Source organism: uncultured Halomonas sp. (genome assembly GCF_947501415.1).
GTDB lineage: Bacteria > Pseudomonadota > Gammaproteobacteria > Pseudomonadales > Halomonadaceae > Halomonas.
The window spans coordinates 1-53,475 of sequence record NZ_CANMVL010000006.1 but is presented as its reverse complement, the minus strand read 5'-3'; the positions used below and the strand labels follow the sequence as shown (position 1 = coordinate 53,475).

Annotated in this window: 56 protein-coding genes and 3 tRNA genes; 18 read left to right on the top strand and 41 right to left on the bottom strand. The window is 65.9% G+C overall.

The annotated features are described in order from the left end of the window. Positions 1-228 precede the first annotated feature (228 nt). Complete coding sequence (locus Q0894_RS04495) at positions 229-792, bottom strand: glycerol-3-phosphate acyltransferase (RefSeq protein ID WP_132044342.1); 564 nt, start codon at positions 790-792, stop codon at positions 229-231. A gap of 159 nt (positions 793-951) precedes the next feature. Here Q0894_RS04495 and folB point away from each other — a divergent pair, with 159 nt between their 5' ends. Next, on the top strand, positions 952-1,317 hold the full coding sequence (folB, locus tag Q0894_RS04490) for a dihydroneopterin aldolase (protein WP_132044215.1): 366 nt from the start codon (positions 952-954) through the stop codon (positions 1,315-1,317). Further along, positions 1,317-1,847 carry a 2-amino-4-hydroxy-6-hydroxymethyldihydropteridine diphosphokinase gene (gene folK, locus Q0894_RS04485; RefSeq protein ID WP_299231885.1) on the top strand — a complete coding sequence of 177 codons (531 nt, stop codon included), beginning with the start codon at positions 1,317-1,319 and terminating at the stop codon, positions 1,845-1,847. Before folB ends, folK begins: the two co-directional genes overlap by 1 nt. A 163-nt stretch (positions 1,848-2,010) precedes the next feature. Here folK and Q0894_RS04480 read toward each other — a convergent pair whose 3' ends face one another. The 8 genes from Q0894_RS04480 to Q0894_RS04445 all read right to left on the bottom strand — a co-directional run bounded on the left by Q0894_RS04480 (position 2,011) and on the right by Q0894_RS04445 (position 10,048). Further along, positions 2,011-3,159: a polynucleotide adenylyltransferase gene (locus tag Q0894_RS04480; RefSeq protein WP_132044219.1), complete on the bottom strand. Its 1,149-nt coding sequence runs from the start codon at positions 3,157-3,159 to the stop codon at positions 2,011-2,013. 2 nt (positions 3,160-3,161) lie between these two features. Next, on the bottom strand, positions 3,162-3,482 hold the full coding sequence (glpE, locus tag Q0894_RS04475; RefSeq protein WP_132044221.1) for a thiosulfate sulfurtransferase GlpE: 321 nt from the start codon (positions 3,480-3,482) through the stop codon (positions 3,162-3,164). Between the two features lie 80 nt (positions 3,483-3,562). Continuing rightward, the gene (locus tag Q0894_RS04470) at positions 3,563-4,384 is read right to left on the bottom strand and encodes a symmetrical bis(5'-nucleosyl)-tetraphosphatase (protein WP_132044223.1); all 822 of its coding nucleotides are present in this window, start codon (positions 4,382-4,384) and stop codon (positions 3,563-3,565) included. Between the two features lie 53 nt (positions 4,385-4,437). Beyond that, entirely contained in the window at positions 4,438-4,818 is a 381-nt protein-coding gene (gene apaG / locus Q0894_RS04465) for a Co2+/Mg2+ efflux protein ApaG (protein ID WP_132044344.1), read from the bottom strand. 29 nt (positions 4,819-4,847) lie between these two features. Then, complete coding sequence (rsmA, locus tag Q0894_RS04460; protein WP_132044225.1) at positions 4,848-5,666, bottom strand: 16S rRNA (adenine(1518)-N(6)/adenine(1519)-N(6))-dimethyltransferase RsmA; 819 nt, start codon at positions 5,664-5,666, stop codon at positions 4,848-4,850. A gap of 192 nt (positions 5,667-5,858) precedes the next feature. After that, positions 5,859-6,902 (bottom strand): 4-hydroxythreonine-4-phosphate dehydrogenase PdxA, encoded by a 1,044-nt coding sequence (pdxA, locus tag Q0894_RS04455; RefSeq protein WP_132044227.1) that lies wholly within the window; start codon positions 6,900-6,902, stop codon positions 5,859-5,861. Continuing rightward, positions 6,902-7,558: a SurA N-terminal domain-containing protein gene (locus tag Q0894_RS04450; RefSeq protein ID WP_132044229.1), complete on the bottom strand. Its 657-nt coding sequence runs from the start codon at positions 7,556-7,558 to the stop codon at positions 6,902-6,904. Before Q0894_RS04450 ends, pdxA begins: the two co-directional genes overlap by 1 nt. Positions 7,559-7,603: 45 nt before the next feature. Further along, positions 7,604-10,048 (bottom strand): LPS-assembly protein LptD, encoded by a 2,445-nt coding sequence (locus tag Q0894_RS04445; protein ID WP_132044231.1) that lies wholly within the window; start codon positions 10,046-10,048, stop codon positions 7,604-7,606. Positions 10,049-10,188: 140 nt separating this feature from the next. On the opposite strand from Q0894_RS04445, the gene Q0894_RS04440 reads away from it, so the two are divergent. The 3 genes from Q0894_RS04440 to Q0894_RS04430 all read left to right on the top strand — a co-directional run bounded on the left by Q0894_RS04440 (position 10,189) and on the right by Q0894_RS04430 (position 12,390). Continuing rightward, complete coding sequence (locus Q0894_RS04440) at positions 10,189-11,211, top strand: phosphotransferase (RefSeq protein WP_299231870.1); 1,023 nt, start codon at positions 10,189-10,191, stop codon at positions 11,209-11,211. Further along, positions 11,208-11,888, top strand: a complete 681-nt coding sequence (gene murU, locus Q0894_RS04435; RefSeq protein ID WP_299231868.1) for an N-acetylmuramate alpha-1-phosphate uridylyltransferase MurU — start codon at positions 11,208-11,210, stop codon at positions 11,886-11,888. Before Q0894_RS04440 ends, murU begins: the two co-directional genes overlap by 4 nt. Positions 11,889-11,952: 64 nt before the next feature. Next, on the top strand, positions 11,953-12,390 hold the full coding sequence (locus Q0894_RS04430) for an OsmC family protein (RefSeq protein ID WP_299231866.1): 438 nt from the start codon (positions 11,953-11,955) through the stop codon (positions 12,388-12,390). Between the two features lie 73 nt (positions 12,391-12,463). Here Q0894_RS04430 and Q0894_RS04425 read toward each other — a convergent pair whose 3' ends face one another. From Q0894_RS04425 to phaR, 5 genes are all read right to left on the bottom strand, one after another. Beyond that, entirely contained in the window at positions 12,464-12,805 is a 342-nt protein-coding gene (locus Q0894_RS04425; protein WP_299231863.1) for a histidine triad nucleotide-binding protein, read from the bottom strand. Positions 12,806-12,839: 34 nt separating this feature from the next. Continuing rightward, positions 12,840-13,709, bottom strand: a complete 870-nt coding sequence (locus tag Q0894_RS04420) for a phosphoribulokinase (RefSeq protein ID WP_299231861.1) — start codon at positions 13,707-13,709, stop codon at positions 12,840-12,842. Beyond that, entirely contained in the window at positions 13,709-14,149 is a 441-nt protein-coding gene (locus Q0894_RS04415) for a thioesterase family protein (RefSeq protein WP_299231859.1), read from the bottom strand. The genes Q0894_RS04420 and Q0894_RS04415 overlap by 1 nt, the downstream gene beginning before the upstream one ends. 44 nt (positions 14,150-14,193) lie before the next feature. Further along, the gene (purD, locus tag Q0894_RS04410; protein ID WP_299231857.1) at positions 14,194-15,486 is read right to left on the bottom strand and encodes a phosphoribosylamine--glycine ligase; all 1,293 of its coding nucleotides are present in this window, start codon (positions 15,484-15,486) and stop codon (positions 14,194-14,196) included. 95 nt (positions 15,487-15,581) lie between these two features. Next, positions 15,582-16,052 carry a polyhydroxyalkanoate synthesis repressor PhaR gene (gene phaR / locus Q0894_RS04405; protein WP_195689018.1) on the bottom strand — a complete coding sequence of 157 codons (471 nt, stop codon included), beginning with the start codon at positions 16,050-16,052 and terminating at the stop codon, positions 15,582-15,584. 102 nt (positions 16,053-16,154) lie between these two features. Here phaR and Q0894_RS04400 point away from each other — a divergent pair, with 102 nt between their 5' ends. After that, positions 16,155-16,868, top strand: coding sequence for a 16S rRNA (uracil(1498)-N(3))-methyltransferase (locus Q0894_RS04400; protein ID WP_299231853.1), 714 nt, complete (start codon positions 16,155-16,157; stop codon positions 16,866-16,868). A 10-nt stretch (positions 16,869-16,878) separates the two neighbouring features. Here the strand turns inward: Q0894_RS04400 and Q0894_RS04395 are convergent, their stop codons facing one another. From Q0894_RS04395 to Q0894_RS04345, 11 genes are all read right to left on the bottom strand, one after another. Next, positions 16,879-17,406 (bottom strand): ATP-dependent zinc protease, encoded by a 528-nt coding sequence (locus Q0894_RS04395; protein WP_299231889.1) that lies wholly within the window; start codon positions 17,404-17,406, stop codon positions 16,879-16,881. Between the two features lie 52 nt (positions 17,407-17,458). Then, complete coding sequence (locus Q0894_RS04390) at positions 17,459-18,736, bottom strand: lytic murein transglycosylase (protein WP_299231851.1); 1,278 nt, start codon at positions 18,734-18,736, stop codon at positions 17,459-17,461. Between the two features lie 166 nt (positions 18,737-18,902). Beyond that, the gene (locus tag Q0894_RS04385) at positions 18,903-20,237 is read right to left on the bottom strand and encodes a DASH family cryptochrome (RefSeq protein ID WP_299231888.1); all 1,335 of its coding nucleotides are present in this window, start codon (positions 20,235-20,237) and stop codon (positions 18,903-18,905) included. Then, entirely contained in the window at positions 20,165-20,317 is a 153-nt protein-coding gene (locus Q0894_RS04380; RefSeq protein WP_299231850.1) for a DUF2256 domain-containing protein, read from the bottom strand. The genes Q0894_RS04385 and Q0894_RS04380 overlap by 73 nt, the downstream gene beginning before the upstream one ends. Positions 20,318-20,439: 122 nt before the next feature. Continuing rightward, complete coding sequence (mnhG, locus tag Q0894_RS04375; protein WP_299231849.1) at positions 20,440-20,844, bottom strand: monovalent cation/H(+) antiporter subunit G; 405 nt, start codon at positions 20,842-20,844, stop codon at positions 20,440-20,442. Then, a complete protein-coding gene (locus Q0894_RS04370) occupies positions 20,837-21,106 on the bottom strand; it encodes a monovalent cation/H+ antiporter complex subunit F (RefSeq protein ID WP_195689014.1) in 270 nt (89 codons plus the stop codon). The genes mnhG and Q0894_RS04370 overlap by 8 nt, the downstream gene beginning before the upstream one ends. Positions 21,107-21,207: 101 nt before the next feature. Then, complete coding sequence (locus Q0894_RS04365) at positions 21,208-21,681, bottom strand: Na+/H+ antiporter subunit E (protein ID WP_299231847.1); 474 nt, start codon at positions 21,679-21,681, stop codon at positions 21,208-21,210. Beyond that, positions 21,675-23,195 (bottom strand): Na+/H+ antiporter subunit D, encoded by a 1,521-nt coding sequence (locus tag Q0894_RS04360; RefSeq protein WP_299231846.1) that lies wholly within the window; start codon positions 23,193-23,195, stop codon positions 21,675-21,677. Before Q0894_RS04360 ends, Q0894_RS04365 begins: the two co-directional genes overlap by 7 nt. Continuing rightward, on the bottom strand, positions 23,192-23,539 hold the full coding sequence (locus Q0894_RS04355) for a Na+/H+ antiporter subunit C (protein ID WP_299231845.1): 348 nt from the start codon (positions 23,537-23,539) through the stop codon (positions 23,192-23,194). Before Q0894_RS04355 ends, Q0894_RS04360 begins: the two co-directional genes overlap by 4 nt. A gap of 14 nt (positions 23,540-23,553) precedes the next feature. Further along, positions 23,554-23,979: a Na+/H+ antiporter subunit B gene (locus tag Q0894_RS04350; protein ID WP_299231844.1), complete on the bottom strand. Its 426-nt coding sequence runs from the start codon at positions 23,977-23,979 to the stop codon at positions 23,554-23,556. Then, entirely contained in the window at positions 23,972-26,302 is a 2,331-nt protein-coding gene (locus tag Q0894_RS04345; RefSeq protein WP_299231843.1) for a putative monovalent cation/H+ antiporter subunit A, read from the bottom strand. The genes Q0894_RS04350 and Q0894_RS04345 overlap by 8 nt, the downstream gene beginning before the upstream one ends. A 217-nt stretch (positions 26,303-26,519) precedes the next feature. Between Q0894_RS04345 and Q0894_RS04340 the strand changes: the two genes are divergently transcribed. Genes Q0894_RS04340 through Q0894_RS04315 form a run of 6 tightly spaced genes read left to right on the top strand, consistent with a single transcriptional unit; the run spans position 26,520 to position 32,359 of the window. Beyond that, the gene (locus tag Q0894_RS04340; RefSeq protein WP_299231842.1) at positions 26,520-29,351 is read left to right on the top strand and encodes a monovalent cation/H+ antiporter subunit A; all 2,832 of its coding nucleotides are present in this window, start codon (positions 26,520-26,522) and stop codon (positions 29,349-29,351) included. Beyond that, positions 29,351-29,695 carry a Na+/H+ antiporter subunit C gene (locus Q0894_RS04335; protein WP_299231841.1) on the top strand — a complete coding sequence of 115 codons (345 nt, stop codon included), beginning with the start codon at positions 29,351-29,353 and terminating at the stop codon, positions 29,693-29,695. The genes Q0894_RS04340 and Q0894_RS04335 overlap by 1 nt, the downstream gene beginning before the upstream one ends. After that, positions 29,692-31,200 (top strand): monovalent cation/H+ antiporter subunit D, encoded by a 1,509-nt coding sequence (locus Q0894_RS04330; protein ID WP_299231840.1) that lies wholly within the window; start codon positions 29,692-29,694, stop codon positions 31,198-31,200. The genes Q0894_RS04335 and Q0894_RS04330 overlap by 4 nt, the downstream gene beginning before the upstream one ends. Beyond that, positions 31,197-31,691, top strand: a complete 495-nt coding sequence (locus Q0894_RS04325; protein ID WP_299231838.1) for a Na+/H+ antiporter subunit E — start codon at positions 31,197-31,199, stop codon at positions 31,689-31,691. The genes Q0894_RS04330 and Q0894_RS04325 overlap by 4 nt, the downstream gene beginning before the upstream one ends. Continuing rightward, positions 31,688-31,957 carry a K+/H+ antiporter subunit F gene (locus tag Q0894_RS04320; RefSeq protein WP_132044280.1) on the top strand — a complete coding sequence of 90 codons (270 nt, stop codon included), beginning with the start codon at positions 31,688-31,690 and terminating at the stop codon, positions 31,955-31,957. Before Q0894_RS04325 ends, Q0894_RS04320 begins: the two co-directional genes overlap by 4 nt. 9 nt (positions 31,958-31,966) lie before the next feature. Next, positions 31,967-32,359: a Na+/H+ antiporter subunit G gene (locus tag Q0894_RS04315; protein WP_299231836.1), complete on the top strand. Its 393-nt coding sequence runs from the start codon at positions 31,967-31,969 to the stop codon at positions 32,357-32,359. 29 nt (positions 32,360-32,388) lie between these two features. Here Q0894_RS04315 and hemH read toward each other — a convergent pair whose 3' ends face one another. Continuing rightward, entirely contained in the window at positions 32,389-33,477 is a 1,089-nt protein-coding gene (gene hemH, locus Q0894_RS04310) for a ferrochelatase (RefSeq protein ID WP_299231835.1), read from the bottom strand. 119 nt (positions 33,478-33,596) lie between these two features. Between hemH and Q0894_RS04305 the strand changes: the two genes are divergently transcribed. Both Q0894_RS04305 and Q0894_RS04300 read left to right on the top strand, forming a co-directional pair. After that, positions 33,597-35,195 carry a cryptochrome/photolyase family protein gene (locus tag Q0894_RS04305; RefSeq protein ID WP_299231834.1) on the top strand — a complete coding sequence of 533 codons (1,599 nt, stop codon included), beginning with the start codon at positions 33,597-33,599 and terminating at the stop codon, positions 35,193-35,195. Further along, positions 35,192-35,587: a DUF393 domain-containing protein gene (locus tag Q0894_RS04300; protein WP_299231833.1), complete on the top strand. Its 396-nt coding sequence runs from the start codon at positions 35,192-35,194 to the stop codon at positions 35,585-35,587. The genes Q0894_RS04305 and Q0894_RS04300 overlap by 4 nt, the downstream gene beginning before the upstream one ends. A 26-nt stretch (positions 35,588-35,613) precedes the next feature. Here Q0894_RS04300 and Q0894_RS04295 read toward each other — a convergent pair whose 3' ends face one another. The 9 genes from Q0894_RS04295 to rnr form a co-directional block, all read right to left on the bottom strand. Continuing rightward, positions 35,614-35,916: a DUF6482 family protein gene (locus Q0894_RS04295; protein WP_132044286.1), complete on the bottom strand. Its 303-nt coding sequence runs from the start codon at positions 35,914-35,916 to the stop codon at positions 35,614-35,616. 118 nt (positions 35,917-36,034) lie between these two features. After that, on the bottom strand, positions 36,035-36,328 hold the full coding sequence (locus tag Q0894_RS04290; RefSeq protein ID WP_299231830.1) for a hypothetical protein: 294 nt from the start codon (positions 36,326-36,328) through the stop codon (positions 36,035-36,037). Between the two features lie 78 nt (positions 36,329-36,406). Beyond that, positions 36,407-37,795 carry a replicative DNA helicase gene (gene dnaB, locus Q0894_RS04285; protein WP_161423798.1) on the bottom strand — a complete coding sequence of 463 codons (1,389 nt, stop codon included), beginning with the start codon at positions 37,793-37,795 and terminating at the stop codon, positions 36,407-36,409. Between the two features lie 136 nt (positions 37,796-37,931). After that, a complete protein-coding gene (gene rplI, locus Q0894_RS04280; RefSeq protein ID WP_132044292.1) occupies positions 37,932-38,378 on the bottom strand; it encodes a 50S ribosomal protein L9 in 447 nt (148 codons plus the stop codon). Positions 38,379-38,393: 15 nt separating this feature from the next. Next, on the bottom strand, positions 38,394-39,245 hold the full coding sequence (locus Q0894_RS04275; RefSeq protein ID WP_299231826.1) for a hypothetical protein: 852 nt from the start codon (positions 39,243-39,245) through the stop codon (positions 38,394-38,396). 12 nt (positions 39,246-39,257) lie between these two features. Then, entirely contained in the window at positions 39,258-39,485 is a 228-nt protein-coding gene (gene rpsR / locus Q0894_RS04270; RefSeq protein ID WP_027960188.1) for a 30S ribosomal protein S18, read from the bottom strand. Positions 39,486-39,518: 33 nt separating this feature from the next. After that, the gene (rpsF, locus tag Q0894_RS04265; protein WP_132044296.1) at positions 39,519-39,902 is read right to left on the bottom strand and encodes a 30S ribosomal protein S6; all 384 of its coding nucleotides are present in this window, start codon (positions 39,900-39,902) and stop codon (positions 39,519-39,521) included. A gap of 190 nt (positions 39,903-40,092) precedes the next feature. Beyond that, positions 40,093-40,896 carry a 23S rRNA (guanosine(2251)-2'-O)-methyltransferase RlmB gene (gene rlmB, locus Q0894_RS04260; protein WP_299231823.1) on the bottom strand — a complete coding sequence of 268 codons (804 nt, stop codon included), beginning with the start codon at positions 40,894-40,896 and terminating at the stop codon, positions 40,093-40,095. A 53-nt stretch (positions 40,897-40,949) separates the two neighbouring features. After that, positions 40,950-43,400: a ribonuclease R gene (gene rnr / locus Q0894_RS04255; RefSeq protein WP_299231821.1), complete on the bottom strand. Its 2,451-nt coding sequence runs from the start codon at positions 43,398-43,400 to the stop codon at positions 40,950-40,952. Between the two features lie 224 nt (positions 43,401-43,624). Here rnr and Q0894_RS04250 point away from each other — a divergent pair. The 3 genes from Q0894_RS04250 to Q0894_RS04240 all read left to right on the top strand — a co-directional run bounded on the left by Q0894_RS04250 (position 43,625) and on the right by Q0894_RS04240 (position 43,956). Beyond that, positions 43,625-43,711 (top strand) — tRNA-Leu (locus Q0894_RS04250). Between the two features lie 33 nt (positions 43,712-43,744). Beyond that, positions 43,745-43,831: transfer RNA gene (locus tag Q0894_RS04245), tRNA-Leu, on the top strand. Between the two features lie 38 nt (positions 43,832-43,869). Continuing rightward, a tRNA-Leu gene (locus Q0894_RS04240) sits at positions 43,870-43,956 on the top strand. An 88-nt stretch (positions 43,957-44,044) separates the two neighbouring features. Here Q0894_RS04240 and Q0894_RS04235 read toward each other — a convergent pair. Together Q0894_RS04235 and Q0894_RS04230 are read right to left on the bottom strand one after the other, a co-directional pair. Further along, positions 44,045-44,905 (bottom strand): DNA/RNA non-specific endonuclease, encoded by an 861-nt coding sequence (locus Q0894_RS04235; protein ID WP_299231819.1) that lies wholly within the window; start codon positions 44,903-44,905, stop codon positions 44,045-44,047. A gap of 88 nt (positions 44,906-44,993) precedes the next feature. Continuing rightward, positions 44,994-45,269 carry an Lrp/AsnC ligand binding domain-containing protein gene (locus Q0894_RS04230; RefSeq protein ID WP_132044351.1) on the bottom strand — a complete coding sequence of 92 codons (276 nt, stop codon included), beginning with the start codon at positions 45,267-45,269 and terminating at the stop codon, positions 44,994-44,996. Between the two features lie 302 nt (positions 45,270-45,571). Between Q0894_RS04230 and Q0894_RS04225 the strand changes: the two genes are divergently transcribed. Then, positions 45,572-45,886 (top strand): high-potential iron-sulfur protein, encoded by a 315-nt coding sequence (locus Q0894_RS04225; RefSeq protein WP_132044302.1) that lies wholly within the window; start codon positions 45,572-45,574, stop codon positions 45,884-45,886. 150 nt (positions 45,887-46,036) lie between these two features. Here the strand turns inward: Q0894_RS04225 and Q0894_RS04220 are convergent, their stop codons facing one another. The 4 genes from Q0894_RS04220 to Q0894_RS04205 form a co-directional block, all read right to left on the bottom strand. Next, positions 46,037-47,599 carry a SpoVR family protein gene (locus Q0894_RS04220; protein ID WP_195688994.1) on the bottom strand — a complete coding sequence of 521 codons (1,563 nt, stop codon included), beginning with the start codon at positions 47,597-47,599 and terminating at the stop codon, positions 46,037-46,039. 9 nt (positions 47,600-47,608) lie between these two features. Then, on the bottom strand, positions 47,609-48,895 hold the full coding sequence (locus Q0894_RS04215) for a YeaH/YhbH family protein (protein ID WP_299231814.1): 1,287 nt from the start codon (positions 48,893-48,895) through the stop codon (positions 47,609-47,611). Positions 48,896-48,945: 50 nt separating this feature from the next. Then, entirely contained in the window at positions 48,946-50,868 is a 1,923-nt protein-coding gene (locus Q0894_RS04210) for a PrkA family serine protein kinase (RefSeq protein ID WP_195688992.1), read from the bottom strand. Positions 50,869-51,101: 233 nt separating this feature from the next. Further along, positions 51,102-53,114, bottom strand: a complete 2,013-nt coding sequence (locus tag Q0894_RS04205) for an NADPH-dependent 2,4-dienoyl-CoA reductase (protein ID WP_299231809.1) — start codon at positions 53,112-53,114, stop codon at positions 51,102-51,104. Positions 53,115-53,475 lie beyond the last annotated feature (361 nt).

Below are 53,475 nucleotides of genomic sequence, written 5' to 3'. Positions count from 1 at the left end.
GCCCAGCGCCTGCTGGCGGGCGAACACGACGAGCCTGGCGCGATGCAGGCCGTGCCGCGCTGGCCGATGGATACTCTAAACAAGCCGTAAGCTGGAAGCTGGAAGCTGGAAGCTGGAAGCTGGAAGCTGGAAGCTGGAAGCTGGACAACAGCTTGAATTCGCCACATCGTGTGGCAAGGTCACTCTTCAAGCCTCCAGGAGCGAAGCGACGCTCTTCAAGCTTGTGGCTTACAAGGGTGGCTCATCACCGCGCCCGAGGCGCTGGATATTGAGAATATGGCGGCCCAGCACCAGCAGGGTAAAGGCGATCACCACGCCCACATAATCCGGCGCGAGCCACAGGCTGGCCAGAGGGGCGGCGGCGGCACTGGCCAGCGACGCTACCGCGGCGGTTCGTACCCGCCAGGCGAGCAACCCCCATAGCGTGGCACACACCAGCGCCACTCCCGGGGTCAGCACCAGCATCACACCAAAGGCACTGGCCACCGCCTTGCCACCGCGCAGGCGATGCCAGACCGGATAGCTGTGGCCCAGCAGCACGGCGAGGCCCACCACCCCCTGGGCCCAGGGCGGCAACCCCAGCAGAATCGCCCCCACCAGTACCGGCATGCCCTTGACGGCATCCACCAGCAGGGTCGCCAGCGCCAGCCAGCGCCCATGCAGGCGCAGCACATTGGAGAAGCCCGGATTGAAGGAGCCCGCCAGGCGCGGGTCGCCCACGCCCGCCAGCCGGCAGACGGTAAGCGCGCCGAGCCAGCTGCCGCTGAGGTAACCCAGCACCACCAGCGGCAATAGCGAGATCAGTGGCGCCTCCACGGCCGCCCCTCCTGCAACGGGAACTCGGCCATTCTGACAGTCCCGCTTCGGACTGCCCAGCAACCGAGGTATTCCACACGGCGCGGCTCGCGTACAATCTCGCCCCATTCCCCCTGCACCCGCCCGGAAGCCACCATGGATCTAGTGCTGATAGAGTCCCTCGCCGTCGACACCGTGATCGGCGTCTACGACTGGGAGCGCAACATCACCCAGCGCCTGGTACTCGACCTCGAGCTGGCCACCGATATTCGTCCCGCCGCGGCGGACGATGATATCGCCCAGACCCTCGACTACGCCGCCATCAGCGAGCGCATCCAGGCCTTCGCTGCCGCCCACGACTTCGCCCTGGTGGAGACCTTCGCCGAGCGACTGGCCGCGACCCTGCGCGAGGAGTTCGGCATCGCCTGGCTGCGCCTGGTCGTGCGCAAGCCCGGCGCCGTGGCGGCCGCTGCCGCGGTGGGCGTCAGCATCGAGCGCGGCGTGCGCCCGGGAGTGTCGTGATGGCGCTGGTCACGGTCAGCATCGGCAGCAATATCGAGCGCGACCACCATGTACGCGTCTGCCTGGACGCCCTGGCGGCCTCCTTCGAGAACCTGCGTGTCTCGCGCGTGTTCGAGAGTGAACCGGTAGGCTTCGAGGATGGACGCAACTTCTACAACCTGGTGGCGGCCTTCGAAAGTGACGCCTCGGTTGCAGAGCTGCAGGCCTGGTGCAAGCGCCTGGAATTCGCCAATGGCCGGCGCGAAGAGAGCCCCAAGTTCAGCCCCCGCACCCTGGATGTGGACCTGCTCACCGTGGGTGAGCTCAGCGGCGAGCACGGCGGGGTCAGCCTGCCACGCGGCGAGATCACCCACCACGCCTTCGTTCTGCAGCCCCTGGCCGAGCTGCTACCCGAGGCGCGACATCCCGTGAGCCAGGAGACCTACGCCTCCCTCTGGCACCGCTTCGACGCGGGTGACCAGCGGCTCTGGCCGGTATCCTTCATCTGGGCCGGGCGCAGGATCTCGACCCCGGACCGGGCGACCGACTAGGCTTTGTCTGAAAAGTCGGCGAGCGAAGGTTAGACAAGGCAAAAATCGGCGAAAAGACGGAGTTTACGGAGTGTAAATGAGTACTTTGAGTCGATTTTTAACGCTGTATAGCCGAGCGCAGCCAGTTTTCGGACAGAGTCTAGCCCGCCGGCCGGCGGCGAGCTTATTCACTGCCCAGGGCGGCATCGATCACCTCACGGCGTCGACGGGCAAGCTCCAGGCCCAGCTCGCGGCCCTTGAAGCCCTCCTCCACCAGCGCCTTCGGCAGCACCTGGGCGGCCAGCCGCCAGCCCAGGGCCAGCTCCTCGGCCAGCACCGGCGCCTCCAGGCTCACCAGGCTGATCAACGGCATCACCCGTTCGCCACGTCGCCAGGCATCGATGCGATCCAGCCAGGCGAGGATCTCGTCACCCGTCGCAGGCACCAGACGCGACGCCGCGACCAGCGCCCGAGTCTGCGCCACCTGGCGAGCCAGGTCGGCAAAGGCCCTGGGCTGACGCAGGCGCTCGGCCAACTCGGCTCGCTCCGCCTCGCCCAGATGCTCCACCAGGCGCGCCCAGCGCCAACAGGCCAGCGCCTCGCCCTCCCCCTCCTCGGGTAGGCGATGCAGTCGGCCCAGGGCCGCGTCCAGCGCTTCACGGTCGGCCACCAGCGCCGGCATCAGCTCCGCCAGGGCGCCGCACTCATCGAGTGTCTGAAAGTAGACCTCGGGCCAGGGCTCGGCCAGTGCCTTCTCGGTCTCGACCCACACTCGCTCGGCCACCAGATGGGCGAGCTCTCCGCTCTGCACCAGCTGGCGCATCAGCTCCCGAGTCTCCTCGGCGATGGTGAAACCGAGGCCCGCATAGCGGGCCAGGAAACGCGCGGTACGCAACACCCGCAGCGGATCCTCCACGAAGGCCGGCGAGACATGGCGCAACACCCGCGCCTCCAGGTCGGCGAGGCCGGCATAGGGGTCCACCAGCTCGCCCTCCAGGGTCTCGGCCATGGCGTTGATGGTCAGGTCACGGCGCGCCAGATCCTCCTCCAGGGTCACCTCGGGGCTGGCATGCACCTCGAAGCCGGTATAGCCATGGCCGGCCTTGCGCTCGGTGCGCGCCAGGGCGTACTCCTCGTGGGTTCGGGGGTGGAGAAAGACCGGAAAGTCACGTCCCACGGGCCTGAATCCGCGCCGACGCAGGGCCTCGGGGGTGGCCCCGACCACCACCCAGTCGGTATCGGTGACCGGCCAGCCGAGGTGTGCATCGCGCACCGCCCCACCTACCCGATAGACCCTTAGCCCTGCCACGGCCGGATCACACGACCCCGCCACGCTCAGGCCTCCACTCGATCGGGATGGCGCAGCTGCCAGTCGGTAAAGCCGCCATCGAGACTGTAGACCTCGGCAAAGCCCTGGCCGGCCAGCCAGGCCGCCGCCTGCTGGCTGGAGTGACCGTGGTAACAGACCACCACCACCGGCCGCTCCGCGGGCGTCGCCTCGACGAACTCGCCTACCGACTCGTTGTCGAGCCGGCGACTGCCGGGAATATGGCCCTGGGCGAAGCTCAGGGCGTCGCGGATATCCACCAGCGCCGTCTCCCGGCCCTCATCGAGCCAGGCCTTGAGAGTGGGGGTATCGAGATGCTGGAAGCTCATGGCACGCCTCATGTCGGGGTTGTAAGCGGTTCAGGATAAACGGCTTGTGAGGGATCAGGATAGAAACGGTGCCGCCGCGCTTATCGCCGCCGGCTGGGCACGCTGATGCGCTCGCCGCGTTCGAGGTCCAGGGCCGTCAGGGAGCCACCCCATACACAGCCGGTGTCCAGCGCGCAGGCATTGACACGGCTGCCCGGCGTCTCGCCCTGGAGGGCCGCCCAGTGACCGAAGACGAGCCGAGTAGCGTCGCCACGCGGATAACGGAACCAGGGAGCGAACCCCGCCGGGGCACTGTCGAGCCCCTCCTTGGCGGCGAAGTCCAGCCGGCCCTCGGCATCGATGAAGCGCATGCGGGTGAGCACGTTGACGATGGCACGCAGGCGATCGATGCCCTCGAGGTCATCGCGCCAGCAATCCGGCGCATTGCCATACATGCGCTCGAGAAAGCCCCCGGCCTGTTCACCGGTGAGCATCACCTCCACCTCGGCGGCGAGCCTCTCGGCCTGGTCCGGCGACCATCGGGGCAGCAGTCCGGCATGGGTCATCAGGGTATCCTCACCGCCCAGCGTCTCACGCACCAGCAGTGGGCGTGACTGAAGCCAGTCGAGCAGTCGCTCGCGATCCGGGGCGGCGAGGATGGCATCGAGGGTATCCTTGCGATTGAGCGTGGCGCCCCCTCGAGCCACCGCCAGCAGGTGGAGGTCATGGTTGCCGAGCACCGTCAGGGCGGCGTCTCCCAGGGCCTCGACCTCGCGCAGGCAGTCCAGTGACCCCGGGCCACGATTGACCAGATCGCCGGCCAGCCACAGCCGGTCGCGACGCGGATCGAAGCCGAGGGTCTCGAGCAGCTCGACGAACTCTGCGTGACACCCCTGAAGGTCGCCGATGGCATAGGTCGTCATGGACGCTCCCTGTTGATGGTTCGGACGCAGCTTGTGGTTCGGCTGCCGCGAATTCAGTGGACCTGGTTGGGCCCGGCCAGCCGGAAGGGGGCAATGGGCACCTCGAAGGGGCGCTGGGTGGCGGTATCGACGCAGGTGTACTCGCCCTGCATCACCCCCACCGGTCCATCGAGGATGGCGCGACTGGTATAGCGAAAGTGCTGGCCGGGGGCAATCACCGGCTGCTGCCCCACCACCCCCTTGCCTCGCACGTCCTGAACCTTGCCGCTGCCCTGGGTGATGGTCCAGTGACGTGCCATCAGCTGGATGCTATGACGCGAGGCGTTGTGCACCGTCACGGTGTAGCTGAACACATAACGCTCCTCCTCGGGAGCGGACTCCTCGGGGCGAAACTCCGGTTCGACCTCGACGTTGACGGCCACCCCCTCGGTCATCACGGGATCATCGCCTGAGGCTCGGTCGCTCATGGGCGCGCCTCCCCGGTGGCCTGGGTCAGGTGATCGGCAATCGACACGAACTCCTCCACGCTGAGGGTCTGAGGGCGCCTCGCGGGGTCGATCCCCAGCGCCTCGAGCTCGTCGGCGGTGATGCGCCCCTTGAGGTTGTTGCGCAGGGTCTTGCGACGCTGGCCGAACGCCTCCTTGACGATCGTGGCCAGCAGCGCTTCATCGCGGGCCGGATGGGGCAACTCGGCATGGGGCGTCAACCGCACGATGGCGGAATCCACCTTGGGCCGCGGCACGAAGGCTTCCGGCGGGACCACGAACAGTGACTCCACCCGACAGCGATACTGGGCCATCACCGAGAGCCGCCCCCAGTCGGCACCGCCTGGCTCGGCGGCAAGGCGCTCCACCACTTCCTTCTGCAGCATGAAGTGCATGTCGGCGACGGCATCGCCGGCCTGGAGCAGGTGGGCAATCAGCGGGGTCGAGATATTGTAGGGCAGGTTGCCGACCACCCGCAGCGGCTCGCCCTCACCGCGCAGGGCGCGAAAATCGACCTTGAGGGCGTCGCCCTCATGGATCACGAAGTCGGGATAGTTGAAGAACTGAACGCGCAAGCCGGGAATCAGGTCACGGTCGAGCTCGATCACCTCCAGGCGTCCGTCGGCGGCCTCCAGCAACGGCTCGGTGAGCGCCCCCTGGCCGGGGCCGATCTCCACGATGCGCTGGCCGGGGCGCGGCCCGATGGCCCGCACGATGCGAGAGATGATGCCGCGGTCGCGCAGAAAGTTCTGTCCGAAGCGCTTGCGGGCCTGATGAACCGGGGGGCGAGATGCCATTCAGGAGTGTCCTTCTATCACTAAATAGTCCAAATATCGCAGTGCCGCTTTCTCGGGGCTGACCCGGCGACAGGCCCTTCGCGGAGGCGCTGTGAATACCTCCCTGTACGCTACCGATTCCTTCCCTGGAATCGGACCTCCGCTTCGACCTGTCCCCGACGCCCCTCGAGCGACACTCGTTTTCGTTAAGCTTCACGCACCGCGGCCGGCCATCTCCGCGGCCAGGGCCACGGCGACCCGCAGGCTACCCGGGTCGGCGCGGCCCGTGCCGGCCAGATCCAGGGCGGTGCCGTGATCCACCGAGGTACGCACCAGCGGCAGCCCCAGGGTGATATTGGCGGCCCGGCCGAACCCAGCATACTTGAGTACCGGCAGGCCCTGGTCATGATACATGGCCAGCACCGCATCGACGCCCGCCAGGTGCCGTGGGGTAAACAGGGTATCGGCGGGCAGCGGGCCATCGAGGGTCAACCCCTCGTCGCGCAGTGCGGCCAGGGTCGGTTCGATCACCTCGATCTCCTCGCGCCCCAGGTGGCCCCCCTCCCCGGCATGGGGGTTGAGCCCGCACACCGCGATGCGCGGCGTGGCCACCCCGAACCAGCGCCTCAGATCGGCGTCGAGAATGCGCAGCACCCGTGTCAGACGCTCCGCAGTGGTGGCCTCGGCCACGTCGCGCAACGGCAGGTGGGTGGTGGCCAGCGCCACTCGCAGTGATGCCCCCTCCGCCCAGTCAGGCCGCTCGGCATGCAGGGCGGCATCGGTGGCGAGCATCATCACCACCTCCTCGACACCGCAGGCATCACGGAGATACTCGGTGTGGCCGGTAAACCCGGCATGCCCCGCATCGAGGATCACACCCTTGTGCAGCGGCGCGGTGACCATGCCCTGAGCGTGCCCCGCCCGACAGGCATCGATGGCCACATCCAGGGTCTCGAGTACATAGGCCGCGTTGTGTGGCGCCAGCACTCCCGGTCGGGCCGGCTCACGCAGCGTCACGGGCCATACCGGAAGCTGGCCGGGGGCCACCGATGGCACCTCCTCGCCGGGTGCCGCCTGGAGCAGCTCGATGGCAAGGCCCAGCCGGGAGGCGCGCTCGGCAAGCAGCGCGGGATCCCCCACGGCCACCACCCGCGCATCATCAACCCCCTCGGCGGCCAGTCTCAGGACGAGATCCGGGCCGATACCGGCCGGCTCGCCGGTCGTCAGCGCCAACAGCGGCATGCCTGGCGTCGTCATCAGCGTGCGTCGAGGCGATTGTCGACGAAGGCCTGGGAGCGGATCTCCTGTAGCCAGGCTTCGAGCTCGGCGTTGGCCTTGCGCTGAAAGAGGGCCTGCTGGGCCTGCTCACGGGTGGCGCCCTGCTGCGCCATGAAGCGCTCCACCTCCCGCTCGGAGAGAGTGACTCGGCTGCCGACACGACGCTGCTGAAGCTGGCGCAGCGTGATTTCGCGACGGATCTCCTCCCGCACGCTGGCCAGCGTCAGGCCATCGGCCTCCAGGGCGTCGGCAAACTGCTCCAGGCTCATGCCATTGCGCTCGGCGATGCCACGCACCTGACGATTGAGCTCGGTGTCGTCCACCGTGAGGCCGGACTCCTCGGCCATCTGCCACTGGATCTCCTCGAGGATCATCTGCTCCAGGATCTGTTCGCGCAGCACCCTTTCCGGGGGAAGCTCCTGCTGCTGGGCGCTCATCTGGCTGCGCACCTGGGCGATACGCTCCTCGAGCTGGCTATGCATGATCGCCCCCTCGTTGACCACCGCCACGATATGATCCAGGGCCTGGCGCTGGCTGGAGGTGAATTCCTGGGCCTGGGTGCCGAACGGCACCACGGCGAGGCCCAGCGCCATCGCCAGGCCGGCGGCCAGGAGGGGGGTGCGGCGACTACGCATGGTGTGCTGTCCTTTCATCATTCCTCTCTAACGGGCCAACCCGGCCTAGAAGGCGGTGCTGCGGTAGCCGGGAATGGCCTCCTCGAAGTAGCTGTCGGCCTCGCGGCCCACGCCGCCGAGCCCCTTGAACACGAAGCGCAGGAAGATCCCGCGGTCGGTGAAGTCATCGGTCACGGCGCCGGTGTCGTTGTCATCGATCCACTCGCGCCACACCAGCTGCACGCCGTAGCAGCAGTCGTTCCACTGCACCCCGGCCAGCTGCTCCAGGGAGCGGTCGTTGGTATTGTCGTAGAGCAGGCGGCCGATCAGGTCGAGGCTCCGGCCGGCCTGCCACGCAAACGAGACGTCATACTCCTCGCGATCGTAGTCACGGAAGTCATCGTCGGTCCGATCCAGCGAGGGGTCGAAGCCTTCGAGCTCCCAGTGGTAGCCGAGGTTCAATGCATGCCCCTGGGGCGAGCGATACTGCAGGTCGACCCCGGTACGCTCGGTACGCTCCCGGTCGTCGTCATAGAGCCACTGCCAGCGGGTACGCCAGCGTTCGGTGACCTGCCAGTCGGCATTCGCCACCAGCGGCGAGCGATCCCGGGTGGCGCGATAGCGATCGGCACCATTGGCCGGCAGCTCGTCGGGGTTGCCCGCCATGTCGATCGTGCGATCCTCGAAGTAGAGCGCCTGCCCCAGCCCCAGGGAGAGGCGCTGGCGGCCGCTGCCATCCTCCAGCAGGCGCGACGCCACGCCCAGGGAGAGGCGGTTGAGGTCACCGACCCGATCGCTGCCCGAGAAGCGGTGGGGCGACCACAGCTGGCCCCAGGAGAAGGCGCGCTCGCTGGTGTCGAAGTCGGGGAAGTCACTCTGGTCCCGGGCCGGCACATAGGCGTAGTTGGCCCTCGGCTCCAGCGTCTGGCGATAACCACGGCCGCCCAGGTCGAGCTCACGCTCGAAGACCAGGCCGGCATCCACGGAGGTGACCGGCACGCTGCGGGTCAGGCTGGTATCGCGATCGCCGACGTCACGGTTACCGTAGTCCAGCTCATAGGCGGTACCCAGCCACTCGAGTCGCGGCTCCAGGTGGCCCCAGCTCGCGTCGAAGCGCCAGCCCAGGGCCGGCGACAGATGCAGCCGGGAGCCGGTGGCTGCCTCACGATCAAAATGCTCATTATTCGGCAACGCTGTCTCGTCGATGTCGCGCCAGAAGTAGCTGTAGTTGCTTCGCCACTGCTGATAGAAGCCGCTCTCCTGACGCCAGCGGGCAGAAGCGCTGAGGCTGGGCAGGCGATAGAAGGGCTTGTCCTGCTCCAGCAGCGGGTCATCGAGCTTCTGGAACCCCTGGGCGCGAGCATCGAGGCGCCAGGTGTCGCCGCGGTAATCGATCTGGGCCAGCCGTGGCATCGCCGAGGTGTTCTGCTCGGCGAAGTCACTGCCGAAATCATCGAAGTAGCGACCATCGCTGGCCGCACCGTAGCGCAGCCGATAGTGGGTGCGGGGGTCCAGGGTGCCGGCATGGCGATAGTCGAGGTACCAGCGCTCCTCGCCCTCGAAGCGCCGCGGTGGATCATTGGGGTTGTCGCTGCTGCCGGCATCGTCGCTGCCCAGCCAGGCGCCCTCGACCTGACCGGCCGCGGAAGGGAACAGATAGCGGTACTGGCCACCCAGCAGTAGCCCGCTGTCGCTGATCCAGCGCGGCGTGATGGTGGCGTCCTGGTCCGGGGCGATATTCCAGTAGAAGGGCTGGGCATAGTCCAGCGAGTCGCTGGAGAAGCCCACCGTGGGCCACAGGAAACCGGTATGCCGGCGATCATCGATGGGAAAGCGTACCCAAGGCCAGTAGAAGACCGGTACATCCTTCACCTCCAGCCGGGCATGGCGGGCGGTACCGAATCCGCTCTCCCGGTCGAGCACGACATCACCGCCCACCAGGCGCCATAGATTGTCGCCCGGGTCGCAGGTGGTGAAGCTCGCCGAGGAGAGCCGGTAGCGGCCATCCTCGAGGCGAGCCAGGCGCTCGGCATCCCCACGCAGGCGCTGGTCGTGAACCACATAGTGGGCCTCGTCGATGCTCGCCGCATCGTTGACCAGCGAGAGCTCGGCGGCACTGCCCCGCACCAGCAGCCCCTGGTCGCGCAATGCCATGGGGCCCTCGGCGTAGGCACGCTCCCGACTGGGGGGCACGCGCACCTCCGGGGTCTCGAGCTGGGCGGTGTCGCGGCGCAGCACAACCTCGCCCCGCAGCAGGGTCTCACCATCCTCGCCGTAGTGGGCGCTGGACGACTCGCTGGCCACTTTGCCGGGCTCCGGCGGCGGCAGGCGATAGCCGGGCATCACATACCGCCCGCGACATCGGGCATCCGCGGGGCGCTCGTCGCCCCAGGCTTGAAAGTCCAGCTGTTCGGCAGGCAGCGACTCCGGGGGAGCCGCCTGCAGCGGACCTCCGGCAAACGCCGCGGTCACCAGGCCCGCGAGGGCTGTCCATGAGAGTCGCTTGCCCATGTTGGTCGATGTCCTTGGCGGGGTGAAACGCTATTATACAGGCCGCCGCCGGCCTGTCCTGCCGGCGGTGGCGGCGCAGCGCCCAGCATGCGGTGCCTGCCCACGACCGTCAACCGGACATACCGACTGGAGCCTCATCAATGACCGACGCCGCCCTTGACGCCTCGCGCCACGAACGGCTCACCCGTTGGGCCGCCGAGTGCCACGCCCTGGCGCCCGATGCCTTCGAGCTGCGCCTGGCCGCCGGTGACGCCAGCTTCCGCCGCTACTACCGTCTTGCCCTGCCCGATGGCACCACCCGCATCCTGATGGATGCCCCACCCGACCAGGAGGATAGCAGCCCCTTCGTGGCCATCGCCCGTCGCTGGGAGGCCGCCGGGCTAGCGGTGCCGCACCTCTACTCGGTCGACCTGGAGGCGGGATTTATCGAACTGGAGGACCTCGGAGATACGCCGCTGCAGCACTGCTTCGACGATGACGCCGAGACGGCAGCCTGGCACGAGCGCGCCATGGCGCTGCTCCATGATCTACAGAATCGCGCCGGACCCGAGTCCCTGCCACGCTTCGATGCCGCCCTGCTCGAGCGTGAGCTGGAGCTCTTCCCCGAGTGGTGCCTGGGCGAATGGCTTGGTCTGGAAACACCGGCAGGCTGGTCGGCGTTACGCCAGGCCCTGGTGGCGCAGGCACTGGCCCAGCCGGTGGTCACCGTGCATCGCGACTTCGATGCCATGAACCTGATGGTTCGCGATGACGCCCTGGTGTTGATCGATTTCCAGGACGCCGTCGCCGGCCCGCTCAACTACGACCTGGTCTCGCTACTGCGCGGCCGCTACTGCCGCTTCGACACGCCGCGCTTCGCCGCGTGGGTCGAGGCCTTCCGGCGCCGCGCGATCGCCGACGGCCGCCTTCCCTCCCGCACCACGGAGGCCGACTTCCTGGCCCAGGCCAACGCCATGGCCGCCCAGCGCTCGCTCAAGGTCCTGGGCATCTTCTGCCGCCTGACCCTACGCGACCGGAAGTCGGGCTATCTCGAGCGCCTGCCCCACTTCCTCGATCACCTCGAGGACAGCCTTGCAGGCCTGGAGGGACACGACGCCTTCAAGACCTGGCTGTCCGACACCTTCCGACCGGCCCTGGTCACCCGGCTGGAGGCGAGCGCATGAAGGCGATGATCCTGGCCGCCGGCCTCGGCACCCGCATGCGACCGCTCACCGACCACTGCCCCAAGCCGCTGCTGCGGGTGGGCAACAAGCCACTGATCGTTCATCACCTCGAACGACTGCGCGCGGCGGGCATCCATGAGGTCGTGATCAACGTCAGCTATCGGGCCGAACAGATCATCGAGGCGCTTGGGGATGGCAGCTCTTGCGGGGTTTCCATCGCCTGGAGCCGGGAGGAGACGCCCCTGGAAACCGGCGGCGGCATCCAGCGGGCGCTGCCGCTGCTTGGTAACACGCCCTTCCTGCTGGTCAACGGGGATATCTGGTGCGACCTCGACCTAACCACACTGCCCGCGCTCGGCGACGGCGACCTGGCGCGGCTGGTGCTGGTGGACAATCCCGAGCATCACCCGGATGGCGATTTCCACCTCGACGCCGATGGCCGGGTGCTCCCCCAGGGTGAACCGCGACTCACCTTCTCGGGCCTCAGCCTGCTCGACCCGGCACTGGTGGTCGACGAGCCTCCCGGTGCCTTCGCCCTGGCGCCGCTGCTGCGCCGCGCCATTACCGCAGGCCGAGTGGCCGGCCACCACCACCGCGGTCAATGGGTAGACGTGGGTACGCCTGAGCGGTTGAGAAAGCTGGACGAGGAGCTGGCGTCGAATCGCCCCCGAAGCTGAGCGAGAGCCGCCCAGCTGCTATGCTGGCCACCTTTGCCCGAGACTCGAAAAGGAAACCGGAATCATGAAAGCCACAGTGAAATGGACCGACGGCCGCCAGTTCGTCGCCGAATCGGGAAGCGGCCATAGCGTGGTCATCGACGGGCCGCCCGACCATGGCGGTCGCAACACCGGCCCACGCCCCATGGAGATGCTGTTGATGGGCATGGGCGCCTGCGCCTCCTTCGATGTTCTCAATATCCTCGAGAAGGCCCGCGCCGATGTCAGTGACTGCGTGGCCAGCATCGAGGCCGAACGCGCCGACGCCACGCCCAGCGTGTTCACGTCGATTCACGCCCACTTTACCGTGACCGGCAAGGGGCTTAAGGAGAAGCAGGTGGCGCGAGCCGTGGAACTCTCCGCCGAGAAGTACTGCAGCGCCTCGATCATGCTGGCCAAGGGCGGGGTCGAGATGTCCCACTCCTATACCATCATCGAAGACGACGTAAACAAGACGGTCTAGAGGGCTGAAACACCCGGAATGCACCTGATGCGCCGAACACCGTAGATCGCGCGGTTGCCCGCAGGAACGCCGACTACCCAGCCGGCCAGGTAAAGCGTCGGCCGCCCATCAGGTGCATGTGAATATGATAGACCGTCTGGCCACCCTGGTCATTGCAGTTCATCACCACTCGATAGCCCTCCTCGGCGAAGCCACGCTCCTGCGCCAGACGGGCGGCGGTGAACTGCAGACGGCCCACCAACGCCAGATCGCCCTCCTCGATATCGTTGAGGGTCGCGACATGCTTCCTGGGAATGATCAGCAGATGGGTCGGTGCCTGGGGGTTGATATCCTCGAAGGCCACGACCTGATCATCCTCGAAGACGATCTCGGCGGGAATCTCGCGATTGATGATCTTGCAGAATAGACACGCCATCTTTCAGGCCTCCTCCTCGACAGGGTGTGCGACCTCAGCGCGAACGGCGCTGGGCCAGCAGGTGACGCACCAGCGGCCCCAGGATCAACTCCATGGCCAGGGAGACTCGTGCACCGGGCACCACCAGGGTATGCGGGCGGCTCATGAAGGCATCCGGGATCATCGCCAGCAGATAGGGGAAATCCACCGTGGACGGCTCGCGGAAACGAATCACCGCGAAGGACTCGGCATCCGAGGGAATATCCTGCACCTCGAAGGGGTTGGAGGTATCCACCGTCGGCACTCGCTGGAAGTTGATATGGGTACGCGAGAACTGCGGCTGGATGTAGCGCACATAGTCGTCCATGCGCCCCAGGATGGTGTCGATCACCGCCTCCTGTGAGTAGCCGCGCAGCTTGGTATCACGGTCGATCTTCTGGATCCACTCCAGGTTCATGGTCGGCGCCACGCCCACCAGCAGGTCGACGTGGCGAGCGATATCGTGCTCGGGCGTGACCAGGCCGCCATGCAGCCCCTCGTAGAACAGCAGATCGGTACCATAGGGCAGGGGCTGCCACTCGGTGAAGGTGCCGATCTGGTACCCCGCCTCGATCATCTGCTTGTCTTCGGCGTGGATGTACTGACGATAGGTACCGCTCCCGCTGTCGCCATACTCCTGGAACAGCGTCTCGAGCTCCTCGAGCAGATTGGCCTCCACCGCGAAGTGGGACAGCTCCCCCTTGTCGGGCGCCTCGCGGAAGGTTCGCGCCAGCTCTTCACGGGTATAGCGGTGAAAGGCATCGCCATCGACGAAGGCGGCATGCACGTCCTCCCGGGCGAACATGCGCTCGAAGGTGCGCCTGACGGTGGTGGTGCCGGCCCCCGAGGAGCCGGTCACGGCGATGATCGGGTATTCACGGGACATCAGGCCCCTCCTGTCCCGGCGAAAGCCGCCTTCACCGCCTCGGGCACCGTCACCGGGCGGCCGGTCTCGGGGTCCACCAGCAGCAGGTTGAGGCGCGCCGTGGCCACCGGCCTCCCCCCCTCGGCATGACACACCCGCTGAAAGACGGTGAGCGCCTTGCCGCGCGGGGTGGGGATCGCCGTCTCCACCACCAGGGCATCGGGCCAGCGCGCCTCGGACTGGTACTGCACGGCGAGGTCGGCCACCACGCTTGGGTAGCCGCCCAGATCCCACTCGGTCAACCCCCGTGAGGCCAGCGCCTGAATGCGTGCCTCGTGGAGCAGCGACACCAGGGCATCATGCCCCAGGTGGCGGCCATAGTTCATGTCGGTCACTCGCACCGTCAGCGGCTGACGATGGATGATGGCGGCCTCGGGAAACTCAAGCCTGACGCGCTCCATGCTCGCCTCCTCACTGTTGATCTTGTTATGAAACGACCGACGACTCAGCGCTCGCCACGCTCCCGGGCAATGGCCCGATGGGCGATATCACGGCGACAGAAGCTCCCCTCCCAGCGGATGGCATCGACCCCGTGATAGGCATTCTCGGCGGCGGCCGCCACGCCCTCACCCAGGGCGGTGACACAGAGTACACGCCCACCGGAGGTCACCAGGTGGCCATCCCGCTCGGCGGTGCCGGCATGAAACACCTTGCAGCCGGCGGCCTCGGCGGCCTCGAGCCCCTCGATGACATCGCCCTTGCGATAGCTGCCCGGATAGCCGCCGGCGGCGAGCACCACGCCTACCGAGGCACGCTCGTCCCACTCGCAGGCCATGCCGGATAGCTCGCCCCGCGCGCCCGCCAGGCAGAGCTCGGCGAGGTCGGAGCGCAGACGCAGCATGATCGGCTGTGTCTCGGGGTCGCCGAAGCGACAGTTGTACTCGATCACCTTGGGGTTGCCCGCGGCATCGATCATCAGGCCGGCGTAGAGGAAGCCGGTGTAGGAGTGCCCCTCTTCGGCCATGCCACGCACCGTCGGCAGCACCACCCGCTCCATGATGCGCTCGTGCACCTCGGCGGTGACCACCGGGGCCGGCGAATAGGCCCCCATGCCGCCGGTGTTGGGTCCGCTGTCGCCTTCGCCGACCCGCTTGTGGTCCTGGCTGGTGGCCATGGGCAGTACGGTCTCGCCATCTACCATGACGATAAAGCTGGCCTCTTCGCCGTCGAGAAACTCCTCGATCACCACGCGGGCGCCGGCATCACCGAAGGCATTATCCTCGAGCATGTCACGCACCGCCGCTTCGGCCTCCTCGAGGCTCATGGCGACGATGACGCCCTTGCCCGCGGCCAGCCCGTCGGCCTTGATCACGATGGGGGCGCCCTGCTCACGCAGGTAGGCCAGCGCCGGCGCCACCGCGGTGAAGGTACGGTACTCGGCGGTGGGAATGGCGTGGCGCGCCAGGAAGTCCTTGGTGAAGGCCTTGGAGCCCTCGAGCTGGGCGGCACCGGCGGTGGGGCCGAAGATTGCCAGGCCCGCCTCGCGGAAGCGGTCCACCACGCCGGCCACCAGCGGCGCCTCGGGGCCGACGATGGTCAGGTCGATGCCGGCATCCCGGGCGAAGAGCAGCAGCCCCTCCAGGTCATCCGCAGCGATGGCCACATTGGTCAGCCCGGGTTCCCGGGCGCTGCCGGCATTGCCCGGTGCCACATAGGTCATTGTCACCTTGGGTGACTGAGCGACCTTCCAGGCCAGGGCGTGTTCGCGGCCACCGCCGCCGATGATCAGCACCTTCATCCTATCCACCTTCATGCTGCTGGCCGACTGTGCGGCATTGGAAATCGAGGCGGCATTATGTCAGAAAGTCGGGGCGCCTGCGTGACGATACGCGCCTACGGCTCGCCATCGTCACCCTTGCCACCCTTGTTGCCATTGCCCGTGGCCTGACCGATGGTCTTCTGCCAGAAGCGCATGTTCTCCTCGGCCATGTCCCGCATCAGATCCATGGGGGAGTGGCGCATGGCCTGCTGCCACTGATCCTGCATGCGCTGCTGCTGCTCCAGCATCAGCTTGGTCCCCTGCTCCAGATAGCGTGACAGCGGCAGCGGCTGGGCCATGTCGTAGACTCGAATGAACTGTGCCAGCAGATCATTGGAGAACACCTGGGCATCACCATCGGCCTGCTCCTGCTCGATGATGATCGAGAGCAGGATGGTACGGGTCAGGTCCTCACCGCTCTTGGCATCCTCGACGCGGAACGGCACTTCATCGAGGATCAGCCCTCGCAAATCCTCGAGGGTCACATAGCGGCTCTGTTCGGTATCATAGAGCCTGCGGTTGGCATACTTGCGAATCACGCGCACGGCGCTACTCCTCATTCGGCATGGGTGGGGCGACTGCCCCTGCAGGACCATTGTGCACCGCGACACCCACCATGCAAGACAAAGACGCCAACATGAGGCCCCATGAACCTGATCCTGCTGACCCACGACGATATCGAGAACGACCGACTGGCTCGGGTGCGTGACCCGCGACGGCTGCGACACCTGCGCGAGGTGCATCGCGCCACTCCGGGGGATCGCCTCACCCTCGGCGTGGTCGGTGGCCATATTGGCCAGGGCGAACTGCTCACCCTCGGCGAGCAGGAGGCGACCTTTGCCCTGTCGCCTCTCGACCAGACGCCACCACCCCCGCTTCCGGTCCACCTGGTGCTGGCATTGCCACGCCCTCGCATGCTGGCGCGTACCCTGGAGCATGTCACCGCGCTCGGGGTCAAGCAGATCACCCTGCTGCATACCCGCCGCGTGGAGAAGAGCTACTGGATGTCACCCGAACTCACCCCGGAGAAGATTCACCATCACCTGGTGCTGGGCCTGGAGCAGGCCCGGGACACCCTGCTGCCCGAGGTCTCCCTGGAGAGGGGCTTTCGCCCCTTCGTGGAGGATCGCCTGCCGGCCCTGCTGGAAGGCCGACGCGGCCTGCTGGCCCACCCCGGCATGCCCAGCGCCTGCCCGCGGGGGGTCGAGGCTCCCACCCTGCTGCTGGTGGGCCCGGAGGGCGGCTTCATCCCCTGGGAGGTGGATAGGCTGCTCGAGGCGGGCTGCGAGGGCATCCACCTGGGTCAGCGCATCCTGCGCGTGGAGACCGCGGTAACGGCCCTGCTGGCCCGGCTCTTCTAGTTAGTCGTCTCTAGTCGTCGCCCTCTGCCGGGTCATGCTCCACGACCCGAGAGTCATCGTCGCAGCGCGGCTCGGTAAGGAAGGTGTCGCGCACGTCAAGCAGGCCCAGGTGGCTGATGGTGCGCCGCCCCAGCAGCAGCGGATAGTGCATTTCCCCGCGATCGCGCAGGCCGAACTGCTCCTCGTAGACCGTATCGCCCAGACAGACCTTCATCAGCACCACCGGGCGCTCGTCACGCCCCCCCGCACCACGCACCTTGAGATCCCGGTAGAGGGGCAGCTCAAGACGCTCGCTGAACAGCTCGCCACTCGCCTCATCCTCCAGCTTGAGGCGAAAGCTCACCCACCTCTCGCCGTCCTTCTCGAAGCTCTCGATCTCGCGAGCATCCAGCGATGAGGTCAGGGCGCCGCTGTCGAGCTTGGCCTTTACCTCCACCCCCCAGGGCTCGACGGTGGCCTTCTCGACCCAGCCGAACACCTTGTCGTCAGCCTGAACCGAAGAGGCCAGCAGGGCCGCCCCCAGGGCAGCCGTCAGCATTGGTTTGTTGCGCATCCTCTTTCTCCTCTGGTGGGTAAGGCTCATGGCCGAGTCAGCGGACCAGGCGCTCCAGCAGCCGCCGGGTCGCGAAGCCATCCGGTATCTCACCGATGGACGCCTGGTACTCACGCAGGCCACGTCGGGTATTGGGCCCCAGAATGCCATCGGGCGCCCCCACGGCGAACCCGCGCGCATTGAGGGCCTCTTGCATCTCGCGGATCTCGGCGCGAGCCAGCGGCTGCTCGTCGCGTGGCCACCCCCCGATGACCCCGTCACGCCCCGCGATCTCGTCGGCGAGATTGCCGACGGCCAACGCATAACTGGTGGCGTTGTTGTAGCGCAGGATGACACGGAAGTTGGGACCCACCAGGAAGGCGGGGCCCCTCGCCCCTGCGGGCACGATCACCGCGGCCTCGTCGAAGGCCGGCAAGGCGCCACCCCCCACGGGGCGCACGCCCTGGGCGGACCAGACCCTGGAGGAGCGACGATTGGCCGGCTCGGCCTGGGCATAGTCGAACCCCTCCGGCAGGATCACCTCGACTCCCCAGGGCTCCCCTTCGCGCCAGCCGGCACGCTCCAGATAGTAGGCGGTAGAGGCCATGACGTCGGGGATGCTGCCCCAGATATCCCGACGACCGTCGCCGTCACCGTCCCGGGCGTAGGCCTCGAAGCTCGAGGGGATGAACTGGGTATGCCCCATGGCCCCGGCCCAGGAACCCAGCATGCGCCCGGGGGCGATATCCCCGGCGTCGATGATGCGCAGGGCGGCGAGCAGCTCGCCACGCGCAAAGTCTCGGCGCCGACCGTCATAGGCCAGGGTTGCCAGCGCCTCAAGGGTCGAGAAGTCACCGAAGTTCCCACCATAATTGCTCTCGATGCCCCAGATCGCCACGATCACCTCGGCCGGCACCCCGTAACGCTGCTCCATGCGACGTGCCGTGTCGCGGTGCTCGGCCAGGCGGACACGCCCGGTGGTGACTCGCTGGGCGGAGACCGCGGTATCCAGATATTGCCAGATGGGGCGTACGAACTCCGGCTGTGAACGGTCGAGCTCGATCACCCGGGGGCGATAACGCAACGAGGCGAGGGCCCGCTCCAGGGTTGTCTCGGAGATGCCCTCGGCGCGGGCCTCGCGACGGAAACGAGCCAGCCAGGCCTCGAAGCTCTCGGCGACCGCCGACGCCTCGCCCGGGGAAATGGACACCTCGTGGGTCTCGCCGGCGGAAGGTTCGGCGGCATCGTTGGCGGCTCGCGCCTCGTGGACCGGGCCACTCTGGCAACCGGCCAGAAGGGCAAGGGCCAGGCAGCTGGTCACTGTTATCCGTCGCATGAAGCTCTCCTTGGCGTGGGCGGAAGGCAAGAATCATCGCGCAGATGGCGCCTTGCGACCAGTACCTTAAGGCGACTCTCGGCCGCCAGAGCACCGCGAAATGGCAGAGCACCGCGAGATGACAGACCAGCACCACCGCGATCAGCAGAGGGCGAAGGCAGTGGAATCAGGCGGACAACCAGCGGGTCACGTAGTGGCCCCGGGGGTCGTAGCGCTCGGCCTGCCATGGCACATCGAATCGCTGGCCGCGACGGTCGCGTCCGACGCCGGCCACATAACGCCAGTTGCCCCAGTTGCTGGCGGCATCGTAGTCGATCAGGCAGTGCTCGAACCAGGCCGCACCAAGGCGCCAGTCGCCCCCCAGCTCATGCACCAGGTAACTCGCCGCGTTCTGACGCGCCCGGTTGGACAGCCAGCCGGTCGCGGCCAGCTCGCGCATGGCGGCATCCACAAGCGGCATGCCGGTGCGCCCCCGGCACCATGCCTCGAGGGCTTCTCTGGCCATCGGCAACTGCCGGGGACCATACAGCGCCGCCCCCTCCTGGCGAGCGGCCCAGTGGAAATAGTCGCGCCACAGCAGCTCGACCACTATCCAGTAGCTGGAGTCGCTGGCACCGTGACGAGCCTCCCAGGCGCGCACCGCATCGTGGACCTGGCGTGCCGAGAGGCAGCCGTGAGCCAGCCAGGGCGATAGCCGGGTGGAGAAGTCGGGGCCATTCAGGGCGTTGCGGGTCTGCTTGTAGCGGCCCGGCCCGCCCTGGGCCAGGTAGTGAGCGAGCCGCTCTCGGCCCGCCGCCTCGCCTCCGACGAAGTCGAACTCGCCGCGGGGGTCGGGGCGCCAGCCGGCGGCCTCGGTGCATACACCGGTCAGCGATGGCAATCCGCGCGACGCCGCCTCGGGCCAGGGTGGCAGGGAGACCGGCGCCGACATGGCGGAGGGCACGGCCCAGTGGCGCTCGGCCCGCCGGCGAAAGGAGGAAAAGCTCGGCGGCAGGGCCTCGACGGCGATCGGTAACCGGGCTTCATCGAACAGCGTGCCACTGTCCGGGCACCAGAGCGTTACCTCCGGGCCCAGCCGCCTGGCCAGTCGCGACACCGCCTGGGTCTCATCCCAGCCGGCATCGCGACGCACCGACACCTGATCGATGCGGTGGTGCTCGACCAGCCATGCAATCTCCGCCACCGGGTCACCCAGACGCACCAGCAGGTCACTGCCGCGGCTCAGCAGCTCACCACGCAGGGCGATCAGGCTCTCCCACAGGAAGCGCAGCCGCGCAGGACCGATGCGCGTGACGCCATCATCGGGCGCCTGGAGCCAGTCGCGGTCCAGGATATAGACACATAGCAACGACTCCGGCGGGCGCTGGAAGTGCAGCAGCGGGTTATCGGCCAGGCGCAGGTCCCCGCGCAGCCACACCAGCACCCGGCTCACGAGGCGGCCGCCCGGCGGCGTGCTTCGCGGCGGCAGCGCTCGCTGCAGTAACGCACCTCGTGCCAGCAGCGCTGCCACTTGCGCCGCCAGGCAAAGGCGCGGCCGCAGCGAGCACGGGGTTTTTGCGGAAGATGCGGTTTATGGTGCAAGGCGGCATCTCAAAAAATGGACACCATGCAATTATAGTACAGGTTTTGTACAAACAAAACCCATTCACCGGCCCGGCAGCCCCCTAAACGGTCTCCTTCAACATCGATGATTCCGGCCCACCTCAGGAGGCATCCGTCTCATCGCGCCCTCGCCGTTCCTCCTCTGTCGTCTCCAGGCCGCTCCTGAGCTCATGGGTCAGGGGGTCATAGTGGGGCCTGAGCTCGTCCTTGAGCGTGCCTTCCCATAATCTGGTGCCCACGAAGTAGCCGGCCCGCCCGATCACATGAGCGGCGACGGGGGCCGTCATCATGATAAACAGGATCACGGCGAAGGCCCGTGCCACCACCGCCACCTGGGCGAAGTGCAGCGCCACCGCCAGCATGACCAGAGAAACTCCCAGGGTGGCCGCCTTGGTGGTGGCATGCATGCGGGTCAGCAGGTCGGGCAGGCGCACCACGCCCAGTGCCGCCAGCAGCATGAACAGTGCCCCGACCAGTACCAGTCCTTCGCCGACGATATCAGTCATCCCGCGGCCCTCCTCGTTCCAGGAATCTCGCGAAGCCGATGGCGGCCATAAAGGCCATCAGCGCCATGACGATGGCGACATCGAGCAGGCTGGCCACATCGGTGGCGATGGCCACCACCCCGATCATGCCGACCAGGATCGACGAGAAGAGCTCCAGCGCCACCACCCGGTCGGGCAGACTCGGCCCCCGAAACAGACGCACGAAGGCGAGACACAACGCCAGCGACATCAGCGCCAGGCTCAACAGGATGATGGGCGACATCGGCAATCTCCTTCACGGCTAGGCATGGCTAATGGCTAATGGCTAATGGCTAATGGCTAATGGCTAATGGCTAATGGCTAATGGCTAATGGCTAATGGCTATCAGCGAAACAGCGTCAGGGCCCGGCGCTCAAGCTCTACCAGATTGGCACGCAGCGCCTCCTCGTCGTCCAGGAACATGGCATGGATATAGAGCACCCGGCGGTCATCGGAGACATCCAGGCTCAGGGTGCCCGGCGTCAACGAGATCAGGTTGGCGACGAAGGCGATCTCGAACTCGCTGCGTGCCTGAAGCGGCATGGCGATCACCCCGGGCTTCATGTACCAGGGCGGGGTAACGATATCGTAGGCCACCTTGAGGTTGGCCATGGCCAGCTCCTTGATGAAGAAGGCGATGAAACGCACCAGCCGCGGCAGGCGCTGGGCATAGCCGGAAAGCGCCGGCACCTGGGGCTGGATCAGCGTCAGCACCAGATAGCCGAAGGCTAGACCGGCGGCCAGATTGCGGCCGCTGAAGTCGCCGGTGAGTACCACCCAGGCCACCCCCAGCAGCAGGTTCCAGACCGCGCCTACCATGGTACTCCCTCGCCCTGTTCGCCCAGCACCGCGCGGATATAGCCCTGTGGATCCAGCAGCTGGTCGGCTGATGCTTCGGCCAGGGCATGAAGAGGTCCCGGGTAGAGGCCGATCAGCAGGGTACAGAGCGCCAGTCCCGCCACCGGGGCCGCCATCAGCCACATCTCCCGCTGGCGCACCTCCGGGAAGGGGTCGACGTCGCCCTCCGGGGGGAGCGACTTCCAGAATACCTCGGCCCAGATCTTGATCATCGAGTAGAGCGTGAGCAGCCCCACCAGCAGGGCGATGGCGGTGACCCCATAGGCCTCGGCCTCGATGCCGGCACGGATCACGATAAACTTGGCGAAGAACCCCGATAGCGGCGGAATGCCGGCAAGCGACAGGGCGGGAATCAGGAACAGCACCGCCAGCCAGGGATGGCTGCGGTAGAAGCCGCCCAGCCGCTCGAGCCGATAGCTGCCACGCAGCCGATGGACGATGCCACTGACCAGGAACAGGTTCGTCTTCACGATGATATGGTGGATGATATAGAAGACCCCGCCGACGACCGCCAGTGGCGTGAAGAGCGCCAGGCCGAGGATCATGTAGCCGATCTGGCTGACGATATGAAACGACAGGATGCGCCGGAACTCGAACTGGGCCGCTGCCCCCAGCACCCCGGAGAGCATGGTCAGTCCCGCCCCCCATAGCAGGATCTCATGGGTGTATCCCGGACTGTGATGAAAGATCAGGGTAAAGACGCGGAACAGCGCATAGACCCCGACCTTGGTAAGCAGCCCCGCAAACAGTGCCGACACCGCAACCGGAGGGGTGTGGTAGGAGGCCGGTAGCCAGAAGAACAGCGGGAAGGCCGCCGCCTTGATGCCAAACGCCACCATGAACATCATCGCCAGGGCATCGACCATGGCCTGCTCCTCGACCATGGCCAGCCGCCTGGCGATATCGGCCATGTTGAGGGTCCCCACCATGCCGTAGAGCAGCCCCACGGCGACCAGGAAGATCACCGAGGAGAGCAGGTTGAGCGCCACATACTTGATCGCCCCCTCCATCTGCGCCTTCTCGCCCCCCAGGATCAGCAGCGCGAAGGAGGCCACCAGCATCACCTCGAACCAGACATAGAGATTGAAGATATCACCGGTGAGGAAGGCACCGGCGACTCCGGCCAGCAGCAGGTGCATCAGCGGGAAGTAGCCATGGGCTTCGTGACCCCGGCCGGCGGTGGCCAGCGAGTAGATCGCCACGGCGAATCCGATGATGCCGGTGAGTACCACCATGATGGCCCCCAGCAGGTCGGCCACCAGGCTGATGCCGAAGGGCGCGGCCCAGCCACCCACCTGAACCACCATGATCCCCTCATGGCTTACCGAGGCGAGCAGCCACAGGCCGGTAACCAGCAGTCCAGCGGAGCCCCCCACGGCGACCAGCCGCTGCATCAGGCGCGATCGCCAGAAGACCAGCGACACGGCCCCCGCCATCAGCGGAATCAGGATCGGCAGCGCGACCTCGGGGGTCACGTATCGGTATCCTTCATCCGGTCCATGTCATCGGCACGCACGACCTCCCAGGCGCGACGCACCAGCACCACGGCAAACGACAGCACGCCGAAGGCGATGACGATGGCGGTCAGCACCAGCGCCTGGGGCAGTGGGTCCGCCACCACCCCTGCGGGGGCGGTGAGCCCCTCCGGCACCAGCGGCGGTGCGCCACGCGTCATGCCGGCGGTGGCGAAGATCAGCAGGTTGGCGGCATTGGAGAGCAGCATCAGCCCGATCACCAGCTTGACGATGGAGCGACGCAGCATCATGTAGAGGGCGGCGGCGAACAGGGTACCGATGGTGATGGCCATCAAGGGTTCCATGGGGGCTCCTCGCGTCAGGCGTTATCGTCGGTCTGGATCAGGGCGGTGATGGCGGTCAGCACCGAGCCGAGCACCACCAGATAGACGCCGATATCGAAGACCAGCGGCGTCGAGGCCTTGAAGTCGATGATTGGGAGGGTCCACCACTTGGCGGTAAAGAAGGGCTGCCCGCTCCACCAGGCGGGCAGTGTCGAGGCCACCCCCAGCAGGAGCCCCATCCCCACCAGGTCCCGGGGCGAGACCCTGAGCATCGCGCCCAGGGCGCCTTGCCCCCAGGCAAACAGATAGAGCGCAAAGCCCCCTGCCGCCACCAGCCCCGCGATAAAGCCCCCACCGGGCTCATCGTGGCCACGCAGCAGCAGGAACAGCGAGAACATCAGCTGCAGCGGCAACAGCAGCCGCGCCGCCACCCTGAGGATCAGCGTGCCCGACCTAACCATCGTCTCCCCTCCGTGCCCGCCGGGCATTTCTGGCCTCATACGCCTCGGCATGGAAGCGCAGCATGGCATGGACACCGAGGGCCGCCAGCGCCAGCACGAATATCTCTCCCAGGGTGTCGAGGGCGCGGAAGTCCACCAGGATGACGTTGACGATATTGTGTCCGTGGCCCAGCGGCTGGCTGCTCTCCACCATGTAGTCGGAGATGCGTGGCAGCCGTTCACCGGAGAGCACGGTCAGCATCAACAGGGTGATCATGCCACCGACAAGCCCCGCCACGACCAGGTCACGCAGCCGCTCGGCCGGGGTGGAGAGTGTGGAGAAGCGTGGCAGGCGAAACAGTACCAGCACCAGCAGGATGACGGTCAGGGTCTCCACCAGCAGCTGGGTGATGGCCAGGTCAGGCGCACTGAACAGCACGAAGGTCAGGGCGATGGAGAACCCCACCACTCCCACGGCCGCAACCGCCGCCAGGCGCGAGCGCATCACGCAGGCCGCCACCGCCCCGGCGATCATCAGCCCCGCCACCACCGCCTCATGGGGGTAGACATCCGGCGTTAAGGCGAGGCTGGGTGTATGCCGCACCAGCAACGCATGTCCCACAAGCCCCAGCAGCACCAGCAGGGTCATCACCAGGTAGTTGCGAAGATAGCCGCCCTGCAGGAAGCGGGTCTGCCACTCGGCCACATGCACAAGCCCCCTGAGCAGTGCCTCATAACCGGCCTCTGGGCCACGGGTCATCAACGGTTCGAGGCGTGCCAGCCAGGCGCGCAGACGGTCCCAGTGGCAGAACACCGTCCCACCCAGTATCAGACTGGCCAGCGAGAGCAGCAGCGGCAGGTTGAGGCCGTGCCAGAGCGCCAGGTGTACCTCGCCCTGCCCCGCCCCGATCCCCCCGATCACGGCCCTCACCAGCGGATCGAGCAGCCCTGGCGCCACGCCCAGCAGCAGCGACAGCATGGCGAGCAGGGCGGGACCTGCGAGCATGCCGAAGGGAGCCTCGCGAGGGACCCGCGGTGTCTGATGCCGCGGACCGAAGAAGGGGCGAATGGCGACGACCGCCGCCACCGCGAGAGTCAGGAAGGCCGCGAGGAAGGCCAGCGGCAGGATCACCGCCCGATAGGCCTCCGCGGCCAGCAGTGAAGCCAGCATCAGCTCCTTGCCGACAAAGCCCAGCAGCGGCGGCAAGCCCGCCAGCGACAGCGCCGCCACCACCGCCACCAGGGCGGTACGCGGCATGGCATGACGCAGCCCGCCCATGGCGGTGACATCCTTGGTGCCGGCCTGGTGGTCGAGAATACCGGCGACCATGAACAGCGCCCCCTTGTAGAGGGAGTGGCCGAGCAGGAAGACCACGAAGGCGATGAGCGCGGCCTCGGTTCCGATGCCCAGCAGCATCGTCAGGGTGCCCAGTGCCATTACCGTTGAGTAGGCCAGCAGCGTCTTGACGTTGGTGTGCTGGACCGCCAGAAAGGCGCCGGTGGCCATGGTCAGTGCCCCCACCAGCGACAGCGTGGCCACCCAGGGCTCGGTCCCGCCCAACGCCGGATGCAGCCGCGCCAGAAGGTAGACCCCCGCCTTGACCATGGTGGCCGAGTGCAGGTAGGCCGAGACCGGCGTGGGCGCCGCCATGGCGTTGGGCAGCCAGAAGTGGAAGGGAAACTGGGCCGACTTGGTGAAGGCGCCCAGCAGCACGCAGACCAGCAGCGGCAGATAGAGTGCATGCGCCTTGAGCTGTTCGCCGCGGGTGTTGAGCTCGACCAGCGACCAGCTGTCGCCGGCCAGGGCCAGCATGACGAAACCGGCGAGCAGCGCCAGTCCGCCACCCACGGTAACGAAGAGTCCCTGCTGGGCCGACTTGCGTGCGGCGAGATCGGTATGGTTGAAGCCGATCAGCAGATAGGAGGTGATGCTGGTCAGCTCCCAGAACACGAACAGGGCAACCAGATTATCGGCCAGCACCAGGCCAAGCATAGACATCATGAAGGCGGTGATCACCACCAGGAAACGCGGCAGATCACGATGACCGTGAAGGGTCTCTCCGGCGTAGATCAGCACCAGGGTACCGATCACCGTGATCAGCATGGCGAACAGCCAGGCCAGGCCATCGACCATGAACGTCAGGGTGATATCGAGGCCCGGCGCCCAGGCCCACTCCAGCCATAGCATCTCGCCGTCGGCGATGGTGGGCCACTGGGCCATCAGCCAGGCGGCAATGGCCGCCGGCAGCAGCGCCATCACGCCTGCCGCTCGCGAACCGAACCAGCGATACAGCAGCGGCGCCATGGCCGCTATCACGAATCCACCCAGCACGAGGAGTTGCATCGGGTGCTCTCCCGTCGGTCGACCCATTCACATTAATCACACAAGGTGTTGAAACACAAGGTGGGCGCGCACCGAAGCACTTTGCGTTAGGATGCTCGGCATACCGTCCAGTCAGGCTACCCCCTGGGGAGTGATGCGTCCCACGCTGGTGCACCACCTTGCCCTGCGGGTAGCCTATGCCTCTTCCCCAAATCCATATTCGCAGGATGAGCGACCGATGACATTGATGTGGATAGCCCTGCTGCCGCTGGTGGGCATGCTGGTGCCGATGGTCACCGCCAGCCACGGACGGCGTACCTGTTCCCTCGCCACTGCCGTCCTCCCGGCCCTGGCCCTGCTGCTGATGCTGGCACAGTTGCCGGCCCTCTCCAGCGGCGAGGCCCTGCGCGCCTCCGTCGCCTGGATACCCAGCCTGGGGCTCGAGCTGGCCTTCCGCCTGGACGGGCTGTCGGTGCTCTTCAATCTGCTGATCCTGGGCATCGGCCTGCTGATCCTGCTCTATGCCCACTTCTACCTCGCGGCGGAGGAGCCCTTCGGGCGCTTCTACGCCTATCTGATCCTGTTCATGGCCTCGATGGTCGGCATCGTGATGGCCGACAACCTGATCCTGCTCTGGCTCTACTGGGAACTGACCAGCCTCTCCTCCTTCCTGCTGATCGGCTTCTGGTCGCACCGCAGCGATGCCCGCAAGGGCGCACGCATGGCACTTACCGTGACCGGCGCAGGCGGCCTGGCACTGCTCGCCGGCCTGCTGCTGCTGGGCGACATGGTCGGCAGCTACGCCATGGACGATGTGCTGACTGGTGGTGAGGCGATACTCGCCGACCCACGCTACCCGGTCATGCTGGTACTGGTACTGCTGGGCGCCTTCACCAAGTCGGCCCAGTTCCCCTTCCAGTTCTGGCTGCCTCACGCCATGGCGGCGCCCACGCCGGTCTCGGCCTACCTGCACTCGGCCACCATGGTCAAGGCGGGCATCTTCCTGATGGCGCGACTGCATCCCGCCATCGCCGGCAGTGAGCTGTGGTCGGTGGTCGTCTCCCTGATCGGCATGGCAACCATGCTCTACGGGGCCTGGTTTGCACTGCTCAAGACCGACCTCAAGGGCATCCTGGCCTTCTCCACGGTCAGCCATCTGGGGCTGATCACGGTCCTGCTGGGCATCGGCAGCCCCATGGCGGTGCTGGCAGCGCTGTTCCATATCCTCAACCACGCCAGCTTCAAGGCGGCGCTGTTCATGAGCGCCGGGATCATCGATCACGAGGCCGGCACCCGCGAGCTCGGCCGCCTGGGCGGCCTGCGCAAGGCGATGCCGGTCACCGCCCTGCTGACCACCGTGGCGGGGGCAGCCATGGCCGGGGTGCCACTGCTCAACGGCTTTATCTCCAAGGAGATGTTCTTCACCGAGACCCTGGAGACGCCGGTGCTGGCCGGACTGAGCTGGGTGCTGCCGGTACTCGCCGCCCTGGGCGGCATCCTCTCGGTCGCCTATTCGCTGCGACTGGTGCACGCGGTCTTCTTCAAGCCCGCCAAGGCGGATCCGCCTCATACGCCACACGAGCCGCCCTGGCTGATGCGCGCGCCGGTTGAGCTGCTGGTAACATTATGCGTGGTCGTCGGCCTGGCGCCGGTACTGGCCGAGGGGCTGCTGGGTCTGGCCGTGGAGGCGGTGCTGGGCGCCCCCCTCGACTTCCACCTGGCGATCTGGCACGGCCTGAACCTGCCGCTGGCGATGAGTGCCCTGGCCCTGGTGGCCGGCATCACGGCCTACTGGCGTCACGCCGACCTGCGCCACTTCCACCGCGGCTTCAGTGCGGTGGATGCGCGCCTGGTGTTCGAGGCCACGCTGCAGTGCCTCGGTCGCTGGTCCGAACACAGCCTGAAACGCTTCGAGGGGGGCTCCCTGCAGCGCTACATGAGCTGGCTGCTGTTCGCCTCGCTGCTGATGGGCAGCCTGGGTCTGGCGCGTATCAGCGGGCTGACCGGCCCTCTGGGAAATCAGCCCATCGACGGCGCGGTGCTGCTCGGAGCTGCCCTGCTGGTGTTCGGTGGCATCGCCACCGCGGTGACGCACCGTTTCCGCCTGATCTCGCTGATCATGCTCTCGGTGGTGGGGCTGGTCGTCGCCCTGACCTTCGCCCGCTTCTCGGCCCCGGATCTCGCATTGACTCAGCTTTCCGTTGAGGTGGTCACCATGATCCTGCTGATGCTGGCGCTGTTCTTCCTGCCCCAGAAGACGCCCACCGAGTCGTCCAACCGCCGCAACCTGCGCGATGTGGTGCTGGCCAGCAGCCTGGGGCTGGTGGTCGCCAGCCTCAACTATGCGGTGCTGACGCGTGACAACTCGCCCATCTCCGGCTTCTTTCTGGAAAACAGCATCCCCGGGGGGGGCGGCCACAATGTGGTCAATGTCATCCTGGTGGACTTCCGCGGCTTCGATACCCTGGGTGAAATCACCGTGCTGGCGCTGGCCGGCCTGGCGATCTTCAAGCTGCTCAACCGCCTGCGGCTGTTCATGCCCCACAGCGACAGCGAGGGACGCCTCTGGTCGCCGGACCGCTATCCGGCGGTTCTCACCTCCATCTCCATGGCGCTGCTGCCGCTGGCCCTGCTCGTCTCGGCCTTTATCTTCCTGCGCGGTCACAACGAGCCGGGGGGCGGGTTCATTGCCGGCCTGGTCACCGCCGTGGCGCTGATTCTGCTCTATATGGCGCGCGGCGTGGAGTGGAGCCAGGAGCGCCTCGACTTCCCCTACCAGCCGGTAGCCGTGGCCGGGGTGGGCATCGCCACTCTCACGGGCCTGGGCAGCTGGCTGTTCGGCTATCCCTTCCTGACCTCGGCATTCGGTCACTTCCACCTGCCGCTGATAGGTGAATTCGAGCTGGCCACCGCCATGCTGTTCGACCTCGGGGTCTATCTCGCCGTGGTCGGCGCCACCCTGATGATCCTGGCCAACCTGGGCAAGGTGACGACGGTCCACCGACCGGCCAAGGAGCCCAAGTCCGAAGACAATGCATCACCCCAGCGCCCCCGCAAGGAGACCACCTGATGGAAAGCCTCTACGCCATCACCACCGGCGTACTTACCGCCAGCGGACTCTACCTGGTCCTGCGTTCACGCACCTTCCCCGTCGTGGTGGGCCTGACCCTGCTCTCCTATGCGGTGAACCTGTTTCTGTTCTCCATGGGCGGGCTGACCACCGATGGCGCCGCACTGATCAACGGCGTCAAGGAGTACGCCGACCCACTGCCCCAGGCGCTGGTATTGACCGCCATCGTGATCGGCTTCGCCATGACCGCCTTCGTGGTGATCCTGGCGATGCGCGCGCGCAGCGAGGCGGGCAATGACCATGTGGATGGCCGCAAGCATGAAGCCGGGGAGGGGCGCCGATGAGCACTCATCTGATCGTGCTGCCGGTGGTAGTGCCACTGGTGGTGGGCATCCTGCTGCTCTTCCAGCGCCAGGGCAGCGTGCGCCTGAAGCGCCTGGTCGGGGTCGGCGCCACCCTGGCCCTGCTGCTGATAAGCATCGCCCTGGTGGCCCGAGCCGCCGGCGGCGAGGTGACCTACTACGCCCTGGGCGACTGGCAACCTCCGTTCGGCATCGCTCTGGTACTCGACCGTCTCTCGGCCATGATGGTGCTGCTCACCTCCATCCTCGCACTGGGTGCCGTGGTGTTCGCCTGTGCCGGCGACGACGAGCGCGGCAGCAATTTCCACGGTCTCTTCCAGTGGCAGTTGATGGGGATCAATGGCGCCTTCCTGACCGGCGACCTGTTCAACCTGTTCGTGTTCTTCGAGGTCCTGCTGCTCGCCTCTTACGCGCTTCTGCTTCATGGCGGCGGCAAGGAGAGGATCATGTCCGGGGTGCACTATGTGGTGCTCAACCTGGCCGGGTCTTCGCTGTTCCTGATCAGTGTCGGCATCCTCTACGGGGCCACCGGCACCCTCAACATGGCCGACATGGCCGTTCGCCTGAGCGAACTGCCTGCCGAGCATGAAGGGCTGGTGGTAGCGGGCGCCCTGATGCTGCTGGTCGTGTTTGGCCTCAAGGCAGCCATTCTGCCGCTCTACTTCTGGCTGCCCAAGGCCTATGCCGCGGCACCCGCTCCGGTGGCGGCACTGTTTGCCATCATGACCAAGGTGGGGATCTACGCCATTCTGCGGGTCTACTCACTGGTCTTCGGTGAAGCCGCCGGCCCCCTGGCAGACCTGGAGCAGGGCTGGGTATGGTGGCTGTCGCTGGGCACCCTGGCGGTGGCTACCCTCGGCGCCCTGGCCGCGCGGGACCTGCGCCTGCTGGTGGCCTATCTGGTGCTGGTCTCGGTGGGTACCCTGCTGGCGGGGATCGGCATCGGCACTCCAGCGGCGGTCTCCGCCCTGCTCTACTACCTGATCCATACCACCCTGGTCACCGGCGGCCTCTTCCTGCTCGCCGAAATGATCGGCGCCCAGCGCGGCAAGGCGGGCACCCGCCTGGTCAAGGGTCAGCCGCTTCGCCAGGGGGGGTGGCTCGCCGCCCTGTTCTTCGCCGCCGCCATCGCCGTGGCTGGCATGCCGCCACTCTCGGGGGCGATCGGCAAGGCTTTGCTGATGGCCACCGCCGAGGGAGTCCAGCGTGCCTGGCTATGGCCGATCCTGTTGCTCAGCGGCCTCGCCGCCATCATTGCGCTGTCGCGGGCGGGCTCCACACTGTTCTGGCGCAGCACCGGCTCGGCCGATGGCCAGCACCTGCCCCGGCGTCAGTGGTTCGGCGTCGCCTGGCTGATCGGTGCCGCCCCGCTGATGGTGGCCCTGGCCGGCCCGCTGGTCGACTACACCGACGCCACCGCCGAGCAGCTGGCCCACCCCGAGGTTCTGACACGCGCCTTGCTGAACAACGAGGGAGATGCTCCATGATCCAGCCTCGCTCCTGGCTGCCGACACCACTGCTGTCGATTCTGTTGCTGATCGTCTGGTTGCTGATGGTACGCAGCGTCGCCTTCGGCCATATCCTGCTGGGCGGCGCACTGGCGGTGGCGATCCCACTGGCAACCCACCGTTTCTGGGACACACAGCCCCATGTCAAGAAACCGGCCCTGCTGCTGCGCTTCGCACTGCGTGTACTCGGCGATATCGTCACTGCCAACCTTCAGGTTGCCTGGCTGATCCTCAACCCCTGGCGGCGCATGCGGCCTCACTTCATCGAGTACCCGTTGATGCTGGAGAACCGCTTCACCATCACCCTGCTCGCCAACACCATCAGCCTGACGCCGGGCACGGTCTCGGCCAATCTGCGCCTGGATGGCAAGTCGCTGCTGATTCATGCCCTCGACGTGGAGGACGATGATGCATTGATCGAGACCATTCGCGAGCGCTACGAGCGGCCGCTGAAGGAGATCTACGAATGATTGAGGTTGCACTCTGGACCAGCCTGGCCCTGGTTGTGGCAGCCATGGCGCTGAATGTCTACCGACTGACCATCGGCCCGGACATGCCCGACCGCCTGCTGGCGCTGGACACCATGTATATCAACTCCATCGCCCTGATCGTGCTGCTGGGACTCTGGCTGGATACCAAGACCTACTTCGAAGCGGCGCTGCTGATCGCCATGCTTGGCTTCATCAGTACCGTGGCGGTGTGCAAGTACCTGCTGCGCGGCGACATCATCGAATAGGGGGACACCATGACGCTGCACTTACTTATCGAGGGAGTCGCCTCCCTGCTGCTGGTGGCCGGCGGCGCCTTCATCTTTATCGGCTCGCTGGGCATGACCCATCTACGCGACTTCTACATGCGCCTGCACGGCCCCACCAAGGCCACGACCCTGGGCATCGGCTGCATGCTGGGCGCCTCGATGATCTACTTCTGGGCGAGCGAAGGAAAGCCGGATATTCAGGAGGTGCTGATCACCATCTTCCTGTTTATCACCGCGCCGGTCAGCGCCCACCTGCTGGCCAAGACCGGGCTTCACCTGAAACTCAAGCACGTGGAGAAGACCGCCGGCCGGCCGGCCGAGCTGCGCCGCGAGGAGGTCGGCGAGAAGCCGGTACCCCATCCGGACCGCGGCTACGACTGATATCACCCTCCGGCCCGCCAGTGGCGGGCCTATACCCAGCCCCCCAGCTCGTTGTCGATGATCGACAGCAGGGCCGCGATATGGTCGTCCCGCTCGTTGAGGCAGGGCACATAGGTGAAGGTCTCGCCACCGGCCTCGAGGAAGGCATCGCGGATCTCCTCCTCGATCTCCTCCAGGGTCTCGACACAGTCGGCGGAGAAGGCCGGCGACACCACAGCAATATGCTTCCTGCCCTGGCGCGCCAGCTCGGCGACATGATCCACGGTCGCCGGCCCCACCCACTCCTCGGGTCCGAACTGCGACTGGAAGGCGGTCTGGATAGCCCCCTCTTCCCAGCCCAGCGCCTCGCGCAGTAGCCGCGTGGTCTTCTGGCACTGGCAGTGGTAGGGGTCCCCCTCCATCAGAAAACGCTTGGGCACGCCATGATAGGAGGCCACCAGCACCTCGGGTGCCGTCTCGGCGGCGGCATAGGCCTCGCGCACGCTGTTGGCCAGGGCCTCGACATATTGCGGGTGTTCGAAGTAGGCCGGCACGGTGCGAATCGCCGGTTGCCACTTGAGCTTCATCAGGGTACGAAAGGCATGATCATTGGCGGTGGCGGTGGTCGGCGAGGCGTACTGCGGATAGAGCGGAAAGAATAGAATCCGCTCGCAGCCCGCTGACTGCAGGCGCCTGAGTACACTGTCGGTGGAGGGGTTGCCGTAGCGCATGGCGAAGTCGACCATTACCCGGTCGCCATGGCGCGCCTCGAGCCCCTCGGCCACCTTGCGGGTCTGCTCCCGGGTAATGGTCAGCAATGGGCTCTCATCCTTCTCGGTGTTCCAGATACCGCGATAGGCCTCGCCGGACTTGAAGGGACGGCGCGAGAGGATGATCAGCTGCAGCAGCGGCTGCCACTTCCAGCGGGGATAGTCCACCACTCGCTTGTCGGAGAGGAACTCGTTGAGGTAGCGACGCATGGACCTGTAGTCGGTGGCATCCGGGGTGCCCAGGTTGACCAGCACCACCCCGACCCGGGCATGAGGAATCGGCGGATGATCCTCCGGTGCATGGGCCAGGCGCCCGCTACCGGGATGGTCCATGCCGGGATTGGCCGAATCCTGGATCGTGGTGGTCATGAGTTGGCTCCTTGGCGATACGCTCGGTTGATGAAGACGGGGCTAGTGTATCAGGCCCCTCGCGGCGGCGGCGATCAGGTTGTACTATCAATCTTATTTGTACAACCTGAGATCAAGCCATGTCCCGTCCCCTGGTGCTCGTGCTCGGCGACCAGCTCAGCCTGACGCTTTCCAGTCTCCGCGATCTGCCCGTCAACGCGGTAGTGGCGCTCTGCGAGGTCTCCGCCGAGGGGCGCTATGTGCCACACCACCCCCAGAAGATCGCTCTGATCCTCGCCGCCATGCGCCATTTCGCCGCGGCACTGCGCAAGCGTGGCTATCGGGTGCACTACAGTGCCCTGGATGACCCCGACAATACCCAGGAGCTGATGACGGAGGCACAGCGCCTGGCCACACTCCACGCCTGCGACGAGATCCGGGTCGTGCGCCCCGGGGAGTGGCGGCTGTGGCAGGCGATGCGCGAGCGTGAGCACGCCACCCTGCCCTGGCGACTCCTCGAGGACGACCGCTTCTATACCACGCCGGACGACTTCGCGGCCTGGGCAGGCGGCCGCAAGTCGTTGCGCATGGAGTACTTCTACCGGGAACAACGGCGCCGCAGCGGCCTGCTGATGGAGGGCGACGGGCCCGCCGGCGGCCGCTGGAACCTCGACCACGACAACCGTGAGCCGCTGCCGGCTGGGCTATCGGTGCCCGCGCCGCCCCGTCATCGCCATGACACCACCACTCGTGCGGTGATCGCCCTGGTGGCAGAACACTTCGGCGACCATTTCGGCAGCCTGGAGGGCTTCCACTGGCCGGTGACGCGGCGCCAGGCACTGGTCGACCTGCGCCATTTCATCGAGCACCTGCTGCCCGCCTTCGGTCGCTACCAGGATGCCATCAGCGATAGTGAGCCCTTCCTGTTCCATTCGCGGCTCGCGGCGGCGCTCAATCTGGGGCTGCTCTCCCCTCGGGAGGTGTGCGAAGCCGCCGAGCGCGAATACCACGAGGGGCGAGCGCCACTCAATTCGGTGGAGGGCTTCATCCGTCAGGTGCTGGGCTGGCGCGAATATGTCCGCGGGCTCTACTGGACCCGGATGCCCGACTACAAGCGCGGCAACGCCCTGGGCGCCCGGCGTGGCCTGCCGAGCTTCTTCTGGGACGGCGAGACCGAGATGCGCTGCCTGCGCCGCGCCATCGAGATGACCCGCGATAACGCCTATGCCCACCATATCCAGCGGCTGATGGTGACGGGCAACTTCGCCCTGCTCTGTGATGTGGCACCCGAGGCGCTCTGCGACTGGTATCTGGCGGTCTACGCCGACGCCTGCGAGTGGGTGGAGCTGCCCAACACCCTGGGCATGGTGCTGCACGCCGATGGCGGGCTGATGGGCTCGAAGCCCTACTGCGCCTCGGGCAAGTATATCGATCGCATGTCCGATCACTGCCGGCACTGCCGTTTCGACCCCAAGCGGGTAACGGGGCCCGACGCCTGCCCGTTCAACAGCCTCTACTGGGACTTTCTGGAGCGCCACGCCGATACCCTGAGCACCAATCCGCGCATGAAGCTGATCTACGGCAGCCTGTCGCGCATGAGCGAGGAGAAACGCAACGCCATGCGCGATCAGGCCGGCGCCTTCCTCGAGCAACTCGATGCCGCACCCACCTATTCACACGCCCATGGTCAGGGCGATCACCGGGCGGGCTATGCTGGCGTCGAGGAGACTCCCAGATGACCCGACACGCCACCCTCACTGCCCGCGCACCGGTGACCCTCTTCCATGATGGCCACTGCCCGCTGTGCCAGCGGGAGGTCGCCTGGCTGACACGTCACCCGCGCCGCGAGCGTGTCACGTTGGTGGATATCCAGGCCGCAAATTTCGATGCCGCGCCGCTGGGCCGCAGCGTTGAGGCGATGATGGGCCAGCTGCACGTGCGCGACGCGGACGGTCGCTGGTTCGTGGGAATGGACGCCAGCCGTGCCCTCTACGCGGTGCTGGGCTATCGACGGCTGGTCTGGATGAGCACCCTGCCAGGGATCGGCGGGCTGATGGATGCGGGGTACCGCTGGTTTGCCCGCCGTCGTCTACGTCTGGGACGCTGGCTGGAACGGCAGGGGAAGGAGTGAAGCGAGGCCCTGTTCGCGAGGGCGGCTCAGAACACCAGCGGCATGCGTGAGGTCAGCGGCTCCTGATAGTGAGTCTCGCGACCGATCACTTCATCGTGGGGCACCTGCTGCACCAGGTAGGCACGGTGGATACCGGCACGCTTGAGCTCCACGTAGACATCTTCCAGCGAGCGGAATAGCACCGGCTTGCCTTTACGGGTCAGCATATGACGCTGACCCTCGATATCCTCCAGCTCCACTTGATAGAAGCGGCTGCCGGCATGGCCGATGACGCGAATCTCGTAGTTGTCGTGATGGGCCGCGAAGGCCTTTAGCTCGTGAAATTCCATGGATCCCTCCAGGCATTTTATCGTTGAAGTTCCTGGCAGCCTGACACCCACGGATGACACCGGGGTGACGACTGCATGTCAAAGATATGACATCGGCATCCCTGGTGAGTTCCGCAAGCTATTGATAATCTGAGGGATCAATCGCCTTGCCCAGAGAGTTTCGGTCGACCCACCTGCCGGCCTTGGTCTCCTTGTAGCGAAATACCACTCGATCACCGACGACCACCGGAAGCTCGGCATCCTCGGTCTGGTAGCTGTAGGTCTCGCCCTCCACTACCAGCTGGTAGCGGTAGAGGTCGGGCATGCCCAGCCACTCCTTGAACGGGCCTTCGCGCTCCACGGACTGGAGCTCGCCGCGTGCCTCCAGCTTGGGTGTGCGCTGTCGATTACCGCGCCGAAATCCGCCTGCCATGCTGCCTCCTGGCTATGCTAAGTGAAAGGGTGGGCATTATACGGGCCCCTCGCCCCGGCTCAAGCCGAGAGACGACGCCTACTCGCCGAAGCCATCGCCATAGCTGTCCGGCGCCAGATCCTCGAAGCGGGTATAACGGCCGATAAATGCCATGTGTACCGTGCCGATGGGGCCATTACGCTGCTTGCCGATGATCAACTCGGCGAGCCCCTGATTGTCGGGGTTGTCAGGATTATAGACCTCGTCGCGGTAGACGAAGGCGATCACGTCTGCGTCCTGCTCGATGGCGCCACTCTCGCGCAGGTCCGACATCACCGGGCGCTTGTTGGGGCGCTGCTCGAGGGAGCGGTTGAGCTGGGAGAGGGCCACCACCGGACAGCCGAACTCCTTGGCCAGCCCCTTGAGCGAGCGGGAGATCTCGGAGATCTCGCCGGTGCGGTTCTCGGAGAAGCCAGGGATCTGCATCAGCTGCAGATAGTCGATCATCACCAGCCCCACGTTGCCATGCTCCCGCACCACGCGCCGAATCCGCGAACGCATCTCGTTGGGCGACAGCGCCGCGGTATCATCGATGAACAGCTGCTTGTCCTTGAGCAGGTTGACCGCCGAGGTCAGGCGCGGCCAGTCCTCGTCCTCCAGCTGGCCCGTCCGCACCCGTGTCTGGTCGATGCGCCCCAGCGAGGAGAGCATGCGCAGCATCAGGGCATCGGCGGGCATCTCCATGGAGAACACCATCACCGGCTTCTCGCTGGAGATGACCGCATGCTCCACCAGATTCATGGCGAAGGTCGTCTTGCCCATGGAGGGACGCCCGGCAATGATCACCAGGTCCGAGGGTTGCAGGCCCGAGGTCATCTCGTCCAGGTCTCGGAAACCGGTGGAGAGACCCGTCATCTCGCCCTGCATGTTGAACAGTTCGTCGATGCGGTCCACCGCCTTGGCGAGCAGCTCGCTCATGCCGATGGGACCACCCGACTTGGGCCGCTCCTCGCTGATCTGGAAGACCAGTCGTTCTGCCTCGTCGACCAGCTCATTCGCCGGTCTCCCCTGGGGGCTGAAGGCGCCATCGGCGATCTGGCTGGCGGCACGGATCAACTTGCGCAGGGTGGCCCGCTCACGAACAATATCGGCATAGGCGCGGATATTGCTGGCCGAAGGCGTGTTACGGGCCAGCTCCGCCAGCGTCGCCAGGCCGCCCACGGTATCGAGCTGGTCGCGCCCCTCCAGCGCCTCGGAGAGCGTCACCACGTCCAGTGGCCGTGCCGACTCGGCCAGCTCGGCCATGACATTGAAGATCAGCCGATGTTCGTAACGGTAGAAGTCGTCGGCCACCAGGCGGTCGGCGACATTGTCCCAGGCCTGGTTATCGAGCATCAGTCCGCCCAGCACCGACTGCTCCGCCTCCAGCGAGTGGGGCGGCACCTTGAGGGCGGCGGTTTCCTGGTCGTGCTCGAGCATCTCTGACATGGCGGTCTTCACCCTGGGCATTGCGGGGACGCCATTCTACCCCAGACAGGCGGCGCGCCCCATGACTCTTCCCCCAACGCGACGAGGGGCGCGAGGATCTCTCCTCGCGCCCCTCGTCGGTGGCGGCCGTCTGAACTTACTCGGCCACTACCACCACGCGCACGGTGGCTTCGACTTCGGCATGCAGGCGCAGCTGAATGTCGTACTCGCCGACGGCACGGATCGGACCTTCCGGCATGCGCACTTCGCTCTTGGCCACATCGATGCCGGCAGACGCGATGGCGTCGGCCAGGTCGCGGGGCCCGATGGAGCCGAACAGCTTGCCTTCATCGCCGGACTTGGCGACCAGGGAGAGTTCGATCTCGTTGAGCTGTGCGGCGCGCTCTTCGGCCTCGGCCTTGCGCTCGGCGGCCTGGGCCTCGAGCTCGGCACGCTGGGCCTCGAAGGCCTCGATGTTGTCCTTGGTGGCCGGCACGGCGAGACCGTAGGGCACCAGGTAGTTGCGGCCGTAGCCGGGCTTGACGGTCACCTGGTCACCCAGGCCGCCCAGCTTGCCAATGTTGTCGAGCAGAATGACTTCCATCTCGTAAACCTCTTGTCAGTTACGGCTGGCCAGGCGCCCGCGAATGTCCGCGAAGACGTCGATAGCGGCCAGCAGCAGCACGATCAGAATCATGGGCCATGTAGTGATCAGCAGCAGGTAGAAGACGACCAGCCACAGCCCGTTCATCCCTTTAAATCCGATAAATCCATGCACCAGGGCGATGCCGGCGACCAGCAGCGGTACCCACAGCAGCATGCCCAGGCCGGGCAGCCCCAGCACGGCACCGATCACGCCGAGTGCCACCAGCATGGCCAGTTCGGCAGGCCGCAGGCGCAGGGCGTGGAACTCCTCGCGGAATCCACCGGGGTTATAGAGCCCCGCCTGCCAGCTACGCGCCAGGGCCAGGCAGCCGACGGCGGCGATCAGCACGATAAGCCCGGTGACGCCACCGATCAGCAATCCCGCCAGCTGCTCGGTATCGAGCCCCTGACTGCCCAGCTCGTTGAGCAGGCGCCCCACCTCGGGAGAGGCCTGACGCAGCTGATCGAGCAGCTCTCCGGTGCCTCCGGGCGGCAGGAAGATCCCCAGCTGGATCATCACCGCGCCAGCCAGGGCGCCGGCGATCAGCGTCTCGCTCCAGCGTAGGCGAGAGCGCAGCACCACCGCCATCAGGGTCACCAGCAGCACGCTGGCCAGGGGGATGACATCCCCCTGCACCCACCACCAGCCCGAAGGCACGGCGGCAGCCACGATCACCGGTAGCGCCGGAGAGAGGCCTCGACGCAGGGTGACCAGGGCCGCGATGGCGGCCCCCAGCCAGAACAGCCAGGGAATCAGGGTGGCCACGACGGCCCCGCCGATGGCGTGGGGCGTGCCGCGCATCACCCAGCGGGCGATCGTCAGCATCTTGCCGCTGGCTTACTGGTGGCTATCGGAGTAGGGCAGCAGTGCCAGGTAGCGCGAGCGCTTGACGGCGGTCGCCAGCTGACGCTGGTAGCGGGCCTTGGTACCGGTGATACGGCTGGGAACGATCTTGCCGGTCTCGGTGATGTAGGCCTTGAGGGTGTCCAGATCCTTGTAGTCGATCTGCTTCACGCCCTCGGCGGTGAAACGGCAGAACTTGCGGCGACGGAAAAAGCGTGCCATGTAAAGACTCCTTCAGACGTGCGATGGGGGGTATCAGGCGGACTCGGCGCGAGGCTTCTCGTCGCGAGGCTTCTCGTCGCGACGTGCGCGCTTCTCTTCCACCGGCTTCATCATCGGCGAGGCCTCGGTGATGGCTTCGTTGCAGCGCACCACCAGGCTACGGATGATGGCATCGTTGAAGCGGAAGATGTTCTCGATCTCGTCGAGGGTCTCGCCGCTGCACTCGACGTTCATCAGCACGTAGTGAGCCTTGTGGATCTTGTTGATCGGGTAGGCCAGGTGACGACGGCCCCAATCCTCCAGGCGATGCACGGTGCCGCCGTTCTCGGTAACGAGGCCGGTGTAGCGCTCGACCATGGCCGGAACCTGCTCGCTCTGGTCCGGATGGACCATGAACACGATTTCATAATGACGCATGGGATCTCCTTGCGGTTTGGCAGCTTCCTCGGGAGGTCTTGGCTCCGGGGAAGCAAGGAGGTGATAGAAAAAACACGAATGCCCGCTCGATGGACGAACGGGCGCAAGCATTCTAAAGAGTACGCGCCTCGCGCGCAAGCGGGGATTCGGCTGCGCCGCTCCCGGGGGATGGCCGCTTAAAGCTTATAGCTTACGGCGAAGCCTGGCGGCGCTGGCGGACCACCTCGAAGAGGCTGATCCCGGTGGCAACCGAGACATTGAGACTGGATACCGTACCGGCCATGGGCAGCTTGACCAGCTGATCGCAGGCCTCGCGTGTCAGGCGGCGCATGCCCTTGCCCTCGGCCCCCATGACCAGTGCCGTGGCTCCGGTCAGGTCGACCTCGAATACCAGCGACTCCGCCTCACCGGCGGTACCGGTCACCCAGACGCCCAGCGACTTGAGCCTGGCCAGGGCGCGGGCAAGATTGGTGACCTGGTAGACCGGCACGCTCTCGGCGGCACCACAGGCCACCTTGCGTACCGTGGCATTGAGCGGTGCGGCCTTGTCCTTGGGCACGATCACCCCATGCACCCCGGCGGCATCGGCGCTGCGCAGGCAGGCGCCGAAGTTGTGCACATCGGTGATGCCATCGAGCACCAGCAGCAGCGGGGGCGTCGCATGGGGCCACGCCTCCAGGCGGAACCACAGCGCATTCTCGGCCTCGAACGCCAGCGGCGTGGTGAAGGCCACGACGCCCTGGTGGGCGGCCCCCTGGGCCAGGCGGTCCAGCTCGTCACGCGGACGTGACTGGATGCGGGCACCGCCACCTCGGGCGGTCTCTACCAGCTCGGCAAGGCGCGCCTCCGCGCCGCCCTGCTGCACCCATAGCTCGCGAGGTGTTTCACCACGCTCGATCAGCGCACGCACGGCATGCACGCCGAATACCGCCTCCAGGCCACCGGGCGTCGCCGGCTTGCCAGCGGCGGGCCGCTGTGATCGCTTCTGCTTCATGTCTCTCGCTTCATTGCGGGTCACACGGCGGACCCGAAGGTCCGCCACGGGATTCAGCGCCGCGAACGGCGCCGGCGGTTGCCGCTGCGCTTGCGGCCATCGCCCTTGTCGGACTTGTCGTTTTTGGCGGATTCGCCACCCTTGCCGGAGGCCTCGCCAGACGAGGTCTCGGCCTTGGGTGGCTTGCCGCCGACGCTGGCGCGCCCCTTGGCGGGGGCATCATCTACCGCGCGGCGACGGCGCGGCGCGCGCTTGGGACGCGGCTGCTCATCGGCCAGGGCGAAATCGATCTTGCGATCATCCAGGTCGACGCGAGCCACCTGCACGGTGACACCGTCGCCGAGACGGTAGCTCATGCCACTGCGCTCGCCCTTGAGACGGTGCTTCTCAGGCTCGTAGTGGTAGTAGTCCGAGGGCAGCGACGTGACATGCACCAGCCCCTCGACATAGACCTCATCGAGCCGCACGAAGATGCCGAACTGGGTCACCGACGCGATGGTGCCGTCGAAGATCTCGCCGAGCTTGTCGGACATGAACTCGCACTTGAGCCAGTCCTCGACGTCGCGTGTGGCGTCATCGGCGCGACGCTCGGTCATCGAGCAGTGCTCGCCGAGCTCGAGCATCTGCTCGAAGGTATAGGGCGCCCACTTGCTGGGCGGCTCCACCGGGGCCCCCTCGGCTCGCAGCACGGTGTTGGTCTGGCGCGGCCCGCGAATCACCGAGCGAATGGCACGGTGCACGATCAGGTCCGGATAGCGACGGATCGGCGAGGTGAAGTGGGCATAGGCCGGATAGGCCAGGCCGAAGTGCCCATCATTCTGGGGTGAATAGATCGCCCGACTCATGGAGCGCAGCATCACCGTCTGGATGACATCGGTGTCGGGGCGCCCCTTGATGGCCTCGGCCAGGTCGCGGTAGTCCTGCGGGCTCGGATCATCGCCACCACCCAGGCTCAGACCAAGCTCGCTGAGGAATAGGCGCAGCTTGTCGAGACGCTCCGGCGAGGGCTGCTCGTGAATACGATAGAGGGCCGGCAGATCGTGCTTGTCGAGGAAGCGCGCCGTGGCCACGTTGGCCGCCAGCATGCACTCCTCGATGATCTTGTGGGCATCGTTGCGCGAGCGCGGCACGATCTTCTCGATCTTGCGTTCGTCATTGAAGACGATGGCCGTCTCGGTGGTCTCGAAGTCGATGGCCCCTCGCTCCACCCGCGCCTCGCGCAGCAGCCGGTAGAGGGCATGCAGGTTCTTCAGCGACGGTACCAGCTCACGGTACTCCTCGCGCAGGGCCTCACCCTCCTGCCCCTCATCATCGAGGATCGCCGCCACCTTGTTGTAGGTCAGGCGCGCATGGGACTGGAACACCGCCTCGTAGAAGCGGTAACGACTGATGGCGCCGCTCTGGGAGATATTCATCTCGCAGACCAGGGCGAGGCGGTCGACCGCGGGATTGAGCGAACAGAGACCGTTGGAGAGCAGCTCCGGCAGCATCGGCACGACCTGCCCCGGGAAGTAGACCGAGTTACCGCGACGGATCGCCTCCTGGTCCAGGGCACTGCCTGGGCGCACATAGTGGGAGACGTCGGCGATGGCCACCAGCAGCTTCCAGCTGCCGGACTTGGTCTTCCAGGCGCAGACGGCGTCATCGAAGTCCTTGGCGGTCTCGTCATCGATGGTCACCAACGGCACGTCACGCAGATCGATACGGCTCTGCTTGTCCTCCTCGGCAACCTCGGCTGACATGCTGGCGATCTGGTCGTGGACCTCCGGCGGAAATTCGGCGGGAATCTCGTAGCTGCGAATGGCGATATCGATCTCCATGCCGGGATCCATGCGCTCACCCAGCACCTCGACCACTTCACCGACCGGCTGCACCCGCGTCTCGGGCTGCTTGACGATATGCGCCGACACCACCTGGCCATCCTTCGCTCCACCGCAGGCGCTGTGCGGAATGATCACCTCCTGGGTGATGCGCGGATTCTCGGGGATCAACACGCCGAACTCAGGGGTGTTCTCGCGGTAGACACCGACGATGTACTGGGTATTGCGGGCCAGCACCTCGGCGATGGTGGCCTCGTCGCGACCGCGCCGATCGCGTCCGCTGATGCGTACCAGCACCTGATCGCCATGGAAGACTCGGCGCATCTGTCGCGGCGGCAGCATCAGGTCGGGCTTCTTGCCGTCGTCACGCAGCACGAAGCCGAAGCCGTCGCGGTGACCAAGCACCTTGCCCTTGATCAGGTCGAGCTTGTCGATCAGCGCATAGGCTCGCGCACGGTTGCGCAGCACCTGGCCATCGCGCTCCATGGCCGCCAGCCGGCGGCGCACCGCCTCCTGCAGCTCCTCATCCTCGAGGCCGAGCAGCTGGCTCATCTTCTCGTGGGTAAGCGGCTTGCCGGCCTCCTCCAGGCGGGCGAGCAGATACTCGCGGCTGGGGGCTGGCTTGTCATACTTGTGGGCTTCACGTTCCGCGTGCGGATCGTCGCTGAGCGTCCAGTGAGTCATGCGCGGTGCATCCTTGGCAGGGTCGGGGACGACATGAGTAAGCTGGCGCTCGGGCGCCGCGGCAACGGGGTATTGCTTAAGGGTTCATTGATCATGGCCGCAGTATAGCGCCGCAGGCGCGGTCACCCAACCTTGATGAACCGGGCTGTGTGGGAAAAAATTGCCGCAGCCCCCCCTATTCCCTCTTGCAAACCGGCACAATTCGGGTAGTATACGCGTCGCTTGCCCAGATGGCGGAATTGGTAGACGCGCTAGCTTCAGGTGCTAGTGTCCTTACGGACGTGGAGGTTCAAGTCCTCTTCTGGGCACCATTGCTCTTTATACAGTACGACTCGCTCGTGTTCGCCCAGGTGGCGGAATTGGTAGACGCGCTAGCTTCAGGTGCTAGTGTCCTTACGGACGTGGAGGTTCAAGTCCTCTCCTGGGCACCATCCTTCGGGAAGCCCGGACACGACGAGATGCATGATGCGCCCAGGTGGCGGAATTGGTAGACGCGCTAGCTTCAGGTGCTAGTATCCTTACGGATGTGGAGGTTCAAGTCCTCTCCTGGGCACCATTCATATCGCGTCATGCAGGTTAGAGCAGGCAAAATCATCGAGAAACCGCGACACTGGATCGCGGTTTTTTTGTATCTATATAACATGTTACTCGAAGCGACCGGGGCGGTTTGCCACCTCCTCCAGCCCCCAGCCACGGGCATCGACCCGCCCCTCCAGCGCTTCCGCTGACGACTCGGGAAGCCTGGGAAAGAAGTCGAGCCCGGTACGCGCCTCGATGGCGTCGATGCTTACCAGATAGTCGCTCAATGACTCGTCGCCGCGCACCCCCTGGGGCATGACGAAGGCCAGGGCCCGGGGCCTTTCACCGGGTACCACGATAATCTTGTAGAAGGCCTCGGGGATCTCCACGAAGCCGACCCGATTGAGCACGTTATCGACGAAGCGTTCGGGGAAGATCGGCCCGGTAATGACCTGCACCACACCGAAGCGTGGCACGAAATGATCCATCACCACCTCTTCCAGTCGCTGCCAGAGCCGGCGGTTGAGATCGGGCCGCTGGGGCGTCATGTTGCTCATGTAGAAGGTGTCGTGCTGGGCATCACGACCATGCACCGCGGCAATGGCGTAGTTGGGTGCCAGGTGCCCACGATCGAAGCCGCTGCCAGCGTAGTGGTCGGTGCCGATCGGCCACAGGGTACGCCAGTCTCGGCGAAATGCCGGACGCGGCCCCGCCTCCGGGCTCTCGACCGCCTGAAGCCGATAGCTGACCCACAGCGGATTGACCCGCAGGTCGGACCAGCCGACCAGGAAGCCATCATTGCGCAGCACGCGGTGAAAGCCGATGAACGACGGCTCCTGCCACTCGGGCACCCCCATCCACACCAGCGAGTCACGCAACTCACGCTCCTGGAGATGCCACAGACCGCCCCCCACGACCACAAACAGCAGACTGACGGCAAAACGCCGCAGCGGGCGGCCACGGCGCAACATAGAGGAACGACTCATCCGTGAAAGGCTTTCCTGTTGATGAAGTGAGTGACGGGTGGCGCCCTTCATAACGGCGCCTGGCCCGTGCGACTACTGGCCCACGCGACTACCAGCCCAGCGAGAACATGGTCTCCAGGTCGTGGCGGGAGTGTACCTGCATGGCGTTGAGCGTCTCCGTCTCACGGATCCCCTCCACGGCATTGAGACGCCCGGTCACCAGCTCTGCCAGGCTCTCGAAGTCACGCGTGCGCGCGATGGCCACCAGGTCATAGCGGCCACAGGTGGAGTAGACCTCACTGACCCCTTCGACGTCGGCCAGGCGCTCGGCCACCGACTTGACCTGCCCCTTCTCGGTATTGATCAGGATCACGGCATTCTGCATCGGGCTCTCTCCGGATGTCGCCCCGCGGGCGGGGATGGGCGGCGGGCAGCCATCGAAACTGCCCAGGTTCTCGGATCGAGTATACCAGCGCCGGTGAGCGCGAAGCATCACCCACTGATTGGCGCCCCTGGCGACGCGACAAGTCGTCGCAGCGCACCGTTCGCATACCGGGGTCGCCTTGACTATGATGACGAGGCGAACCCTGCCGACAGTCGACTGTCGGACGCCTAGAGGTGGAACACCACCCGAGAATAGCGGGCCCAGGCCCGTCCGTGTCTGGCAACGTGATACAAGGAGATTCCATGGCTAACCACAGCCGTCGTGACTTCATGCGCCATAGCCTGATGGGCATGGCCGCCCTCCCCCTGGGAGCCGGCATCCTCTCCAGCCGCGCCTTCGCCCAGGATCTGCCGCCGCTGGACCCCTCCAACGAGCAGGCGCAGGCACTCAACTACGTCAAGGACGCCAGCGAGGCCGCCGACCACCCGGCCTATGAGGAAGGCGAAAAGTGCAGCAACTGCATGTTCTTCCAGGCCGACAGCCAGGGCTGTCAGCTGTTCCCCCAGAACAGCGTCGAGCCGGCGGGCTGGTGCCAGTCCTGGACCGCCCAGAGCTGATGTCCGGGGCGGCAAACGCCGTCACCTGGCAATAGAACGAGGACCCGCGCCACGGCGCGGGTCCTGTTATATATAAGCTGCATATAGCTTGCCTATGCCGGGCTACCTGCCGCCCATCAGCGTGCCACATGCCAGCACCATGACCGGCCATCAGCCCTCCCCGTTGCCGCCCTCCTCATCCGCCAGTGGCCATTGATAACGCCGCACCACTCGCTCGTCCTGAACCGACTCGAGGCGCACCGGGAAGCCCCACAGCTGATGCAGATGACGGATCACCGGATAGACGCTGCGCGCCAGCGGCCGGCGATCATCCTGGACATGATGCAGGGTCAGCGAGCGGTCGCCACGAATATCCGCGGAGTAGACCTGGATATTGGGCTCGCGTACCGCCAGTGCATAGTGGGCCGCCAGCGCGTCGCGGATGCGCTGATAGCCACGCTCGTCGTGGATCGCCGCCACCTCCAGCATCTCCTCCTGATCGTCGTCGATCACCATGAACAGCTTGAGGTCGCGAATCACCTTGGGCGACAGGAACTGCTGGATAAAGGATTCGTCCTTGAAGTTCTGCATGGCGAACTCCAGGGTTTCCCGCCAGTCGCTGCCGGCGATATCGGGGAACCAGCGACGGTCCTCCTCGGTGGGTGCCTCGCAGAGGCGCCGAAGGTCGCTGAACATGGCAAAGCCCAGGGCATAGGGATTGATGCCGTTGTACCAAGGGGCATCGAAGGGGGGCTGCTGAACCACCGCCGTATGCGACTGCAGAAACTCGAGCATCAGCCCCTCATCCACCGCGCCTTCGTCAAAGAGTCGGTTCATCAGGGTGTAGTGCCAGAAGGTGGCCCAGCCCTCGTTCATCACCTGGGTCTGACGCTGGGGATAGAAGTACTGCGCCAGCTTGCGCACGATACGCACCACCTCCCGCTGCCACGGCGCCAGCAGCGGCGCGTTCTTCTCGATGAAGTAGAGCAGATTCTCCTGAGGCTCGGATGGGTAGCGACCGCCGGCATGCAGACCGAGCGGGTCCTCCTGGTCATCCATCATCCCCGGCAGGCGATCTTCCTCGGCGCGCCCGGGGATGGTGCGCCACAGGGTGTTGACCTGGGCCTGCAGAAGCTCCTCGCGCTCCTTCTGACGACGCACCTCCTCCTCGGCGGAGATCGGCGAGGGCCGCTTGTAGCGATCGACCCCGTAGTTCTGCAGGGCGTGGCAGGCATCCAGCAGCTGCTCCACCGCCGCCACGCCGTGGCGCTCCTCGCACTCGGCGACATACTTGCGGGCGAACACCAGGTAGTCGATGATCGAGGCGGCGTCGGTCCAGGTACGAAACAGGTAGTTGCCCTTGAAGAAGGAGTTGTGGCCATAGCAGGCGTGGGCCATCACCAGCACCTGCATCATCAGGGTGTTCTCCTCCATCAGATAGGCGATGCAGGGGTCGGAATTGATCACCAGCTCGTAGGCAAGGCCCATCTGACCACGGCGGTAGGCCTGCTCCACGGCCAGGAACTGCTTGCCGAAGGACCAGTGGTGATAGCCCACCGGCATGCCCACGCTGGCGTAGGCATCCATCATCTGCTCGGAGGTGATGACCTCGATCTGGTTGGGATAGGTGTCGAGACGATACTCGTCCGCCAGCCGTGCGATCTCCCGCTCGAATTCGGCGAGTATCTCGAAGTTCCAGTCGGACCCCGTGGCGATGGGCTTGCGTCGGGTCATCTTGCCTCCTCAGCCGCCGGCGACGCGGCGCTTGAACAGCTCGCGGAACACCGGGTAGATATCTCCGGCCTCGACGATCTGGCGCATGGCGAAACGCGCCGGGAATTCGGCCGCCACGCTCTCGTACTCCTCCCACAGCGCCTGGTGCGCGTGGGGGGTGATCTCCACATAGGTGAAGTACTGCAGGCGCGGCATCAGCTTCTTGACCAGCAGGTCACGGCAGGCCACCGAGTCATCGTCCCAGTTATCCCCATCCGAGGCCTGGGCCACGTAGAGGTTCCACTGCCCCGGCGGGTAACGCTCGGCGATGACCTCGTCCACCAGCGTCAATGCACTGGAAACGATGGTCCCGCCGGTCTCCCGCGAGTAGAAGAACTCCTCCTCGTCGACCTCCCTGGCGGCGGTGTGGTGGCGCACGAAGACCAGCTCGACCTTCTCGTAGTTGCGCTCGAGAAACAGATAGAGCAACAGGAAGAAGCGCTTGGCAATATCCTTGTGGGACTGGGTCATGGAGCCGGAGACATCCATGACGCAGAACATGACGGCCTTGCTGGAGGGCTGGGGCTGGTTGACCAGGTGGTTGTAGCGAAGGTCATAGGTATCGATGAAGGGTACCGCCTCGAGGCGTTTCTCGAGGCGCTCCACCTCCGCCCTCAGCTCGGCGATGCGCACCGGATTACGCATCACCGGATCCTTTCGTTCCTCGATCTCCAGCGCCTCACGGGCTTCACGCAGGGCACGACGAATCGGTGCGCGCATGGCGATGCGCCGGGCGTGGGCCTCACGCATGGAGCGCACGATATTGATCCGTGCGGGCACCCCCTCCCTGGAGACCCCCGCGCGCACCGGGCGTACCTCGTCGAGGTCCACCAGTGCCTTGCGCTCCAGGTGGGGCAGCTCCAGGCCGTCGAAGACGAAGTCGAGGAACTCATCTCGGGAGAGGGTGAAGGCGAACTCGTCCACGCCCTCGCCCTGGTTCGAGGCACCGCCCTCACCGGCTCCGCCACCGCCACCACCGCCTCCCGGGCGTTGCAGGCGATCCCCCTCCACAAACTCCTTGTTGCCGGGGGCGATGATGCGCCGCTTGCCACCGGAGCCGTGCTGGAATACCGGCTCCGAGATATCACGCGCGGGAATCGAGACCTTCTCGCCGCGCTCCATGTCGGTGATCGAACGCCGATTGACCGCCTCCTCCACCGAGCGCTTGATATGCGTGCGATAACGGTCGAGGAAGCGCTGCCGATTGACCGCACTCTTGTGCTTGGCATTCGCCCGCCGGTCGATGAAGTAGCTCATGGCAACTCTCCTGCGCGCCGCGGGGACCCGCCCCACGACGCGGCGTCGGGCTACTGGGACTTGCGCACCCGCAGATACCACTCTGACAGCAGGCGCACCTGCTTTTCGGTATAGCCACGCTCCACCATGCGCGCCACGAAGTCCTCATGCTTCTTCTGGTCGGCGCTGGAGGCCTTGGCGTTGAAGGAGATCACCGGCAGCAGCTCTTCGGTATTGGCGAACATCTTGTGCTCGATCACCCCGCGCAGCTTCTCGTAGGACTGCCAGCTGGGGTTCATGCCATTGTTCTGGGCACGCGCCCGCAGCACGAAGTTGACCACCTCGTGACGGAAGTCCTTGGGATTGGAGATCCCCGCCGGCTTCTCGATCTTCTCCAGCTCCTCGTTGAGGGCCTGGCGATCGAGAAACTCACCGGTCTCGGGGTCGCGGTACTCCTGATCCTGGATCCAGAAGTCGGCATAGGTCACATAGCGGTCGAAGATGTTCTGACCATACTCGGAGTAGGACTCGAGGTAGGCGGTCTGGATCTCCTTGCCGATGAAGTCCACGTAGCGAGGTGCCAGGAACTCCTTGATGAAGCGCAGGTAGCGCTGGAAGGTCTCGCTCGGCAGCTGCTCCTGCTCCAGGCGCTGCTCCAGCACGTAGAGCAGGTGCACCGGGTTGGCCGCCACCTCCAGGGTATCGAAGTTGAACACCTTGGAGAGGATCTTGAAGGCGAAACGGGTCGAGAGTCCATCCATCCCCTCGTCGACGCCGGCGCTGTCGCGATACTCCTGGATCGACTTGGCCTTGGGGTCGGTGTCCTTGAGGTTCTCGCCATCGTAGACCCGCATCTTGGAGTAGATGCTGGAGTTCTCCGGCTCCTTGAGCCGTGACAGCACCGAGAACTGCGCCAGCATGCGCAGGGTGTCCGGCGCACAGGGCGCCTCGGCCAGTGACGAGTGCTCCAGCAGTTTCCTGTAGATGCTGATCTCCTCGGAGACCCGCAGGCAGTAGGGAACCTTGACGATATAGACCCGATCCAGGAAGGCCTCGTTGTTGCGGTTATTGCGGAAGGTCTGCCACTCGCTCTCGTTGGAGTGGGCCAGCACCACCCCCTCGAAGGGGATCGCCCCCATGCCTTCGGTCGGGTTGTAGTTGCTCTCCTGGGTGGCGGTCAGCAGCGGATGCAGCACCTTGATCGGCGCCTTGAACATCTCGACGAACTCCATCAGCCCCTGGTTGGCTCGACACAGCCCCCCGGAGAAGCTGTAGGCATCCGGGTCATCCTGGGAGTAAAGCTCGAGCTGGCGGATATCCACCTTGCCCACCAGCGAGGAGATGTCCTGGTTGTTCTCGTCACCGGGCTCGGTCTTGGAGATGGCGATCTGGTTGAGCCGCGACGGGTAGAGCCGCACCACCCTGAACTGGCTGATATCACCGCCATACTCCCTGAGCCGCTTGGCCGCCCAGGGCGACATCACGCTCTTCAGATAGCGACGGGGAACGCCATACTCCTTCTCCAGCAGCTCGCCATCCTCCTCCGGCGAGAACAGCCCCAGTGGCGACTCGTAGACCGGCGAACCCTTGATGGCATAGAAGGGCACCTTCTCCATCAGCAGCTTGAGCCGCTCGGCCAGCGATGACTTGCCCCCGCCCACCGGGCCCAGCAGATAGAGGATCTGCTTGCGCTCCTCCAGCCCCTGGGCGGCATGACGAAAGTAGGCGACGATCTGCTCGATGGCCTCCTCCATGCCGTAGAACTCGGCGAAGGCCGGATAGCGGCGAATCACCTTGTTGGAGAAGATGCGTGACAACCGCGGATCCTTCGCCGTGTCGATGACCTCCGGCTCGCCGATCGCCTGGAGCATGCGCTCGGCGGACGAGGCATAGGCCAGCGGATCATCGCGGCATAGCTCCAGATACTCCTGCAGGTTCATCTCTTCCTGCTGGACGCGGGCGAAACGATTCTGCACATGGTCAAAGATGCTCATCGATGCCTCCTTAAGCCCGATGGCTCGGCGCCGACTCTTTGGCGCTCGAGAACTGGGTCACTCACAGCGTAGACAGGCGGGTTTCGACACAACGGATAGTGAGTCAACGTTCCGCTTACTCTTATGAACGCTAGGGGGTGCGGAGGGTTCGATGGCGTGGCGTCATGTCATTCAACGCAGCGGGCCTGTCGTCTCGATGGCGACAGGCCCGCGGAGGGTCGACCAGGCGGCTCTCAGAGCTCGGCGGCCACTCGCGTGCCCTGGTCGATGGCACGCTTGGCATCGAGCTCGCCGGGCTCGAAGGCACCACCGACCAGATGCACCGCCACTCCGGCATCGCGCAGCGGCGCGTAGAGATCACGCACCGGCTCCTGGCCGGCGCAGACCACCACCGTATCGACCGCCAGCAGGCGCGACTTGTCGTCTTGCCGGATATGCAGTCCGGCATCATCGATGCGCAGATACTCGCAACCAGCCAGGCTCTCCACGCCTCGCTGTCGCAGCGATGCCCGATGCACCCAGCCGGTGGTCTTGCCGAGCCCCTTGCCCGGCTTGGAGCGCTTGCGCTGGAGCAGGAAGACCTGGCGCGGCACCTCGGGACGCTCCGGGGCCCTGAGTCCGCCCGGCGACGAGACGGAGAGATCCACGCCCCACTCCCTGCACCAGGCGTCACGATCCAGGGAGGGCTGTCCAACATGGGTCAACAGCTCCGCCACGTCGAAGCCGATCCCCCCCGCGCCAATGATCGCGACTCGCGGCCCGACCCGCTCGGGGTGCAGGATCGCCTCGGGATAACTCATCACCCTGGGGTGCTCGCTGCCCGGCAGCTCGAGGCGGCGCGGGCGCACACCACTGGCCACCACCACCGCATCGAAGTCGCGCAGCGCTGCCACATCCGCCTCGCAGTTGAGCCGCAGCTGCACGCCGTGCTTGTCCAGCATCACTCGAAAGTAGCGCAGGGTCTCGTCGAACTCCTCCTTGCCGGGAATCTGGCGGGCATAGTGGAACTGACCGCCCAGCTCGGGGCTTCGCTCGAAGAGCGTCACCCGATGGCCACGCTGGGCCGCGGTCAGCGCCGCTGCCAGGCCCGCCGGCCCGCCGCCGACCACGCCGATGCGCCGCGGCGTGGTCGCCGGCTCGATGACCAGCTCGGTTTCATGGCCGGCCCGCGGATTGACCAGGCAGGAGGTCGGCTTGCCCTCGAAGGTATGATCCAGGCAGGCCTGATTGCAGGCGATGCAGGTGTTGATCTCGTCGCTGCGCCCCGCAGCGGCCTTGCTGATCCAGGCCGGATCGGCGAGAAAGGGTCGCGCCATGCTGACCATGTCGGCATGGTCTTCGGCCAACACCCGTTCGGCGACCTCCGGCATATTGATGCGGTTGGTGGTGATCAAGGGCAGGGAGACCGCGCCCCTCAGCCGTCGGGTCACCTCGGTGAACGCCGCCCGGGGCACGCTGGTGACGATGGTCGGCACCCTGGCCTCATGCCAGCCGATGCCGGTATTGAGGGCGTCGGCACCGGCGGCCTCGAGCGCCCTGGCCAGGGCCACCACCTCGTCATGAGTGCTGCCCTCCTCGACCAGGTCGATCATGGAGAGCCGGAAGATGACCGCAAAATCCGCCCCCACCGCCGCGCGAATGCGCCGCATGATCTCCAGCGGGAAGCGAATCCGGTTCTCGAAGCCCCCCCCCCACTCATCGTCGCGATGATTGGTTCGCCGGCAGATAAACTGATTGATCAGGTAGCCTTCCGAGCCCATCACCTCCACACCATCGTAACCCGCCTGTCTGGCGAGGGTGGCACAGCGGACATAGTCGTCGATCTGGCGCTCCACCTCATCGCTGCCCAACGCCCGAGGGGCAAAGGGGTTGATGGGCGCCTGAATCGCCGAAGGCGCCACCAGCTCCGGGGTATAGGCATAGCGGCCGGCATGCAGGATCTGCATGCAGATCCGCCCCCCCTCGCCGTGCACCGCCTCTATTACCCGACGGTGATCCTCCAGCTGCGCCTCATGCTCGAGGGTCGCCGCCCCCTGAAAGACGGCGCCCTCCGGGTTGGGGGCGATGCCTCCGGTCACGATCAACCCGACACCCTCTCGGGCGCGCTCGGCATAGAAGGTCGCCAGGCGCTCGAAGCCGTTCGGCCTCTCTTCCAGATTGGTGTGCATGGAACCCATCAGTACCCGGTTCGGCAGGGTCAGGTGACCCAGCCGCAGGGACCGAAAGAGGTGGGGATAAGCGGCCACGGCGGCACTCCTCTGTTGTTGACATACACCTTATTATTGGCATAACGCCTTGTTGTTGGCGTGACACTGCATCGGGAGCACCCGCGACAAGCGGGGCCCGAGCGCAGCGGGCGGATTCAAACAACTGTATGACAGTTGAGACTCGAGAGGAAGGCGCGGACAGGGGAACTGCAGATGGCGGCTGAAGCGAAGTTGCCGAAGTGAAGTTCTGAAGTGAAGCTATGGTGGGCTAAAACGACGAAACCCCGAGCACTGGGCTCGGGGCTTCTGAATTCGTGGCGATAATGGCGGACCGGACGGGACTCGAACCCGCGACCTCCGGCGTGACAGGCCGGCATTCTAACCAACTGAACTACCGGTC

Bases quoted from the DNA above. Each gene is read 5' to 3' on its own strand.
- folB (WP_132044215.1), top strand. From the start codon at position 952: ATGGATCTAGTGCTGATAGAGTCCCTCGCCGTCGACACCGTGATCGGC.
- folK (WP_299231885.1), top strand. From the start codon at position 1,317: ATGGCGCTGGTCACGGTCAGCATCGGCAGCAATATCGAGCGCGACCAC.
- glpE (WP_132044221.1), bottom strand. From the start codon at position 3,482: ATGAGCTTCCAGCATCTCGATACCCCCACTCTCAAGGCCTGGCTCGAT.
- Q0894_RS04470 (WP_132044223.1), bottom strand. From the start codon at position 4,384: ATGACGACCTATGCCATCGGCGACCTTCAGGGGTGTCACGCAGAGTTC.
- apaG (WP_132044344.1), bottom strand. From the start codon at position 4,818: ATGACCGAGGGGGTGGCCGTCAACGTCGAGGTCGAACCGGAGTTTCGC.
- rsmA (WP_132044225.1), bottom strand. From the start codon at position 5,666: ATGGCATCTCGCCCCCCGGTTCATCAGGCCCGCAAGCGCTTCGGACAG.
- pdxA (WP_132044227.1), bottom strand. From the start codon at position 6,902: ATGACGACGCCAGGCATGCCGCTGTTGGCGCTGACGACCGGCGAGCCG.
- Q0894_RS04450 (WP_132044229.1), bottom strand. From the start codon at position 7,558: ATGCGTAGTCGCCGCACCCCCCTCCTGGCCGCCGGCCTGGCGATGGCG.
- Q0894_RS04445 (WP_132044231.1), bottom strand. From the start codon at position 10,048: ATGGGCAAGCGACTCTCATGGACAGCCCTCGCGGGCCTGGTGACCGCG.
- Q0894_RS04440 (WP_299231870.1), top strand. From the start codon at position 10,189: ATGACCGACGCCGCCCTTGACGCCTCGCGCCACGAACGGCTCACCCGT.
- murU (WP_299231868.1), top strand. From the start codon at position 11,208: ATGAAGGCGATGATCCTGGCCGCCGGCCTCGGCACCCGCATGCGACCG.
- Q0894_RS04430 (WP_299231866.1), top strand. From the start codon at position 11,953: ATGAAAGCCACAGTGAAATGGACCGACGGCCGCCAGTTCGTCGCCGAA.
- Q0894_RS04425 (WP_299231863.1), bottom strand. From the start codon at position 12,805: ATGGCGTGTCTATTCTGCAAGATCATCAATCGCGAGATTCCCGCCGAG.
- Q0894_RS04420 (WP_299231861.1), bottom strand. From the start codon at position 13,709: ATGTCCCGTGAATACCCGATCATCGCCGTGACCGGCTCCTCGGGGGCC.
- Q0894_RS04415 (WP_299231859.1), bottom strand. From the start codon at position 14,149: ATGGAGCGCGTCAGGCTTGAGTTTCCCGAGGCCGCCATCATCCATCGT.
- purD (WP_299231857.1), bottom strand. From the start codon at position 15,486: ATGAAGGTGCTGATCATCGGCGGCGGTGGCCGCGAACACGCCCTGGCC.
- Q0894_RS04400 (WP_299231853.1), top strand. From the start codon at position 16,155: ATGAACCTGATCCTGCTGACCCACGACGATATCGAGAACGACCGACTG.
- Q0894_RS04395 (WP_299231889.1), bottom strand. From the start codon at position 17,406: ATGCTGACGGCTGCCCTGGGGGCGGCCCTGCTGGCCTCTTCGGTTCAG.
- Q0894_RS04390 (WP_299231851.1), bottom strand. From the start codon at position 18,736: ATGCGACGGATAACAGTGACCAGCTGCCTGGCCCTTGCCCTTCTGGCC.
- mnhG (WP_299231849.1), bottom strand. From the start codon at position 20,844: ATGACTGATATCGTCGGCGAAGGACTGGTACTGGTCGGGGCACTGTTC.
- Q0894_RS04370 (WP_195689014.1), bottom strand. From the start codon at position 21,106: ATGTCGCCCATCATCCTGTTGAGCCTGGCGCTGATGTCGCTGGCGTTG.
- Q0894_RS04365 (WP_299231847.1), bottom strand. From the start codon at position 21,681: ATGGTAGGCGCGGTCTGGAACCTGCTGCTGGGGGTGGCCTGGGTGGTA.
- Q0894_RS04355 (WP_299231845.1), bottom strand. From the start codon at position 23,539: ATGGAACCCTTGATGGCCATCACCATCGGTACCCTGTTCGCCGCCGCC.
- Q0894_RS04350 (WP_299231844.1), bottom strand. From the start codon at position 23,979: ATGGTTAGGTCGGGCACGCTGATCCTCAGGGTGGCGGCGCGGCTGCTG.
- Q0894_RS04345 (WP_299231843.1), bottom strand. From the start codon at position 26,302: ATGCAACTCCTCGTGCTGGGTGGATTCGTGATAGCGGCCATGGCGCCG.
- Q0894_RS04340 (WP_299231842.1), top strand. From the start codon at position 26,520: ATGACATTGATGTGGATAGCCCTGCTGCCGCTGGTGGGCATGCTGGTG.
- Q0894_RS04335 (WP_299231841.1), top strand. From the start codon at position 29,351: ATGGAAAGCCTCTACGCCATCACCACCGGCGTACTTACCGCCAGCGGA.
- Q0894_RS04330 (WP_299231840.1), top strand. From the start codon at position 29,692: ATGAGCACTCATCTGATCGTGCTGCCGGTGGTAGTGCCACTGGTGGTG.
- Q0894_RS04325 (WP_299231838.1), top strand. From the start codon at position 31,197: ATGATCCAGCCTCGCTCCTGGCTGCCGACACCACTGCTGTCGATTCTG.
- Q0894_RS04320 (WP_132044280.1), top strand. From the start codon at position 31,688: ATGATTGAGGTTGCACTCTGGACCAGCCTGGCCCTGGTTGTGGCAGCC.
- Q0894_RS04315 (WP_299231836.1), top strand. From the start codon at position 31,967: ATGACGCTGCACTTACTTATCGAGGGAGTCGCCTCCCTGCTGCTGGTG.
- hemH (WP_299231835.1), bottom strand. From the start codon at position 33,477: ATGACCACCACGATCCAGGATTCGGCCAATCCCGGCATGGACCATCCC.
- Q0894_RS04305 (WP_299231834.1), top strand. From the start codon at position 33,597: ATGTCCCGTCCCCTGGTGCTCGTGCTCGGCGACCAGCTCAGCCTGACG.
- Q0894_RS04300 (WP_299231833.1), top strand. From the start codon at position 35,192: ATGACCCGACACGCCACCCTCACTGCCCGCGCACCGGTGACCCTCTTC.
- Q0894_RS04295 (WP_132044286.1), bottom strand. From the start codon at position 35,916: ATGGAATTTCACGAGCTAAAGGCCTTCGCGGCCCATCACGACAACTAC.
- Q0894_RS04290 (WP_299231830.1), bottom strand. From the start codon at position 36,328: ATGGCAGGCGGATTTCGGCGCGGTAATCGACAGCGCACACCCAAGCTG.
- dnaB (WP_161423798.1), bottom strand. From the start codon at position 37,795: ATGTCAGAGATGCTCGAGCACGACCAGGAAACCGCCGCCCTCAAGGTG.
- rplI (WP_132044292.1), bottom strand. From the start codon at position 38,378: ATGGAAGTCATTCTGCTCGACAACATTGGCAAGCTGGGCGGCCTGGGT.
- Q0894_RS04275 (WP_299231826.1), bottom strand. From the start codon at position 39,245: ATGCTGACGATCGCCCGCTGGGTGATGCGCGGCACGCCCCACGCCATC.
- rpsR (WP_027960188.1), bottom strand. From the start codon at position 39,485: ATGGCACGCTTTTTCCGTCGCCGCAAGTTCTGCCGTTTCACCGCCGAG.
- rpsF (WP_132044296.1), bottom strand. From the start codon at position 39,902: ATGCGTCATTATGAAATCGTGTTCATGGTCCATCCGGACCAGAGCGAG.
- rlmB (WP_299231823.1), bottom strand. From the start codon at position 40,896: ATGAAGCAGAAGCGATCACAGCGGCCCGCCGCTGGCAAGCCGGCGACG.
- rnr (WP_299231821.1), bottom strand. From the start codon at position 43,400: ATGACTCACTGGACGCTCAGCGACGATCCGCACGCGGAACGTGAAGCC.
- Q0894_RS04235 (WP_299231819.1), bottom strand. From the start codon at position 44,905: ATGAGTCGTTCCTCTATGTTGCGCCGTGGCCGCCCGCTGCGGCGTTTT.
- Q0894_RS04230 (WP_132044351.1), bottom strand. From the start codon at position 45,269: ATGCAGAATGCCGTGATCCTGATCAATACCGAGAAGGGGCAGGTCAAG.
- Q0894_RS04225 (WP_132044302.1), top strand. From the start codon at position 45,572: ATGGCTAACCACAGCCGTCGTGACTTCATGCGCCATAGCCTGATGGGC.
- Q0894_RS04220 (WP_195688994.1), bottom strand. From the start codon at position 47,599: ATGACCCGACGCAAGCCCATCGCCACGGGGTCCGACTGGAACTTCGAG.
- Q0894_RS04215 (WP_299231814.1), bottom strand. From the start codon at position 48,895: ATGAGCTACTTCATCGACCGGCGGGCGAATGCCAAGCACAAGAGTGCG.
- Q0894_RS04210 (WP_195688992.1), bottom strand. From the start codon at position 50,868: ATGAGCATCTTTGACCATGTGCAGAATCGTTTCGCCCGCGTCCAGCAG.